This is a genomic window from Paracoccaceae bacterium Fryx2 (assembly GCA_032334235.1).
In the GTDB taxonomy this organism is placed as follows: domain Bacteria; phylum Pseudomonadota; class Alphaproteobacteria; order Rhodobacterales; family Rhodobacteraceae; genus JAVSGI01.
In genome coordinates, this window is sequence record JAVSGI010000007.1 from 1 (window position 1) to 51,605 (window position 51,605).

Consider the following 51,605-nt stretch of genomic DNA (forward strand, 5'->3'; position numbering starts at 1 on the left):
ATCCTGGGCAGATTCAGAGCATGGCCGGTTCGGCGACGGCAGGTCGGAAGTCATTCTGGCTCGCGCGCATACAGGCCCGGACGAACATCGGCCAGCTGTGACAAGGCCGACATGCGCCTCCTTCACAGTGAAGGCCATCGTCATCTCTGTCCGGTTCAAAGTCTCGCAACCCGAACCTGCTCCGAAGATCGACGAGGGCCGCCCAGTGTCACCACCGGCCGCGCGGCTCCCGCCACGCCGGGGCGCTGCGCGCGGCCTTTTGCACCAGCGGCCGGGCCACGGCCAATTCCCGCCATTGTGACCAGATCACAGACAGCGCGTGGACCTTCATGCCAGATGTCGCGGCGGCTTCTCGGCGGGGTTGAAGGACGTGGCGATCCACCCCTTCGCCGCCGCCACTTCCGACCCGGCACTCGCCGCCGCAGGGCTGGCCGCGGGCACCTTGCCCCCGGCCGCGCCTCACGGGCATGACGACGAGCACGCGGCTTGCGCGTTCCTGATCCGGTCGACCGGGGGCGATGCCAAATCTGCGTGCCCTGCAACATTGAAAGTGACAAACACCCATGCCACAGACCAGGGACCAGAAGTTCTGGAACAGGATCGCCAGGCGTTATGCAGCGCGGCCGATCAAGGATGTCGCTGCCTTCGACGCGATGGTGGCCGATGCCGCCTCGCGCCTGCGCGCCAGCGACCGTGTGCTGGAGATCGGTTGCGGCACCGGCGGAACTGCGATCCGCCTCGCCCCCGGGGTGGCCGCCTTCACCGCGACCGACTTTTCGGCCGAGATGGTCCGCATCGCAGCGGCCAAACCGGGACCGGCCAACCTGCGGTTCGTCGTGACGGACGCCGAACATGCGTTCGATGGCGGCCCGTTCGACGCCGTCTGCGCCTTCAACGTGCTGCACCTGGTGGGCGATCTGCCCGGCACGCTGGCCCTCATCCACGCCCATCTGCAGCCCGGCGGGCTGCTGATCAGCAAGACCTGGTGTTTTGCCGACATGGGGCTGAAGCTGCGCCTTCTGTTTCGCGTGCTGCACGCCTTCGGCCTGTTCCCGGCCGCCGCGGCGCTGAGCGTGGCACAACTCACGCAGGCTTTCCACGACGCGGGCTTCGACATCGTCGACCAGCGCACCTTCGGCGCCCATCGCCAGAACCCCTACTTCGTCGCGCGCAGGCCGACGTATGGCCCGCGGATGCAGGCCGAAGCGGCGCCCTGAGTGCCAGACGCTCGGCACCGGAAACCCGCCCCCTGTCGGCGCCCGAAACTGGCGCCGACCAATCTCGATGCACTTTTCACTGGCAGGGCTTGGCCGGCGGCCACGCCCGGACCCTCGACAAGACGCAACCTGGTCAGACCGGACACTGGAACGGCGCCAACCTCGCGCGCGTTCGGCACACCTACGCTATGGGCGGCAAGCAGCCGTTCAGCGGGTGTCCCCGCCCCGCGCCTCGCTCGCGGAACGGCCATTCGTCGGAGCGGATGGCACAGGCGTCTGACCTCCTCTGGTCAAAGGCGTGATGCGCTATCATGTCAGCGGGCGGAACGGCCATCTGAGGTTCTGGGATCACGTCATGAGAACGCTGCTCGTCGAAGATCATGCAGGCGGCTGCGCTGGTGTCCGACCCCGGCCAGATCTACATCGACCACCCCGGAGCCTATGCCTTTGCCCTGATCGAGGCGGACGGAGCGGTGATCGACGGCCGGAATCTGGGGCTTATCCCGCCGGACATGCTGCGCCCCGGCCCCTTTGCCACCGACTGGCTGGCCTGGCCGAATGGGGTGGGGCTTCTGCCGGTCGTGGCAACGCACAACGTCGCCGACAGCGCGCCGCCGGTCAGCGTGGTTCTCTTCATGGCCGCCGATCCGGCCGAACTGCTGGGCAAAGAGGTCTGGGACGAGTTCCGCGGGCATGTGTGGCTGCCGCTCTTGCCCATCGCGGCCCTGCTTATCGGCGGAACGCTGCTGACCCTGCGGCGTGCGTTGCGACCAGTGGCCAAGGCTGCCGCCTGGGCGCGGTCGATCGAGCCGGGCCGCGTGGTGCCGCCGCTGGATCAGACCGACGCGCCGGCCGAGATCTTTGACATGACCGAGGCCGTGCGTCGCAGCATCGCGCGTCTGGACGCGGAACTGAGCGCCGAACAGCGCCGCGCGGCCGAGGCGGCCCATGCCCTGCGCACGCCGGTCGCGGTGCTTGTCGCGCGCCTGGACGAATTGCCCGCCGGCCCGGCCTTCGACCTCGTCCGCAGGGACGTGCGGGCCCTTTCGCGGATGGTGACGCAATTCCTGTCCTCGGCCGGTGCCGACAGGCTCGAGATCACCGACGACCAGCGCGCCGATCTGAATGCCGTGGCGCGCCGTGTCGTGACCGAGCTTGTGCCCTATGCGGATGCAAACGGGGCCGAGATCGACCTGTTTCCGGCCGAAGGACCGCTGCTCGTGCGCGGGTCTGGCAGCGCCATCGGGTTGGCGCTCACCAATCTGATCGAGAACGCGATCATCCATGCGCCCGGCCGCATCGAGGTAAGGGTCGGCCCGGGGCCCGACATTGCGGTGCGCGACCATGGCCCGGGCCTGCCGGACGGGGCGGGTGATCTGTTCGAACCCTTCCGCCGCGGCAAGGGCGCAGCCCGGGGTGGGGCAGGGCCTGGCCTTGCCATTGTCGCGCGCATCCAGCGGGCCCATGGCGGCACGGTCACGGCTGGTCCGGCACCCGGTCAGGGCGCGATCTTTCAGCTAGGCTTTCCGGCGGCCTGACGCGGCAACCTCGTCAGACTGCGGTCAGACGAGTCGGGCATCAGTCTGGTCATGGCCGGAGAGGTGATTCCTTCCGGTCAGGCAACGATGACCAGAGGAGGCAACAGTCAGATGGAAATCTATGGCACGCCCGGAAACGACATGCTGACCGGCAACGACGCCCGCAACGATATCGAGGGTCGGGCAGGCAACGATACCCTGCTGGGAATGGGCGGCAACGATGATCTGTATGGCGGTGACGGAAACGACATCCTCGACGGCGGCGCGGGGGACGACGAGCTGAACGGCGGGGCTGGGGCCGACGTGTTCCGCTATGGTGCCGGTCAGGATCGGATCGAGGGTCTGCGGGCAGAGGACCGGATCGAAATGGACCCCGCGCTCGGGATCACGAGCTTCTCGGCGCTTATGGCGCTGGCGCGGCCCGCCGAGCGTGGCGACAGCACGCTGTTCGATTTTGGCGGCGGCAACATGCTTCTGCTCGAGGATGTCCGGATGGGCCAGCTGAGCGCCGCCCAGTTCGGCTTCGCCGCGGCCCCGCCCGTTCCCCCTCCACCCGCACCGGGCGGTGCGACCCGGGGCGATGACGTGCTGACCGGTAACGGCGGCATCGACCGGATCGCCGGTCTGGGGGGCAACGATCTGATCCGCGGTCTGGGCGGGAACGACGATCTTTATGGAGGTGTCGGCAACGATACGCTGTTCGGCGGCGCCGGGAATGACGATCTCGAGGGCGGCGACGGCGATGACCGTTTGAGCGGCGACGGCGGGAGCGATGATCTCTACGGTGGCGAAGGCAACGACCGGCTTCTGGATGGTGCCGGGCGTGACGATCTTTACGGCGGGGCCGGCAACGACACGCTGGACGGGGGCGCCGGCAACGACACGCTGACGGGCGGGGCCGGGGCCGATCTGTTCATCTTCACGGCCGGTCGTGACGAAATCGAGGATTTCCGCGCTGAGGACACCATCCAGATCGCAGCCTCGCTGGGTGTGATGTGCGCGGCGATGTTGCGGCGGCCAAGGCGCTGCTGGGGGAGGCCGGCGTCGCGATGCCGGTCGCGGTGTCGATCACGGTCACCAATTCGCCGATCTTCGTGCGGATCGCAGAAATCCTTCAGGCGCAGGTCGCGGAAGCAGGCTTCGAGGTGACCATCAACCAGATCGACGCGACCAGCCTGATCACCGTGCTGCGCGGGCGGGAGTTCGACCTGTGCATGTCGCCCTGGTCGGGACGGTCCGACCCGGACGGCAACATGTTCAACTACTTCACGCAGGACGGGCCGAACAACTTTGCCGGCTGGCAAAGCGCCGAGGCCGACCAGATGCTGAACGAGGCGCGTGCGTCCGGCGATCCAGCCACCCGGGCGGAGCTTTACGGCAAAATCCAGCGCCTGATCGTCGACGAGGCGCCGATGCTGTTCCTGGCCCATCCGGCAACCCTGCAAGCCTCGACCGCAAACCTCGACTGGGTCCAGTATCCTGACGGGGCGCTGCGCCTGCAATTCGCCAGCTTCACCTGACCGCAGCACCGGGGGCGGCGCACGGCATCGCCCCCGGCCTTTCGCACCCGCAGGAGGCATCATGGAGATCAACCGGCCCGAGGTTCAGGCGGAAGTGCTGGCCGTGTTCGAACGCTACGAAGCGGCCCTTCAGGCCTGCGACATTCCGGTGATGGATGAGCTGTTCTGGAACCACGCCTGCACGACCCGCTACGGCGTCGGAGAGAACCTGCGCGGCTGGCAGGCGATTTCCGACTTTCGCCGCAGCGGCCGGCTTGGCCCGTTCCGACGCAGGCTCCTGAACGTGATCATCACCACTTACGGCGACGATTTCGCCACGGCCAATGCCGAATACCAGCGCGACGGCGAGGACCGTCCCGGCCGCGAGACCAAGACCCTGTTGCGCACGCCGGACGGCTGGCGGATCGTTTCCGCCCACGCGAGTCTTCTGGGCGTGACCGTCTGACGTGAACCGCCCCGGCGAACCGGCAGCTGCCTGGCCAGGCAGGCACTCAGGCGAAGCGCGAAACCCCGGAGCAGGTTCGGCCGATCCGCCTTGAACAGGCGTTGCAGCCTTCGGTGCCGCGCCGAACAAGGTCTGCCGCCCGGTGCCGGGAAAAGCGCCACCCTCACGGCGGATCGGGCGCCTTCGCAACGCTCGTGAATGAAGAAAAAACGAAGTCGTGATTGCATCCACGGGCGGTGGACAATCCCGGCAAGAACTTCGCGTTGACTTGCGGGGCCAAAGGGCGGACGGCTCGCGCGGAGCGACCAGCGGGCCCGCCGCGTCTGCGGGGTTGCTCTGTCAGTTCTTCACGCAACATGAAGAAATCCGGCACATCAGACGTTCGTACCAAACGAGCGCGCCGCTTTCAGGGCAAGGGTGACATGACCGAAGATCCGCCTCCCGCCGCCTTGCGCCCCGTGCGGCGTCGTGCCCGACAGGTTCTGAAAGCTGCCCTGGCTCTGACCTTGGTCGCGGCGCTTGTCTGCGGGGGCACCCTGGCGTGGCTGGTCTATGCCGTGCCGCTTGATCTTGCCACCGATCGAACCGAAGCCGCACCGGCGGTCATCGTCGAAGCCGCCGACGGCACCCTGATCGGGCTGCGCGGCGAGTTGAGGGGCACCCCGGCGGGCAGGGCGGACCTTCCCGATCACCTTGTCAAGGCCATCGTGGCCATCGAGGACCGGCGCTTCTTCGATCATGGGGGCATCGACCTTCGCGGGGTGGCGCGCGCGGCCTGGCGGAATGTCCGCGCCAATGGCGTGGTCGAGGGCGGCAGCACGATCACCCAGCAACTTGCCAAGATCGAGTTTCTGACCAGTGAACGCACGATGAAGCGCAAGGCGGATGAGGCGCTGATCGCGCTGCGGCTGGAAGCGCGGCTGTCCAAGGACGAGATCCTGACGCGCTATCTGAACACCGTGTATTTCGGCGGCGGCGCTGTCGGCATCGGGGCGGCGGCGCTCGCCTATTTCGACAAATCGGTCAGCGATCTGACCCTTGCCGAGTCCGCCATGCTGGCCGGCATCATCCGCGCGCCGTCAAAGGCCAATGCGCTGCACAACCTGGAAGACGCGCAGACACGCGCCAGTGTGGTGCTGGGTGCCATGGTCGATTCCGGCGTGCTGACGGAAGCCGAGGCATTGGCCGCGCGAACTTCGCCCGCGACGCCCAACACCAATGCTCCCCGCCGGGACGGCGGAAGCTGGTTTTCCGACTGGATCCTGAGCGAGGCATCGGCGATGGTCGGGCCCGCTCTGGGGTCGGTCCGCGCCAAGACAACGCTCCGCCCGGAATCGCAGGCTTCGGCAGAACGCGTGATTGCCGAGAAGCTGGCCGACACGACGGACGGCAGCCCGATAGAGGTGGCGCTGGTTGCGATGACACTGGACGGTGCGGTGGTGGCGATGGTCGGCGGCCGGGACTATGCGACCAGCCAGTACAACCGGGCGGTTCAGGCGCGGCGCCAGCCCGGATCGACGTTCAAACTGTTCGTCTATCTGGCAGCACTCCGAAACGGCTGGACGCTCGACAGTGTTCTGCTCGACACCCCGATCGAGATCGGCGACTGGCGGCCCGAAAACTACGGTGGGGCCTACGCCGGCCGGGTGCGGATGGATCAGGCGTTTGCGCGGTCGCTCAACGCGGCGACCGTGCGTCTGGCGCAGGACGTTGGCATCGACGACATCATCACGGCAGCACGTGACCTTGGCATCGATGCCGAACTGGAGCGCAATCTCAGCCTGTCGCTTGGCACATCCGGCGTCGGTCTGCTGGACCTCACCGGTGCGTTCGCCTCGGTCGCTGCGGGCCGGATGCCGATTCAGCCCTGGGCAATCTCCAGCCTTGCACCGACGACGGGCAAGGGCGGGCTGCTTGCCGCGCTTCCGCATCAGGCCACGCAGCCTCTCGATCATCATGCAGACCTTGTCAGGCTGCTTGAGGGCGTCGTGCGCAAGGGCACCGGGCGCAAGGCCGCACTTGATGGCTTTGCCGCGGGCAAGACGGGCACCAGCCAGGGCCACCGAGATGCATGGTTTGTCGGTTTTTCGGATCAGCTTGTGGTCGGGGTCTGGGTGGGCAACGACGACGACACGCCCATGCCCGGCGTGACGGGGGGTGACCTTCCGGCGCGGATCTGGCAGGCCTTCATGGCAGAGGAAACCGGACTCGCCCCTCTCGACATCGGGGCGACCAGTCTGCAGGACGCGGTCGCAGCCCCGCCTCTGGTGATCAACCGCGCTCCACTGCGTATCGACCGCGCAAACCCTGGTGCCGGCAAGGGCCGGGGCAAGAAAGGCCGCGGATCCGGCAAGAAGGACAAGGGCAAGAAGCGCTAGGCGCCCCCGCCTGCACGGGGGGCGTTTCCTTTGTCCGAACCCCATGCCGAAACATCGCCCGCTGTCGTCGCAACGATGGCCCCACCCAGCGTATCGCCATGCCGCCCGGCGACATGTGTCCGCCCGTGGTCACAGGCACGGGCGCCGTTGGTCCTGCGCAGCCGCAGCGGGGGGGGGGAATCGGGGCCGGGTTTCAGCGCGGGTCTTCCGTGCCTACTCGCAAAGCCGGAATCCGTTGGTTCGCACCAGGATATCGAGGTGCAGATGATCATCGTGAAAGGCGTTCGACCCCGGCCCCAGCACCGTCGCGAAATCGAGACATGCCGAGGCGCGCACCGCAGCCTGAAAGGCTTCGGCCATGTCGCCCTGCGCGGCGCGGGGCTCGATCCTCAAGGGCGGACCCTGTTCGAACCGAAAGCCCATCACGTCGAAGGCGTTGCCGAAGGCGTGTTCCGACAGGTCTCCGTCGGCCTGATCGTTGCGCCGGCGGCAGTCGTAGCCGGTGCCGGTTTCGATCGCGACAAGCGCGCCGCGATCAGCCAGCCGGGCGGCGGCGGGCAGAACGAAGTCCTGCACCCAGGCCGCCATGGCCTGCGCCGTCGGACAGCGCACGACGGCTTCGGGGATCAGGGTGATACCCGGCGCGATGTCGCTGACCTTGACGGGTTGCAGGATGCCGCAGTCGGCATCGTCGTCCGGCACGACCGCCGCGACCTCCTGGAAGACGACTCCCAGATCGCGCAGCGCGGCAAGGCATGATGCCTGGCTTGCATCGTCAAGGCGCAGCACGTCCCGCCGTCCTGCCTCCCTGGCTTCGGTGGGCGGATCAGCCGTGCCGGTGCCATTGTCAGCGGCCTCCTCGGGGGATGCCTGCCGGGGGGCTTCAACGTCCGGCCCGGGTTCAGGTCTTGGTTTCGGCCGTTCGGATGCCAGCGGTGCCGCATCCTGTGCGGCCGCGGGCAGGGCGATGGCCATCGCCAGCGCCATCGCCGCAGCGCGGATCATTCCAGAAATTCCACCGTCACGCCCGGCTTCACCAGATGGGCCAGTTCTTCCACGTCCCAGTTGGTGAAGCGCACGCAGCCGCGGCTTACAGTCTGGAACAGGGCTGCCGGCGTATCGGTGCCGTGCAACCCGTAGGTCGGCCGGGACAGGTCGATCCATACCGATCCCACGGGGCCATTCGGCCCGGCGGGCAGGATCAGGGACTCCGTCACGCCATCCACGACGAAATTGGTTTCCGGCAGATAGCTGTAGGTCGGGTCCATCGCGATGGCGACCACTTCGACAAGGCCTTCGGGCGACGGTGTCTGTGTCGAACCGATCGCGACCGGATAATTGCTGACCATGCGCCCCTCCGCGTCGAACGCCACGGCGCGGCGTTGCGACTTGCGGATTTCGATCCGCGCCACCTCGGCCTCCATCCGGCCACCGGGGGCGGCAACCCAGATCGAGCCGCCCTCCTGGAATGTGGCATCCGGGTTCAGGGCCTTCAGAAAGTCCTCATCCATGTGAAAGCGTTCGGCCAGACGCTCGGTCACGCGCAGATAGCCGAGCTTTTCCAGTTTGGCCTTTTCGGCCACGTGGTCGGGTATCGACTCGGTCAGGTCGGAGACATCTTCGGCGCTGACCGTATAGGGAGCGAGAATTGGCATCGCGTCGATGCCGATCAGCGCAGACCACACCTGAGCATCCAGAATGCCATCGACTGGCAGGCCATGACGCTCTTCAAATCCGCGCAGCGCGCTTTCGCTCATCTCGCCTTTGTAGCCGTCCAGAATTCCCGGAGAAATGCCCGCACGATCAAGCAGGACCTGCAGCTTTACCGTCAGCCCGGACTGCCCGTCCGGCAAGTCTGAACCATCGAAAGTCGCGCTTTCGATCTGATCGGGTGAAAGGGCAAATGCCGGGCTGCTTGCCAGAAGAAGAACGCAGGACAAGATGGAACGCATGAAGACCCTCAAGGTGTACTCCTACTGGCGCCTGGCAACCGACTGGTTCGCGAGGATCGACTGTTTCGTGGAAAACCGCACGTTCTGACCGTGACCTCGGATGTCCGGTGGTCCTGCGCGTGGCATCTGGATGCATGTGATCTTCGCAGGCGTCAAGCAGATGAAATCATTCGTTTGCGCCCCCGCCGGGGTCGGCCTCGTTTTCCAGGGGATTTCCGCGCCCTTCGGCCGTTGAACGGGCCGGGGGCACCCGGAAATCGTCCAGGACGATGCGGCCCGGCGAGGCTGGCCCGCGCCTGCCGCCGATGCCGCCGAACGGTCCGGCCACGCAATCGGCAGAATGTCTTGGCATTCCTGCCCGGAACTCGCTACCGGGCAACAAGGTTGTACTTCGGCAGTCCACCTGGGGCTGACGACAACAAGGACGAGCACATGGGACTTTTCAATTTCTGGAAGAAATCCGGCAAGACGATCTCCGACGACGAGGAACGCGCACCGACGGCGGTTGCACTCCAGAAGGAAGTGTCAGACCTGGGGCTTGATACCAAAGGCGCCGAGATCACCGTCGAAGGTGACAAGGTCACGATCTCCGGCGGCAGCATGAACGCGGAAGAACGCGAAAAGGTCATTCTGGCCGTGGGCAACGTGGTGGGCGTGGCCGAAGTCGAGGACGATCTGACGCAAGAGGCCATGTTCCACACGGTCGAGAAGGGCGACACCCTGTCAGGTATCGCCAAGAAGACACTGGGCAATGCAAACCGCTACGGCGAGATCTTCGAGGCCAACAAGCCGATGCTGAGCCACCCCGACAAGATCTACCCCGGGCAGGTGTTGCGCATCCCGGGCGGAAAGACGGCCTAGTGTCGCGCTGAACCGGACCGTTCTCGTGAGGGGGTGAGGCCGGTTTGCGGCCCCACCCTTTGCGATCGGCGAAGCGGGGCGGTGTCATCGACGGAAATCTGCGGGGTTTGTCAGAAACTTGGCCCCGGCGGTCGCTACGCCGGGCCCGGGCCGGAAATCGACCACGCCCGCCGCACGAGGCGGGCGGGGCGATCAGCCGCCGGTGCTGGTGCGGCCGGTGGCGGCGCCGCCGAAGCCGCCGCGCGAGGCGACGGTCGCCTTGGTCATCGGGGCCTTGCCGATCGTGGAGGGGGCCTTGGCGAAATGCGACGGGGCCAGCTTTCCCTGACCCGAGTTGGTCTGGTAGGTGCTGGAGCCGGTGGCATTGGTGAACTTGCCGTCCGGCGTCTTGTAAAGCGGCTGCACCGCCGCAGGGGCGGCTCCGCGCGCCAGCATGTTGCCGATCAGGTAGCCCGCCAGCAGCGGCATGAAGATGCTGCCCCCGCCCGATGCGCCGGTGACCTGCGCTTCGTCGCCGCATTCGCCAACCCCGTGCTGTTCTTCGCAGACCTCAAGGCTGTCGTAGCGCGGGGCACTTTCGGCCTGCAACTGCTGCGCGGCGGCAAAGGCCGTGTCGCAGTCCGACGACGAAAAGGCTCCGGTGGCATTGGCAGCGTTCTTGCAGCTTTGGGCATCGGGAAATGCCTGGGCGTCGATCTCCTCCTCGCGGCAGCCCGCGAGGGCGAAGGCGGCGGCCCCAAGGATGAACAGGGCAACGGTGCGGGAGCGTTTGGTCATGTTGCGGCCTTCCGGTCAGTCTCGGATGAAATGGGGTTTGAAGCGCGACAGGTCCTGCGTGATGCGCGAGCGGTCGTCGCGGATGCCGATGCCCGCGCAGGTCTGCCCGACGATCCAGGCGCCGATCACCGGGCGGAAACCGTCGAACACCGGCAGGGGGTGATAGGCCTGCACGATCTTCGGGTGGTCGGCATAGGCGTTGCTGGGCGAGGTTTCGGTGATGCGGCCGTTCTCGTGGATGGTGATCGAGGCCCCCTCGCGCGAGAACAGCGGCTTGACCACATGCCCCTGCCGCAGCAGCGGCGCCGCCCGGTCGAAGGCGGCTGCAACGCCCCCCGCCGCCGGGCCATGCCCCGCAAGGGCGTCGCGCACGTCGCTTTCAAAAAAGGCAGGCAGCAGGTTGGGGTGGCCTTCGAACATCTGCCACAGCACGGGCAGCAGCCCCTTGTTCGACAGCACCGCCTTCCAGGCCGGTTCAAGGAACAGGCAGCCCGCGGTTTTCAGGTGGCGCGCGAAATCGTCGCGCAGCAGGTCTTCCCACGGGTAAAGCTTGACGAGGATGCCGATCACCCGGTCTTCGGCGTCGGTGAACTGGCCGTCCTCGCTGATGCCGATCTTGTCCAGGTCGGTGTAATGCGCGCCAAGCCCGGCCGCGCGCGCGGCCCAGGCCATCGCCTCGACAGTGGCATAGTCTTCGGGGTTCCCGGCCACGGCGGCAAAATGCAGGTCGGTGTCGGGCGCGAACAGCGCGCGGAACCGTTCCACCAGGGCCTCGTGGATGCCATTGAACTGATCGTCATCGGGGGCCAGCGCGCCCAGACCGATCTGATCCTCCAGCCACTGCCACTGGAACGACGCGCTTTCGTAAAGCGAGGTCGGGGTGTCGGCGTTGTATTCCAGCAGCTTGGCCGGGCCGCCGCCGTCATAGGCCAGATCGAACCGCCCGTAGATCTCGGGGTCGCCGCGCTGCCAGCTTGCCGCGACCAGATCGTGATGCCCGGGCGGAATCGCAAGGCGGGTCATCAGGTCTTCGCTGGCGACGATGGTCGCCACCGCCTCGCGGCACATCGCGTGCAGCTCGGTCGCGGGGTCTTCGATGTCGTCCTCGATCTGGTGCAACGTGAACTGATAGGCCGAGGTTTCGTCCCAATAGGGCTCGCCGTGCATGTCCGCGAATGTGAAACCCACGTCTGCCGCCTGCTTGCGCCAGTCGGGGCGTTCGGGAAGGTGAACTTTCTGCATCTTCGTCCTGTCTGCCTGCCAATGTGGAGGTAATCCTTCGCACCGCATTCGGCCAGTGCTTTCATCGCGACGATCTCGTTATAAAAGCTGCCGTCCATGCCGAAACAGGGCAGCCAGTGCGGCGCCGGGGCATTGCCAAGGCCGGTCATGCCGCCGGTGAAGACACCCTTGCGGCGGGAAAGCTGGCAGGTGCCCATTGCGACCATATCCATCACGTAGCCAAGGGCGCAGCCGACCGGCGCCGAATGGGCGGCGAACCCGCTTCGGGGTCGTGGACATCAGCTCGCGCCAGTTGCCATGCCTCGCCTGCCACTGGCTGCGCCTTCGCCGACCTCGGCCCTGGCACTCTCGGCCGCCGACGTGGCGCTCATGTCGGGTCGGAGTATGCCCAGCCCCGTGCCCTGCAGGTCGGCCAGCAGGGCACAGCGTCCGCTTTGCGGGATGTCGGCAGGTGCTCGGTGCAGGCGGAACGCCACCGGCACGCCGCGCGGGTCACGCGGCCTTGGGGTCGAAGATCGGCTCGAACCCCGCCCACATCACCCGCTTTCCGTCGAACGGCATGGCCGACATGTCCATGTCGCCGAAGTCGGCCTGCATCGCCAGGGCGGCCGCGTCGCAGGTGGTCCGGTCCGGCCAGGCGATCCAGCTGAAAACCGGGGTTTCGCCGTCCAGCGCCCCGGTGGCGCGGTAGAAGTCGGTCTGCTTGCCCCGCGGCACGTCCACGCCCCAGCCCTCGATCATCCCGAGCGCGCCGCGCTTGTGGAACATCTGCCATCCCTCGGCGGCCATGGTGGCATAGGCACCCTTGTTTCCTTCGGGCACAGCCAGCGCGAACCCCTGAAAATACCCCGCGCCGTCGTCGGTGCCCTGCGCGAAGACCGGCGAGAACCCGCCATGGATCATCCGTGCCCCGTCGAAGGGCAGCGCCGGCGCCGCTTGCATCGCCGGGTCGCGCTGCAGCTTTTCCCAGGCGGCGTCGGCGGTCGCCTTGTCAGGCCAGGCGATCCACGAAAAGACGATGGTTTCCGCATCCTTCGCATCCACGGCGCGATAGAAATCGGTCACCTTGCCCCGCGGCACGTCCACGCCCGAGGTCTCGACCATGCGCGACGCACCGCAGGACCGCAACAGCGGCCAGACGGCCGACAGGTGGTCGATGTATTCCTGCCTGTTTGCGGTCGGAACCGCCGCGATCGAACCGGTGTAATAGGACATCTCGCATTTTCCTCCCCTGCGGGCCCCTGAGGAGCGAATCCCGCCCCCGGTCCGATCTTGCCGATTGCAGTAGCAAATTACAACTGATAGTAGGAAAACATGAAAGACAAAGGCAGATCCCCGCGCATTCGCTATGACGAAGGTTGCCTGGCGGCACATGCGCTGAACCTGATCGGTGACCGCTGGGCGCTGCTGGTGGTGCGCGAACTGATGTTCACACCAAAGCGGTTCCAGATGATCCGCGCCGGTCTGCCCGGCATCACGGCCAGCGTGCTGAACGGGCGGCTGACGCAGTTGCAGCTTGCGGCGGTCGTCGGGCATGACGAAAGGCTTGGCATCTATGCGCTGACCGATGCCGGGCGGGGGCTGCTGCCGGTGCTGGAATCCCTGTGCCGCTGGGCCTTGACGGTGCCGGGGCACGACCCCGTCCGGCACATCAGCCCTTCGGCGCTGATGATCTCGATGGGCGTGACCCTGGTGCGCGGCCGTGCCCTGGGGGGCGACCGGGTGGCAGGCTTCGATTTCGGCAGCGAGGCCTTCGAGATGCAGGTGCGGGGGCGGCGGGTGGAAACCGCGGCCGTCCTGCGCCCGCAGGCGCCCTTTGTCCTGTCGGGCAGCGGCAACGCGCTGGCGAGGGCGGTTTACGGCCCCGCGCCCCTGTCGTTTCTGGCCGCACAGGGGGTCGTCCGGGCCGAGGGCGACCTGGCCGCCGCGCAGGCGTTTCTCGACCTGTTCGCTCTGGCGGCGCAGCCGGACCCCTTGGCCTGACCCAGGGCGGGACGGTCACGGCGAACCGGGGCCGACGCCCGCAGTCGCGAACCTTCACGCTTGCGCCACCATTCGCGCGCGGCAAGCCTGGCAAGACCATTCCGCCGGTGGCACGATACCTTTTGGCCCGCGTTGGCCGCGTCACTGTTCGGGACCGGCGGATTCTGCTATGCCGACCGGGACGCGCGGCCGGGGCGCGGAAGCGGCGGCTGCCGACCTTGCACGGCATAGGGCTTGCCTGATCGGGGGATGAGACATGAGCCGCAGACCGACCATCATCGACGTGACGCGCAAGGCCGGGGTTTCGCTGACCGCCCTCGGCCTGCTGTCGCGGACCAGCCCGCCGGCCCGGATGGAAATCCGCCCGATCCCCCGACAGGCGAAGGCCGGTCGGGGCAAGGCCGGACACGCCGAAACGCTGCGGGCGCGCGAGACCGGGCCGGTGGGGGCGGGACTGGTTCGCCGCGCCGTGCCGCGGTTCACCGGTCCTGCGAAGGTGGGTCGCGTCTCCGGCCTCCGGGGCAGCCCATGCTGACACCCCGGACCCCCGCACCCTTCCTGCGCGCACTGTTCGACCGGGCAGTTGCGGTGGCCGACCCGATGCAGATGCTGGCGCAGCATCTGCCGCCCCGGCCCGACCGGCGGGTGGTGGTCGTGGGTGCCGGCAAGGCATCGGCCCGGATGGCCGAGGCGGTCGAGGCCGCCTGGGGCCCCTGCGAGGGGCTGGTGATCACCCGCTACGGCTACGGCCGCCCCTGCCGCGGGATCAGGATCGTCGAGGCGGCGCACCCGGTGCCCGATGCCGCGGGGCTCGCCGCCACGGCGCAGATGCTGGCGCTGCTGGCGGGGCTGGATCAGGATGATTTCGTGCTGGCGCTGATTTCGGGCGGGGCATCGGCGCTGCTGGTGGCACCGGCTCCGGGCGTCAGCCTGGCCGAAAAGCAGGCGCTGAATGCCGGGTTGCTGGCCTCTGGCGCGCCGATCGACAGGATGAACACGGTGCGCAAGCACCTGTCGCGCGTCAAGGGCGGCCAGCTTGCGGCGGCGGCCTGGCCCGCGCGGCTCGTGACGCTGCTGATTTCCGACGTGCCGGGCGACGACCCGGCCTTCATCGGCTCGGGCCCCACGGTGGGCGAAGGCTCGACCCCGGCCGAGGCTGCGGCGATCCTGGACCAGTGGCAGGTGCCGGTGCCCGATGCGGTGCGCGCCGCGCTGGCGGCGGGATCGTCGGTCATCCCGCCCGACGACCTGCGGCTGAGCCGGACGGAAAACCGCATCATCGCCGCCCCCGCGCAATCGCTGGCCGCCGCGGCGGACCTCGCGCGCGACGCGGGTTGCGAGGTCCGCCTGCTGGGCGACGCGCTGGAAGGCGAGGCGCGCGCGGTCGCCGCCCGTCACGGCGCGGAAGCCCTGCGCCTTCAGGCCGGAATGCGCCCCGGCGACGCCCCGCTGCTGCTGCTCTCGGGCGGCGAGCTGACCGTGACGCGGCGGGGCAGCGGCATCGGCGGGCCGAACGCCGAATACTGCCTGGCGCTGGCGCTGGCCTTGCAGGGCGCCCCCGGCATCCACGCGCTGGCCTGCGACACCGACGGCGTCGATGGTGCCGCCGAAGTTGCGGGCGCGTGCATCGGCCCGGAAACGCTGGCCGCCGCCCGTGCCGTTGGCCGCGACCCCGATGCGGCCCTGGCCGCGAATGACGCACACGGATTTTTCGCCGCCATCGGCGGACAGGTGATCACCGGGCCGACGCTGACCAACGTCAACGATTTCCGCGCCATCCTGATCCTGCCCGCCTGACCGGCGCTCAAGCCCAGCGCGGCGGGGTCCTGCCCAGAAAGGCTGCGATGCCATGCGCGGCCTCTTCGCCATCCCAGGTGTCGGCCAGTCGGCGGATGGTGTCGTCGATCACGCCCGCGTCGATCCGCGGCCCCAGCGCGCGGGCCAGCGCCTTGGCGGCCCCCACAGCCTGCGGCGCAACCGACAGATAGGGCAGCACCTCGGCCTCGACGGCGGCATCCAGCGCGTCGTCCGCCACCACGCGCGCCACAATGCCCAGCGCGCGTGCCTCGTCGGCCCCGAATATCCGCGCCGACATGAACACCCGCCGCGCGTGGCCTTCGCCCATCCGCGCCAGCACATAGGGGCCGATGGTGGCCGGTATCAGCCCCAGCCGGGTTTCGGTCAGCCCGAACTGCGTGCCCGCCCCGGCCACAGCCACGTCGCAGACGCAGGCAAGGCCCACACCGCCGCCGAACGCCCCGCCATGCAGCCGCCCGATCAGCGGCCGGGGCATCTCGTTCAGCGCGTGCAGCATCATGGCAAGGGTGCGCGCCGCCGCCATCCGCCCCGCGCGGTCGGCGGCAATCTGCGCCTGCATCCAGCCCAGATCGCCACCCGCGCAGAACACCTTGCCCGCGCCCGACAGCACCACCGCCCGCGTGTCGGGCGAGGCGCCCAGCGTGCGCGCCATGTCGGTCAGGTCGGCAATCATCTGCGCCGACAGCGCGTTGCGCCGGTCGGGCAGGTTCAGCGCGACATAGGCCACGCCCCGGTCATCCTGCCGGACCGACAGGGTTTCATACCCGCTCATGCTGTCCTCAACGTCTTTGCAAAGGCGGCGGCCCTTGCCAGTTTCGCGCGGTTGATCCCGGTGGCATGGCCGCGCGCCTCCAGCATCGCCACCACCGCCTCGGTCGCCACATTGCCCGCCGCCCCCGGCGCATAGGGGCAGCCGCCCAGCCCGCCCACGGCGGCATCGAACACCCGCAAGCCCCGGTCCAGCGACACCGCGATGTTGTCCAGCGCCCGGCCTTGCGTGTCGTGGTAATGCCCGGCCAACTGCCCGGCGGGCAGGGCTTCCAGCACCGCATCCAGCATCCGGACGATGCTGTCGGGCGTGCCGTGGCCGATGGTGTCGCCCAAAGCCACCTCGAAACAGCCCATGTCGCGCAGCGCCACCGCCACCCGCACGACTGCGGCAGGCGGCACCGGCCCGTCGAACGGGCAATCGGTGACGCAGGAAACATAGCCGCGCACCGGCATCCCCGCCACCCGCGCCGCCGCCAGCACCGGGGCAAACCTCTCCAGACTTTCCGCGATGGAGCAGTTGATGTTGGCCTGCGAGAACCCCTCGGACGCCGATGCGAACACCGCCACCTCGTCCACCCCCGCCGCCAGCGCCGCCTCGAACCCCTTCAGGTTCGGGGTCAGCGCGGCATACGACACGCCGGGCCGCCGCACGATCCCGGCCAGCACCTCGGCGGCATCGGCCATCTGGGGCACCCATTTCGGGCTGACGAAGCTCGTCACCTCGATCCGGCGCAGGCCGCAATCCGACAGCAGGTCCACCAGCGCGATCTTGTCGGCGGTGCGGATCGGGGTCGGTTCATTCTGCAACCCGTCGCGCGGGCCCATCTCGAAGACCGTGACCGGGTCAGCCATCTTCCGGCTCCAGCGTCAGCAGCATCGTGCCGTCGGTCACCTGATCGCCCGCCGCCGCCAGCACCTCGGCCACGACGCCGTCGCGCGGGGCGGTCAGCGTGTGTTCCATCTTCATCGCCTCCAGCACCATCAGCGCATCGCCGCGCGCCACCACTTGCCCGGCCCGGGCCGAAACCAGCTTCACCAGCCCCGGCATCGGGGCGGAAATGCTGTCGCCGCCGGCCTCGGCTTCCGATGCGTCATCCAGCGCGTCGGGCAGGCCGAACACGAAGCTGCGACCGTCGGCAAACACCGTGACCTGCGCGCCGTGGCGCACAAGGTCGATCCGGCTGCGGTGCCCGCCGGTGGCGACCACGAAGCCGGTGCCGCCGCTTGGGGTCACCGTCAGGTCCAGCGACGAGCCTTCTGTCAGGATGCGGTGGCTGCCGTGGCCCAGCGCCATCACCTGCACCTCGAACGCGGCATCGCCGTGGGTCAGCGCGACATGGTGGCGGGCCTCGTTCCAGTGCCGCCAGCAGGCCAGCGCCTGCCACGGGTCGGACGGGTCGCGCGCATCGAGCAGCCCCAGCCCCGACAGCGCCGCCAGCCCCGTCACCTCGGGCGGGGCCGGGTCGGCCCGGGTCAGCGCCGCAAGGTCGCGCCCGATCAGCCCGGTATCGACCTCGCCCGCGCCGAAGCCCGGATGCCGCGCCAGCGCGCCCAGAAATTCCAGATTGGTCACCGAACCCGCCACCCGGCACCCGGCCAGCGCCTGCGCCAGCATGTTCAGCGCCGCCGCCCGCGTCGGGCCGTGCACGATGACCTTGGCGATCATCGGGTCATACCACGGGCTGATCTCGTCGCCCGGCCGCACGCCGGAATCGACCCGCACCGGCCCGCGGGCAAACTCGGTGCCTGCGGGAAAGGCCAGATGGTCCAGCCGGCCGGTCGCGGGCAGGAAACCCTTCGGCACGTCCTCGGCATAGACCCGCGCCTCGAAGGCGTGGCCGTCGATCACGAGATCGCTTTGCGCGAAGGGCAGCGGCTCGCCCGCCGCCACGCGCAGCTGCAGCTCGACGAAATCCAGCCCGGTGATCGCCTCGGAAACCGGATGTTCCACCTGCAACCGGGTGTTCATCTCCATGAACCAGAAGCGGTCGGCGCGCAGCCCGTCCGACCCGTCGGCGATGAATTCCACCGTCCCCGCCCCCTGATAGCCCACCGCCCGCGCCGCCTCGACCGCAGCCTTGCCCATCGCGGCGCGCACCTCGGCGGGCATGTCGGGGGCAGGGGCCTCCTCGATCACCTTCTGGTGGCGGCGCTGCAGGGAACAGTCGCGCTCGAACAGATGCACCACGTTGCCGTGACTGTCGCCGAACACCTGAATCTCCACATGGCGCGGCCTTGTGATGTATTTCTCGATCAGCACCGCCGGGTCGCCGAAGCTGGCCTGCCCCTCGCGCTGCGCACCTTCGAGCAGGGTCTTGAAATCCTTCGGGTTCTCGACCAGCCGCATCCCCTTGCCGCCGCCCCCCGCCCGCGCCTTGATCAGCACCGGATAGCCGATGGCATCGGCCTCGCCCGCAAGGAAATCGGCGTCCTGCCCGGCCCCGTGATACCCCGGCACCACCGGCACGCCGGCCTGCACCATCAGCGCCTTGGCGGCATCCTTCAGCCCCATGGCGCGGATCGCTCCGGCCCCCGGGCCGATGAACACCAGCCCCGCCGCCGTCACCGCATCGACGAAATCGGGGTTTTCCGACAGGAAGCCATAGCCCGGATGGATCGCCTGCGCGCCACAATCCAGCGCGGCCCGGATGATCCGGTCGCCGCGCAGATAGCTGTCGGCCACCGCTGCCCCGCCGATATGCACCGCCTCGTCGGCCATGGCGACATGGCGGGCCTGCGCGTCGGCGTCGGAAAACACCGCCACGCTGCGGATGCCCAGCCTGCGGGCGGTGGCCATCACGCGGCAGGCAATCTCGCCCCGGTTGGCGATCAGGATCTTGCTGAACATTCCGTCCCCCTCACATGCGGAACACGCCGAAGCGCGTCTCGGCAACCGGTGCGTTCAATGTGGCCGACAGGCTCAGCGCCAGCACGTCGCGGGTCTTGCGCGGGTCGATGATGCCATCGTCCCACAGCCGCGCCGAAGCATAGAGCGGGTGGCTTTGTTCCTCGAACATCTCGACGGTCGGGCGCTTGAAGTCGGCCTCGGCCTCGGCGGTCCAACTGCCGCCCTTGCGCTCGATCCCCTCGCGCCGCACGGTGGCCAGCACCCCCGCCGCCTGTTCGCCGCCCATCACCGCGATGCGGCTGTTGGGCCAGGTCCACAGGAAGCGGGGGCTGTAGGCGCGGCCGCACATGCCGTAGTTGCCCGCGCCGAACGAGCCGCCGACCAGCAGCGTGATCTTGGGCACCGCCGTGGTGGCGACCGCCGTCACCAGCTTGGCGCCGTCCTTGGCGATGCCGCCGGTCTCGTATTTGCGCCCCACCATGAAGCCGGTGATGTTCTGCAGGAACACCAGCGGAATGCCGCGCTGGCTGCACAGTTCGACGAAATGCGCCCCCTTCAGCGCGGCCTCGGAAAACAGCACGCCGTTGCTGGCGATGATGCCGACCGGCATCCCGAAGACATGGGCAAAGCCGCAGACCAGCGTGGTGCCGTAACGGGCCTTGAACTCGTCGAAGCGCGACCCGTCCACCACGCGGGCAATCACCTCGCGGATGTCATAGGGGGTGCGCAGGTCGCCCGGCACCACGCCAAGGATCTCGTCGGGGTCGTAAAGCGGCGCCTCGACCGGCATAAGCTGCAAGGGCTGCGGCTTGACCCGGTTCAGCCCCGCCACCGCCTGCCGCGCCAGCGCCAGCGCATGGGCATCGTCGCGCGCGAGGTAATCGGCCACGCCCGACAGACGGGTATGCACGTCGCCGCCGCCAAGGTCTTCGGCGCTGACCACCTCGCCCGTCGCCGCCCGGACCAGCGGCGGCCCGGCCAGAAAGATCGTGCCCTGATTCTTCACGATGATCGTCACATCCGACATGGCCGGGACGTAAGCCCCGCCCGCCGTGCACGACCCCATCACCACCGCGATCTGCGGGATGCCCAGTGCCGACATCTGCGCCTGATTGTAGAAGATCCGCCCGAAGTGGTCGCGGTCGGGAAAAACCTCGTCCTGATTGGGCAGGTTGGCGCCGCCGCTGTCGACCAGATAGACGCAGGGCAGGTGGTTCTGCTGCGCAATCTCCTGCGCGCGCAGGTGTTTCTTGACGGTCATCGGGTAATAGGTGCCGCCCTTCACCGTGGCGTCGTTGCACAGGATCATCACCTCGCGCCCCGCCACCCGGCCGACGCCCGCGATCATCCCGGCGCCGGGCGCATCGCCGCCGTAAAGCCCGTGCGCGGCGAACATCCCCACCTCCAGAAACGGCGCGCCGGGGTCGAGCAGGCGCGACACCCGTTCGCGCGGCAGTATCTTGCCGCGCCCGGTGTGGCGGTCGCGCGCCACGTCGCCGCCCCCGGCCATCGCGGCCCCGGCGGCAGAGGTGACAGGGGACATCGCCGCGCGGTGCGCCGCAAGATTGGCGGCAAAGGCTTCGGAGCGCGGCGAGATCAGGGAACGCAGAACCGCCATGTCAGGACACTGCCCCCATCATCTCGCGCCCGATCAGCATCCGGCGAATCTCGGACGTGCCGGCCCCGATCTCCATCAGCTTGGCATCGCGGAAGATCCGGCTGACCGGCGACTGGGTCATGAACCCGGTGCCGCCCATCGCCTGCACCGCCTGATGCGCCACCACCATCGCCTCCTCGCTGGCATACAGCACGCAGGCGGCAGCGTCCTGCCGCGTCACCTGCCCGCGGTCGCAGGCGGCGGCCACGGCATAGACATAGGCGCGGGTGGAATTGAGCTTGGTGTAGATGTCGGCAATCTTGCCCTGCATCAGCTGGAAATCCCCGATCCGCTGGCCGAACTGCTTGCGCTGCGCGAGGTAGGGCATGATCTCGTCCAGACAGGCCGCCATGATCCCGGCCCCGATGCCCGACAGCACGACCCGTTCGTAATCCAGCCCCGACATCAGCACCCGCACGCCCCGGCCTTCCTCGCCCAGCACGTTCTCGAACGGCACCTCGACATCCTCGAAGATCAGTTCCGCCGTGTTCGATCCGCGCATCCCCAGCTTGTCGAAATGCGCGCTCTGGCTGAAGCCCTTCATCGACTTTTCCACCAGAAAGGCGGTGATGCCGCGCGCCCCGGCGGCCGGGTCGGTCTTGGCATAGACCACCAGCGTTTCCGCCTCGGCGCCGTTGGTGATCCAGAACTTGGTGCCGTTCAGCTTGTAATAGCCGTTCTGCCGGTCGGCGCGCAGCTTCATCCCCACCACGTCCGATCCCGCCCCGGCCTCCGACATGGCCAGCGCGCCGACATGTTCGCCCGTAATCAGCTTGGGCAGGAACTTCGCCTTCTGCTCGGGCGTGCCGTTGCGGTTGATCTGGTTGACGCAAAGGTTGGAATGCGCGCCGTAAGACAGCGAGACGCTGGCGCTGGCCCGCGCAATCTCCTCCACCGCGACGACATGCGCCAGATACCCCATCCCCGCCCCGCCAAGGTCTTCGGGCACGGTGATGCCCAGCAGCCCGAGGTCTCCCATCTCGCGCCACAGCCCGGCCGGAAACTCGTTGCTGCGGTCCACCTCGGCCGCCATCGGTTTCACGCGGTCCTGCGCCCAGGCGTGAACCGTGTCGCGCAGCGCGTCCACGTCCTCGCCCAGACCGAAGTTCATTGTCGCGTTGAACATAGTGTTCCCCCTCCCAGGTTCCGTTCGATGCCTCGCCCGCGCAGCGCCATCCTGCGCTGTCGCGGCTGCGGTGCGAAGCCCGCGCCGCGATTTCCGTTGCGTCATTTTACCCCCGTTCCCGGGCCTATCGGGCACGGGAAAGGGCCGGATGGCAAGCCCCGCCGACAGCGCAGCCCCGGCCCGGCCGGGGTCAGCCGTCCGCGAAATCGCGGTGCAGGGCCAGATCGGCCGCGCTGAACCGGAGCGCAGCGAAGGTCTTCTGGTGCCAGTAGGGGTAGATCAGCGGGATCGTGCTGACCTCGGTCAGCCGCCTGCGCTCCTCGACGGTCAGTGCCAGCCCGACGGCGGCGAAGTTGTCGAGAAACTGCGCCTCGTTGCGCCCGCCGACCACCAGCGAGGTGATGCCGGGCCGTTCCAGCAGCCAGGCCAGCGCGATCTGCGCCGCCGACACGCCGCGCGCGCCGCCGATGTCCACCAGCACATCGACGATGTTCCACAGCTTTTCCGCGTCGCGGATCGGCGGTTCCGTCCAGCCCGCGAACTGGCGCGAGCCTTCGGGGGCGGGCTGGCCGCGCCGGTGCTTGCCGGTCAGCAGCCCGGCGGCCAGCGGGCTCCACACCAGCACGCCAAGCCCCTGGTCCACCGAAATCGGCAGCAGTTCGTATTCCGCCTCGCGCGCTTCCAGCGTGTAATGGATCTGCTGCGTCACGAAACGCGGGCGCCGGTCGCGGTCGCTGACGGCCAGCGATTTCATCACATGCCAGCCGGAATAGTTGGAACAGCCGATGTAGCGCACCTTGCCCTGGCTCACCAGCGTATCCAGTGCCGCCAGCTTTTCCTCGACCGGGGTCGTGCCGTCCCATTCGTGCATGTAGTAGATGTCGATATGGTCGGTGCGCAGCCGTTTCAGGCTGCGTTCGCATTCGCGGATCAGGTGGTGGCGCGAGGTGCCTTCGTCGTTCGGGCCGGTGCCGACCCGCATCCGTGCCTTGGATGTGACCAGCACGTCGTCGCGCCGCCCCTCAAGCACCTCGCCCAGGATTTCCTCCGACAGGCCGGAGGAATACATGTTGGCGGTGTCGAAAAGGTTCACCCCGTGGTCGATGCACAGATCGACGAGCCGCCGCGCCTCTGGCACGCCCTGCGCGCCGACCATGGCGAAGGGGCCGGCCCCGCCGAAGGTGAAGGTGCCCATCGTCAGCACCGAGACCTTGAGACCCGAGCGGCCGAGCGTTCTGTATTCCATGAAACCGATCTCTCCCGTTGTCTGTTCCGCAAGGCAGCGGCGCAGGCTTCGGGTGCCGACAACGCCGCCCCTCCCGCCAGCCTCCATCCCGGGGCATCATGCCCGATTGCGCCGGGCGCGGCCAGTTCTTCGCGGGGCGAGCCCGGCCGGAATCGCGCTGCGGTGCCGGGCGGGGCAGGGCGCCCGCGATCACCCCGCCGCGATCCCGCGTGAAGGGGCGTGTGCCCGCCTGCCGAATGCCGCGGCGAAACCGTCGAACCCGCAATCCCGGGGTCGCAACAGCTATGGCAATCGGCAGCGAACTGCCGCAGTTTCAGATCATCATGCGGCCCGGCCGATCGGCGTCACCGCCCGACCGTGCCACCCCGTTCTGAAAGGACAAGTTCCATGCATGCAGCACTTACCAAAGGCGGCAACGCCGTTGTCACCGGGGCGGCCTCGGGGATCGGCCTTGCTGCGGCGCGCCACCTCGCGCGGCGCGGGCTGAAGGTCTGCCTCGCCGATCTGGGCACCGACCGGCTGGAAGCCGCGCGCGCCGTCCTGATGGCCGACGGCACCCAGGCCTCCCATGTGATCACCTGCCCCACCGATGTTGGCGACAAGGCGCAGATCGAGGCGCTGGCGGTCCATGTCGCGGAACAGTTCGGCGTCGTGAACGTGCTGATGAACAACGCCGGAATGCAGCCCGGCAGTTCGATCTTCAACGAGGAGGGCAACTGGGACCGCATCCTGGCCGTGAACATGCTGGGGGTGATCCGCGGGTGCCAGACCTTCGCGCCCCGCATGATGGCGTCGGGACAGCCCGGATTGATCATCAACACCGGCTCGAAGCAGGGCATCACCACGCCGCCGGGCGATCCGGCCTACAACCTGTCGAAAGCCGGGGTGAAGGTGTATACCGAGGCGCTGCAGCACGCCCTGCGCACCACACCGGGATGCGCCGTCGATGCGCGGCTGTTCATTCCCGGCTTCGTCTTCACGCCCCTGACCGCCAGGGGCCGGATCGAAAAGCCCGACGCCGCCTGGACGGCCGAGGACACTGTCGAGTTCCTGTTCGAGCAGGTGGGGCGCGGCCACTTCTACATCCTGTGCCCCGACAACGAGGTTGACCGGCAGACCGACGAGCGGCGCATCCTCTGGGCCGCGGGCGACATCGTCGAGAACCGCCCGCCGCTGTCGCGCTGGCACCCCGACTATGGCGATGCCTTCGCGGACTGGCTGAAAGCCTGACCGGGACCGGCCACCCGGTGACCGGCGCTTCGGGAGTGGCGACCTGGGACTGGCGCCCGTGGATTGTCGGCCGCGGGCTCGCGCCCGTGACCGACGCCCGGGACCGGCGCCGGTCGCGGGCGCGGCCAGGCTGACCGGCCCCGACTGCCCCGCGACAGCGGCTTGAGCCGCCCCTGACACCCTGCCGACCCCGAGACCCGCCGCCGCGCGTTCAGGCAGGCGTCAGGTCGGGCTTGCAGGTTGCCCTTCACCGGTCCGCCAGATGTGGGCCGTGAGAGGCCGCCCATGACACCAGCCCCGGATCCCGCCGCCGCTGCCCCGGCCCCGACCGTCATGGTCTGGGATGTCTGGGTGCGCCTGTTCCACTGGACGCTCGTGCCGGCCATCGCCGCCGCCGCGGCCACCGGCTTTCTGGGCGGTGCGCTGTGGTTGCGGCTGCACATCGCGAGCGGGGTGGCTGCGGCGGCGCTGGTGCTGGCGCGGATCGTCTGGGGCTTTCTTGGCACCACCCATGCCCGCTTTGCCGATTTCGTGCCGCGCCGCGCCGAAGTCGTGGCGCATCTGCGCGGCGGGGCGCAGGCCCGTCACCTCGGTCACAATCCGCTGGGGGCGCTGATGGTGCTGGCGGTGCTGGCCGCGGTGCCGGTGCTGGGCCTCAGCGGGCTGGCGCTGCTGGGCGGCACGCTGAAGTCGGGGCCGCTGGCCGGGCTTTCCTATGGCGCGGGGGCGTTGCTGGGGGCGGTGCATGAACCGCTGGCGATCGGCCATCTGGTGCTGGTCGGGCTGCATCTGGCGGGCGTCGCCTTCGAAAGCCGACGCAGCCGCGAAAACCTTGCCCGCGCGATGCTGGACGGGCTCAAGCCCGCCCGCCCCGGCGACCATGCCGCCCGCGCCAGACCCGGGCATGGCCTGGTGGCGCTGATCCTGGTCGGCGCGCTGGGCTGCGGGCTGTATGCGGCCAACGCGGGGCTGTCGGCGCGGGCGGTGCCCGGCCTGCCGGTCGCGGTGCTCGACCCGGTCTATCAGGCCGAATGCGCCGCCTGCCACATGGCCTATCACCCCAGCCTGCTGACCGCCGCTTCCTGGACCGCGATGATGGCCGCGCTTGCCGATCATTTCGGCGAGAATGCCAGCCTCGATGCCGCCACCACGGCGCAGATCACCGCCTGGCTGGCCGCACATGCCGCCGAAACCGCCGATACCAAGGCCGCGCATCTGCTGTCGGGCGGCGGCCCCGACGCCCCCTTCACGCTGACCGAAGCCCGGTTCTGGAAACACCGGCACGCGGGCATCCCCGATGCCGTGTTCGCCGGGCGCGCGGTCGGTGGCCGGTCGAACTGCGCCGCCTGCCATGCCGATGCCGCCCGCGGCCTGTTCAGCCCCTTTGCCCTTTCGCTTCCCGAGGAGACCCTGAAATGAAACGCCTGCTGATCCTTCCCGCCCTGATCTTCGCCCTGCCGGTGCTGGCCGCCGACACCACGCCCGCCGACCTGATCGCCCGCTACAGCGCCGAGGCCGGCGCCCCGGCCGATGCCGCCCGGGGCAAGGCGATGTTTCTGGCCAACCAGACCGGCGGCAAGCCCGACACGCCGTCGTGCACCACCTGCCACACCGCCGACCCGCGCGCGATGGGGCAGGCCCGCACCGGCAAGACGATCGAGCCGCTGGCGCCTTCGGCCAACCCCGCCCGGCTGACCGATCAGGCCTTTGTCGAAAAGTGGCTGGGCCGCAACTGCGATTCGGTTCTGGGCCGCGCCTGCACCCCGTCCGAAAAGGCCGATGTCATCGCCTGGCTTGCCACCCTGTGAGCATTCAACGGAGCATCCCATGATCAGACCCATCGCCCTGAGCCTTGCCTTTCTGGCCTCGACCCTGGCCCCGACGCTGCCCGCGCTTGCCGATGATGACGGCGAACGGGTGGCAGCCGTTTCCCATGCCGCCACCCAGACCGAATGCAGCGCCTGCCACATGGCCTTCGCGCCCTTCTTCCTGCCCGCCCGGTCGTGGAAAGCCATGATGGGCGGGCTTGAGGACCATTTCGGCGAGAATGCCCAGCTTGACCCGGCGACGCGCGCCGACATCGAGGCCTATCTTGTCGCCAATGCCGGCGACGCGGGCGGGCGCCCGAACGGCCTGCTGCGCAATGTGGCCGACACCGACGTGCCGCTGCGCATTACCGAACTGCCGTGGTTCAAGCGCGAACATGACCGCGAGGTGTCGCCAGGGATGCTTGCGAAGGCGAAATCGATGGCCAATTGCGTCGCCTGCCATCGCGGGGCAGAGCGCGGATCGTATGAGGACGACTGACCGCATGTCCGCCGGCAAGATTGGCATGGAGATGCCGGTCGCGCCGTGCGACAGTCGTTGCTGCCTGCAAGCAGGCGGCGATGCGCGGATGGGGGCGGGATGACAGCAGGTCCGGGGGCTGACGGGTGACTGGCAGCGCGCTACAGCAGGCGGCGGGCCTTGCCGGTCTCAGGCGGGTCGTGGCCGATCCGCAGCGGCTGGCCCGCAGGCTGGCGCTGGCCGGGGCCGACGTGGCCGGGGCTGCGGCGCGGGTGGCGGGCGTGCCACGCCCCGGCGTGCTGCGGCTGTCGGGCGGCGCGGCCGAACCCCCGGCGTTCCTGGCAACGCCCGCCGACCGGCTGGCCGCGGGCCTGTTCGACCTGCTGGGCGCGCCTTCGGTGCTTGTGGCGGCGGCGGCGTCGGGCGGCGGAGTCGATGACCGGGCGCGGGGCGTGCTGAAGCATCATTTCGCGACCCGGTGGGGCCTCGATCCGCTCTGGCTTGACCGCGCCTTGCCGGTGCTGGAGGCCGGATGCGCGGGGGCGGACCCCGACGATCTGGCCGCAGCCCTGCTTGCGCTTCAGCGCGACCTGCCGGGCGGTGACCCCACCGCCGATCTGCCCGCCCTGCTGCGGACCCTTGGCCGGACCGGCGGAAGGATGCATCCCGATGCGGCGGCGCTGATCGCCCGGCTCGAGGCGGGCTGGCGGCCCGCGCGGCGGGGGGTGCTGGCGGCCCTCGCTGCCGCCCCCGGCCGGGCATCCGGCTGGATCGGACGGCGTTTCGGGCGCGGCGACGCCGACCGGGTGCTGGCCTGGGCAGGTCACGACCGGCCGGACCTTCCGCCCGAAGCGGTGGCGCCGCCGGTTCCGGTGCTGTGGCTGCTGGGCAAGACCGGGGCCGGCAAATCCTCGGTGATCCGGCTGCTGACCGGGCTGGATGGTGCCGAGATCGGCACGGGCTTTGCCCCCTGCACCCGGACATCGCAGGCCTTCGACCACCCCGCCGACCAGCCGGTGCTGCGCTTCCTTGACACGCGCGGTCTGGGCGAGGCGGGGTATGACCCGGCCGAGGATCTGGCGGTGTGCGAACGCGGCAGCCATGCGGTGCTGGCCGTGGTGCGGCTGGATGATCCGGTGCAGGGCGAGGTGATCGAGGTTCTGGCCAAGGTCCGCCGCACCAGCCCCGGGATTCCGGTGCTGGTGCTGCACACCGGCGCCGATCTGGTGCCCGACCCCGAACAGCGCGCCCGTGCCCGGCGCCACACGCAATCGCTGCTGGAATCGGCGGCGGGCGGCACCCTGCCATCGCTGGAGCTTGCCCTGCCGGACGCGGCGCTGCACAAGGCGACTGCCGCCGATGACCTGATCGCGGCGCTGTCGGCCTTTCTGCCCGAGGCGGCGCTGTTCCTGATGCGCGACGCCGCCCCCGATGCCGAGGCCCGCGACTTCGCGCGCCACAAGGCGCTGGTGTTCTGGTATGCCGGTGCCGCCGGGGCCAGCGACGCGGCCCCCGTGGTCGGTCTGGTGACGGTGCCGGGGTTGCAGGCCGCGATGCTGAACGCGCTGGCCGGGCGCTACGGGGTCGAGTGGACGCGGCCGCGCGCCACCGCCTTTGCCGCGGCGCTGGGCTCGGCGCTGCTGCTGCGGCTGGGGGCGGGGCTGGGGCTGCGGCAGGTGGTCAAGCTGATCCCGGTCTATGGCCAGACGGTGGGGGCGGCTTCGGCCGCCACGCTCAGCTTTGCCACCACGCTGGCGCTGGGCCGCGCCGCCGCCGCCTGGCTGCACCATGACCGGCGCGGCGACCCGCTCGACGTGGAAACCCTGCGCGCGCATTACACCGATGCACTGAAGAGGGCCGTCCATGCGCGTCCGTGATGCCCTGCGGCGGGTCGTGCTGCGCTGGGACCGGCTGGGGGTCGTGGCGCTGATCGCGCTGCCGGTCGGGGTGACCTCGGTTCTGGGCTTCCTGTGGCTGGGCGAGCGCGGCTACCTGCTGGCTTTCGTGGCCGTGATGGCGGGGCTGTCGCTGCTGGTCTGGGCCGTTCGCGCCGTGCTGCGGCGCAGGCAGGCCGCCGCCGAACCGGCGGGCGGGTCGCCAGCCTCGGTTCCCGGCGACCCCGGCTGGACCGAGCGCGAGCGGCGGGCCTATGACGCGGCCTGTCAGGCCATCGCCGCCCGCATCAGCGCGCCGATCCCGTGGGAAACCATGCCCGGGGCGGCGCTCGACGTGGTGGGGCAGGTGGCGTCGGGCCTGTCGGGCGGCAAACGCTCGGCGCTCGATTTCACCGTGCCCGAGGCGCTGTTGCTGATCGACCGCGTCGCCTCGCGCTACCGCGACTTCCTGCGCGCCAACGTGCCGTTTTCCGATCAGGTCTCGATCGCGACCGCGTGGTGGATGTGGCGCCACAAGGGCAAGGCCGAGGCGGCCGTGGGCGTGGCGGGTCTGGCCTACCGCGCCTTCCGCCTTGTCGCCAACCCGCCCGCCGCCATCATGCAGGAGGTCGGGCGCACCGTGCAGTCGGGCTTTTCCGACACCCTGTCGCGTGAGTTCATGCGCGACACCCAGTGCATCCTGCTGGAGGAGGTCGCCTTTGCGGCGGTCGATCTCTACTCGGGGCGGATGAAGTTTTCCGATGCCGAACTGTTGCAGATCCGCCTCGGATCGGAAATCGCCGACCGGCAGCGGCTGGCCCAACCCGATGAGCCGGTGCGGATTCTGGTGGTGGGCCAGATCAGCGCCGGGAAATCGACGCTGACCAACGCGCTTCTGGGCGAAAGCCGGGCCGAGACCGACATGGGGCCGACCACCGCAGCACTTGCGGCCCATGAGATCGACATCGACGGGATTCCGTGCCGGCTGCTCGACACCATGGGGCTGGACGGTTCGTCCGCAGTCCGTGACCGGATCAGCGCCGAGATGGCGCAAAGCGACCTTATCCTGTGGGCGGTGCGTGCCAATCGCCCGGCGCGCGCGCCCGATGTCGCGCTGATGCAGGCGTTCGAGGCGTGGTTTGCCTCCCATCCCGAACGGCGCAAGCCGCCCTTGGTGCTGGTGGCGACCGGGGCCGACCTGCTGTTGCCCGGCTGGCCCTACGCCGAGGGCGTGCTGCCCCCGGACGAACAGCAGCGCGTCGGTGCCGCGATGCGCGCCATTGCCGCCGACCTGGGCACGCCGCCGCCGATTCCCGTGCGGGGCGAAGACCCCGACTGGAACGTAGAGACGGTGGCGAACGCGCTGGGCGCGCAGATCGGCGAGTCGCTGATGACCCAGCGCAACCGCCGCCGGGTCGAGGGGCGCAGCACCGGCACGGGCCTGCGCGACAATGTGGCCCGCGCCGCGACCGGGGCGGGCAGCCTGATCGCGCAGGTCGCGACACGGCTGCGCAAGCGCATTTCCTGAGGCCCGCTTGCGGCCCCTGCCGCGCCTGCCTATCCTGCACGCCGGTCAGCAAAGGGGCAGCACATGGACCTTCCCGATTTCATCACGGCGTTTCCGGGGCTTGACGTGCCCTTCCCGCCCGAGGTCGTGCGCAGCCACGCGATCCGGTCCGACGCGGGGCTCGTGGTGTTCTTCGACTTCGTGCAGGATTTCGAGTTGCCGCCGCACGCGCACAAGGCGCAATGGGGCACGGTGCTCTGCGGCCAGATCACCCTGACCATCGGCGGGGTGACGCGCAGCTTCGGGCCGGGCGACAGCTACTCCATTCCGGCCGGCGTGGAGCATGGGGGCACGATCAGGGCGGGAACCAAGGTGATCGACGTGTTCGAGGAACCCGACCGCTATGGGTTGCGCCCGGCGGTGCAGCACCGCCGGGAACAGGTTCCCGATTAACGGAAGCCGTCGGTCACGAAGGCGCCATCGGTCACCGAATAGGCGCGGAAGCTGCCCGCGGATTCGCCGTTGCCGATCATCTCGACATTGGTGGCGCCGACATAGTCGATGTCGGTCCCGGCCTTCAGCAGTTCGATCGCCTTTGCCAGTTCGCCCGGATAGATCTTCTCGCCCGGGGCGTTGGCCACGTCCATCACCTTGTCCTTGAAGCTGGCCGAGGCCGAAGACCCGGCCGCCTGCATCGCCAGCAGGATCAGCGCCGCCGCATCGTAGGATTCCCCGACATAGGACGAGGTGCCGTCGAACCCGGCGGCAGCCGCCATCTCGACCACCTTCACCGCACCGTCGCTGTCGGTGCCCGGCACCGAGCCGAACGACCCGTTCAGCCCGTCACCCACCGCCGCGATCAGCGACTCGCCATACATCCCGTCCGGCAGGAAGAAGGTCGAGAACGCGCCCGAATCCAGCGACCCCTGGATGATGCCCTTGCCGCCCTGGTCGACATAGCCCGCAACCACCAGCAGGTCGCCGCCCGCCGAGGCCAGCGCTCCGACTTCGGCCGAATAGTCGGCCTTGCCGTCCTCATGCGCGGCCGAAATGGTGACCTTGCCACCCGCCGCCTCGAACGCGGCCTGGAAGCTGTCGGCCAGACCCTTGCCGTAGTCGTTGTTGGTATAGGTGAGCGCGACGGAAGCGATGCCGCGATCCTTCAGCATTTCGGCCATCACCACGCCTTGGCGGGCATCCGAGGGTGCTGTGCGGAAGAACAGGCCGTCATCGTCGGCATCCGACAGCGCGGGCGAGGTGGCGGAAGGCGAGATCATCGCGACGCCGTTCGGGCGCGCCACGTTCTGCAGGACGGCGCCGGTGACGCCCGAACAATCGGCGCCCATGATCGCGTTCACCTTTTCCGAGGTCACAAGACGCTCGGCCGCGGCGGTGGCGGCGGCGGCATCGACGCAGGTGCTGTCGCCGCGCACGGCGGTCACGGTCGCGCCGTCGAGCAGGGTGCCCGCGTCATTCACTTCCTTGATCGCCATTTCGGCCGAGGCGGCCATCGACGGGGTGATCGATTCCAGAGGCCCGGTAAAGCCCAGGATGATCCCGATCTTGATATCCTCGGCACTGGCGGCACCGGCGACCAGCACCAGCGCGGACGTGGCAAGAAGCAGTTTTTTCATTGTATAACTCCTTTGTTGGACCGAAGTCCTGGCTCGGACCCTATGTCCGCTGCCCCGGAATGGAAACGCCCAAGCGCCTCGGCTGCGCCCGGCGCGACGGCGTGTCTCACCAGAGCGTTTCCGGCGCTGGCCGCCCGTGCCGGGCGCTACAGGAATATGCGCCTTTGCTTGACGGCACCACCCCCCTGTGCTTCGTTTGGTCGCAACCCCGGCAGTGCCGGACCATGAATGACAGGAGGGGGCGCTTCATGCGCTACGCGAAACCCGAAACCGCCGCAGAAGCGGCAGGCCTGCTGGCGGCAGAACCGGGTGTCACCCGGATTCTGGCGGGCGGCACCGATGTGATGGTGCAGTTGAAGGCGGGGATGGTCGAACCCGACCTGATCGTGGACATAAAGCATATCAAGGGCCTGCGCGACATCACGCCCGAGGCTGGCGGCTTTCGCATCGGGGCTGCCGTCTCGGGGGCGGAACTGGGCGAACATGCCGGGGTGCGCGCGCTCTGGCCCGGCGTGGTCGAGGGGTTCGAACTGATCGGCTCGACCCAGGTGCAGGGCCGCGCCACCATGGCAGGCAACCTGTGCAACGGCTCGCCCGCGGCCGATGCCGTGCCGGGGCTGGTGGCGGCGGAGGCAATGGCACGGATTGCGGGGCCCGGTGGGTCGCGCGACTGCCCGGTGGCCGACCTGCCGCAGGGGCCGGGGCGGGTGGCGCTGGGCAAGGGGGAATTCATCACCTCGATCTTCCTGCCCGCGCGGCCCGAATGGTCGGGCGATGCCTACCTGCGCTTCATCCCGCGCACCGAGATGGACATTGCCGTGGCCTCCGCGGCGGTCAGCCTGACGCTGGACGCAGAGGGCCGCGTGACGGCGGCGCGGGTGGCGCTGGGGGCCGTGGCGCCCACGGTGCTGCTGGTCGGCGCGGCGGCCGATTGCCTGATCGGCCGCACGCCGGACGCGGAAACCCTTGCCGCACTGGCCGCTGCCTGTTCGGCGGCCTGCAACCCGATCGACGACAAGCGCGGCACCATCGCGTTCCGCACCGAAGTGGCGGGCGTGCTGGCGCGCCGGGCCACGCTGATCGCATACGAACGCGCCGGAGGCCGGACATGAAGACCATCCACGTTGCAACCACCGTCAACGGCGACCCGGTGGAGTTCGTCTGCGCCCCCGACGAATCCCTGCTTGACGCGCTGCGCAACCGGCTGGGGCTTACCGGCGCCAAAGAGGGCTGCGGCACCGGCGACTGCGGCGCGTGCAGCGTCACGCTGGACGGGCGGCTGGTCTGTTCCTGCCTCGTGCTGGGGGTCGAGGCCGAGGGGGCCAGCATCGGCACAATCGAGGGGCTGGCGAGCGGCGACACGCTGCACCCGTTGCAGCAAAGCTTCATCGACCACGCCGCCCTGCAATGCGGCATCTGCACCCCCGGGATTCTGGTCGCCGCCAAGGCCCTGCTGGACCGCAACCCCGACCCGACCGACACGGAACTGCGCTATTGGCTGGCAGGCAACCTCTGCCGCTGCACCGGCTATGACAAGATCATCCGCGCCGTGCAGGATGCCGCCCGCCAGATGAGGAACGCCTGACATGGCACTGGATTCAAACGACAAACGCATCTTCAAGGTGGTCGGCACCCGGCCTGCACGCCCCGATGGCATCGACAAGGTCACGGGCCGCGCGCTTTTCGGCGCCGATGTCACCGCACCGGGGATGCTGACGGGGTGCATCCTGCGCAGCCCGCACGCCCATGCAAGGGTGATCGCCATCGACACCTCGGACGCCGAGGCGCTGGCCGGGGTCAAGGCCGTGGTCACCGCCGCCGATTTCGCGGTGCAGGAAGACCTTTCGCTGCGCGACCTTCAGGAAAACTGCATGGCGCGCGACAAGGTGCTGTATGACGGCCATGCCGTCGCCGCCGTTGCCGCCACCTCGCCCGCAATCGCGAAGGCCGCGCTGAAGCTGATCCGCGTCACCTACGAACAACTGCCGCATGTCACCGATGTCGATGCCGCGATGCGCCCCGATGCGCCGGTGGTGCAGGCGGGCCGCAGTCTGGAAAACGTGCCGCCGGGCATGTCGGAGAACGTCACCAGCACCTGCGAATTCGGCCATGGCGACCTTGCGGCGGGCTTCGCCGCCGCCGACCGCATTGTCGAGCGCAGCTTCACCACGGCGGCGACGCATCAGGGCTACATCGAGCCGCACGCCTGCCTTGCCACCATGACCGCCGACGGAAGGGCAGACCTGTGGTGCTGCACCCAAGGGCAGTTCAACGTCCGCGCCATCTGCGCCGCCCTGCTGGGCATCGAGGCCAGCCAGTTGCGGGTCACCGCCTCGGAAATCGGCGGCGGCTTCGGCGGCAAGACCACGGTGTTCATCGAACCCGTGGCGCTGGCGCTGGCGCGCAAGGCCGGGCGGCCGGTCAAGATCGTGATGACGCGCGACGAGGTGTTCCGCGCCACCGGCCCGACCGTCTCCTCCTCGATCGACGTGAAGATCGGCATGACCGCCGCAGGCCGCATCACCGCCGCCGAGGCGCGGCTGCGCTATTCCGGCGGGGCCTTCCCCTGCGGCACGGTCGACATGGGCGCGCAGGCGGCCTTTGCCGCCTATGATCTGGCGGCGGTGCGAACGCAGGGCTGGAACGCCCTGACCAACCGCCCGAAAGAGGCCGCCTACCGCGCCCCCGGCGCGCCGCAGGCGATCTATGCGGTGGAAAGCGTGGTGGATGAACTCTGCCAGCAACTTGCGCTCGACCCGCTGGAGGTGCGCCTGCTGAACGCCGCGCGCAAGGGCACCCGGTCGTCCTATGGCCCGACCTTCGAAGACATCGGCCTTGTGGCAACGCTGGAGGCGGCCAAGGCCCATCCGCACTATGCCGCGCCGCTGGAACCGGGGCAGGGGCGCGGGCTGTCGGCAGGGTTCTGGTTCAACTTCGGCGGCAACACCTGCGTGTCACTGAACATCAACACCGATGGCACCGTGGGCGTCACCGAGGGCAACCCCGACATCGGCGGCAGCAGGGCCGCGATCAGCCAGATGGCGGCCGAGGAACTGGGCATCCCCTACGACAAGATCCGCACCATCATCGCCGACACCGCCTCGCTGGGCCACAATGACGTGACCGACGGCAGCCGCGTGACCTTTGCCGTGGGTCTTGCCACCATCATGGCGGCGCGCGATGCGATCGACAAGATGTGCGGCCGGGTGGCGAAGCTCTGGGGCATCGACGCCGATGCGGTGGTCTGGGAAGACGGCTGCGCCAAGCCCTCCGGCCCCAATGCCGGGCAGTTCCCGCCGATGACGCTGGCCGAGATTGCCGCCGTCTCGTTCAACACCGGCGGGCCGATTGCCGGGCATCACGAGTTCAACGCCGATGGCGCGGGCGTCAGCTTCGGGGTGCATCTGGTCGATGTCGCGGTGGACCGCGAAACCGGCGCAACCAAGGTGCTGCGCTACACGGTGTTTCAGGATGCGGGCAAGGCGGTGCATCCGTCCTATGTCGAAGGGCAGATGCAGGGCGGGGCGGTGCAAGGCATCGGCTGGGCTTTGAACGAGGAATACATCCACGGCGCCGATGGCCGGTTGCAGAATGCGGGCTTCCTTGACTACCGCGTGCCGGTCGCCTCGGACCTGCCGTTCATCGAGACGGTAATCCTCGAAATCCCCAACCCCGGCCACCCCTACGGCGTGCGCGGCGTGGGCGAGACGCCGATCGTGCCGCCGCTGGCCGCGATTTCCAACGCCGTGTCGCGCGCCACCGGGGTGCGGATGAACCGCCTGCCGATGTCGCCGCCGCGCGTGCTGGCGGCGATCAAGGCGGGCGAGACGGGCAAGGCGGGCAAGGCGGGCAAGGCGGGCTGAGATGGTGACAGTCACGCTCTGGGGCACGCTGCGCGAGCGTGTCGGCGGTGCGGCGCAGGTCGAGGTCGAGGCCGCCACCTTCCGCGAACTGCTGGACCGGCTGGCCGCCGACTATCCCGGCCTGGCACCGCAGATCGAACGCGGCGTGTCGCTGGCGCTCGATGGGCGGATCTACCGCGAGGCCTGGTTCACCCCGATCGGACCCGAAAGCGAGGTCGTGCTGATGCCCTACATGGCGGGCGGCTAGGTCCGGGGCTGCGAGGCCAGCACCATCAGCCCGCCCGCAATCGCCCAGTTCTTGACGAAGATCGACATCTGCCACGGGTCGGCCGGGATCAGGTGGAACCAGCTGGTCAGCACGCAATACCCCGCTGCCAGCAGCGCCCAGACCCGGATGCCCGGCCCGGTGACCAGCGCCACCGCCACCACCGCATCGAAAACCGCCGCAGGCCAGATCAGCACCCCCGGCAGTCCAGACGCCGCCAGCAGGCCCTGCACCGGCGCAGGGTCCAGCCCCTTCTGCACCGCCCCCAGCGCGAACAGCAGGGCCAGCAGCACCCGCCCGGTCAGGTTGATCATCCGGTCCACCCGCGTTCCCCCATTGCCCAACCTACGCATTCCGGGCGCGCAAGTTGCAATTACACCGGCCCGTCCTTCACCGCCTCCATCGCGACATAGGTCGAGGTCGAGGCGACATGCGGCAGCGCCGACAGCTTTTCACCCAATATCCGCCGGTAATCCTGAATGTCGCTGCTGCGCACCTTCAGCAGATAGTCGAACCGGCTGGCGATCATGTGGCATTGCTCCACCTCGGGCAGCGCCAGCACCGCTTTGTTGAACGCCTGCAACGCGGCCTCGCGGGTGTCCGACAGGCGCACCTCGACGAAGGCGACATGCGATTGCCCCATCTTGATCGGGTCGAGCACGGCGCGGTAGCCGGTGATCACCCCCGCCGCCTCCAGCCGCTTGATCCGCGCCTGCACGGGCGATTTCGAAAGGCCGACACGGCGCGCCAGTTCCGTTGCGCTGATGCGGCCATCGGCCGCAAGCCCGCGCAGGATTGCGTGATCGAAGCGGTCCAGCGCCACAAGGTCATTCGTCACGCCAAACCCCCTGAAATCAGCCGATCCGCCTGCCATGGCCGCAAGATCGGGACAATCGGCTTTCATTTTGCCGCTATCATCGCCGAAATCAAGGAGCATCCCCATGTCGCATTCGCCCTGGACCGTGATCGAGACGCAAAGCCTGGCCGACGAGGCCACGCTGGTCGCGGCGCTGGTCGAGCAGACGGGGCTCGACGATGCCGCCCGCGCGCGCATCAGCGCCGCCGGGGCCGACCTTGTGCGCCGCATTCGCACCTCGGCCCGGCCGGGGCTGATGGAGGTGTTTATGGCCGAATACGGCCTTTCGACCGACGAAGGCATCGCGCTGATGTGTCTGGCCGAGGCGCTGCTTCGGGTGCCCGACGCCGACACCATGGATGCGCTGATCGAGGACAAGATCGCCCCGTCCGACTGGGGCCGCCACCTTGGCAAGTCGGCCTCAAGCCTCGTCAACGCCTCGACCTGGGCGCTGCTGCTGACCGGGCGGGTGCTGGAGGAGCGCGAGCCGGGCATCGCGGGCCACCTGCGTGCCGCCGTGAAACGGCTGGGCGAACCGGTGATCCGCAGCGCCGTGTCGCGCGCCATGAAGGAAATGGGCAAGCAGTTCGTGCTGGGCGAAACCATCACCGCCGCCATGCAGCGCGCCACCGAGCTTGAGGCCAAGGGCTACACCTACAGCTACGACATGCTGGGCGAGGCGGCGCGCACCGAAGCCGACGCGCTGCGCTACCATCTGGCCTATTCGCGCGCCATCACCGCGATTGCCGCCGCCTGCACCGGCAGCGACATCCGCGCCAACCCCGGCATCTCGGTCAAGCTGTCGGCGCTGCATCCGCGCTACGAGGTCGCCAAGCGCGACAGGGTGCTGGCCGAACTGGTGCCGCGGGTGCGCGCGCTGGCGGGGCTGGCGAAAGCCGCGGGCCTCGGGTTCAACATCGACGCCGAGGAGGCCGACCGGCTGGCCCTGTCGCTGGAGGTGATCGAGGCCATGCTGCAAGACCCGGCACTGGCCGGGTGGGACGGGTTCGGCGTGGTGGTGCAGGCCTACGGGCGCCGGGCCGGGGCGGTGATCGACTGGCTGCACGCGCTGGCGACACGGCTTGACCGCAAGATCATGGTGCGGCTGGTGAAGGGCGCCTACTGGGATTCCGAGATCAAGCGGGCGCAGGTGCTGGGGTTGAAAAGCTTCCCCGTATTCACCCGCAAGCAGGCGACCGATGTCAGCTACATCGCCAATGCCCGCAAGCTTCTGGGCATGACAGACCGGATCTACCCGCAGTTCGCCACGCACAACGCGCATACCGTTGCGGCGATCCTCGACATGGCCGATGACCCCACGGCCTTCGAGTTCCAGCGCCTGCACGGCATGGGCGAGCGGCTGCATGACATCGTGCTGACCGACCAGGGCACGCGTTGCCGGATCTATGCGCCGGTGGGCGCGCACCGCGACCTGCTGGCCTACCTCGTGCGGCGGCTGCTGGAAAACGGCGCAAACTCCAGCTTCGTCAACCAGATCGTCGACCTGGAGGTGCCGCCCGAAACCGTTGCCGCCTGCCCGCCGACCGCGATCGTGCGGCTGGACCCCACGGCGAATCCCGCGATCCGCACCGGCCCGGCGCTGTTCGGCCGCCGCCGCAACGCGCGCGGGTTCGACCTGACCGCCGCCGCCGATCTGGCCGAGATCGAGGCCGCCCGCGCGCCGCATCTGGCAACGATCTTCGCGGCCGGGCAGGGGCCCGGGGCGCAGGAGGTTCGCAACCCCGCCGACGGTTCCCTGACCGGCCACGTTTGCCCCGCCTCGCCGGAGGACGTTGAGGCCGCACTGGCCGCCGCCCTTCCGTGGCAGGCGACGCCGGCCGAACGCGCCACCACCCTGCGCCTCGCCGCCGACCTCTACGAGGCCGACTTCGGCCGCATCTTCGCCCTGCTGGCCCGCGAGGCCGGAAAAACCCTGTCCGACGCGGTGGGCGAGTTGCGCGAGGCGGTGGATTTCCTGCGGTATTACGCGGCAGAGGGCGAGACCCTGACCGCCCCGCCGCGCGGCACCTTTGCCTGCATCAGCCCGTGGAACTTCCCGCTGGCGATCTTCACCGGCCAGATCGCCGCCGCTCTGGCTGCGGGCAACGCCGTGCTGGCCAAACCCGCCGAACAGACCCCGCTGATCGCAGCACTTGCGGTGGACCTTCTGCACCGCGCCGGCGTGCCCGCAAGCGCGCTGCACCTGCTGCCCGGCGACGGCGCCACGGTCGGCGCGGCGCTGACCCGCGATGCCCGCGTCCATGGCGTCTGCTTCACCGGCTCGACCGAAACCGCCCGGCTGATCCGCGCCGCCATGGCCGACCACCTTGACCCCGCCGCCCCGCTGATCGCCGAAACCGGCGGGCTGAACGCGATGCTGGTCGACAGCACTGCCCTGCTGGAACAGGCGGTGCGCGACATTCTCGCGTCGGCCTTCCAGTCGGCGGGGCAACGCTGCTCGGCCCTGCGCTGCCTCTACGTGCAGGAAGACATCGCCGCGCCGCTGCAGGAGATGCTGTTCGGCGCGATGGATGAACTGGCGCTGGGCGACCCGTGGCAGCTTGCCACCGATGTCGGCCCGGTGATCGACGCCGATGCGCAGGCCGAAATCGCCGCCTATATCGCGGCCGCCCGCGCCGAGGGCCGGGTGCTGAAGGAACTGCCCGCCCCGGCGCCGGGCCATTTCATCCCCCCGACCGTGATCCGCGTCAGCGGCATCGCGCAGATGCCGCGCGAGATATTCGGCCCGGTGCTGCACATCGCCACCTTCCGCAGCACCGACATCGACGCGGTGATCGGTGCCGTCAACGCCACCGGCTACGGGCTGACCTTCGGGCTGCACACGCGGATCGACGACCGGGTGCAGCGCATCGTCGAGGCGATCCGGGTCGGCAACACCTACGTCAACCGCAACCAGATCGGCGCCGTGGTCGGCAGCCAGCCCTTCGGCGGCGAGGGGCTGTCGGGCACCGGCCCCAAGGCGGGCGGCCCGGCTTACCTCGCCCGGTTCTGCGCCGCCCCGGCGCCGCAAAGCACCGCCTCCACTGGCCGCTCAACCGCCGCCGAGGTCCAGGCCGCCCTGACCGCTGCCCGCCCCGGTCCCGCCGCCCTTGCCAGCCACCTGCTGCCCGGCCCGACGGGCGAATCCAACCGCCTGTCGCATTACCCCCGCGACCCGCTGCTCTGCCTCGGCCCCGACAGTGCGGCGCAGGCGCAGGCGGTGCGCGCCCTGGGCGGCCGCGCGGTGGAGGCCCCCGGTCTGGACCCGCAGGCCCTGACCACGCTCACCGGCTTTTCCGGCGCGCTGCACTGGGGCCCCGATGCCCGACCGTTTGCGCAGGCGCTGGCGGCGCGGCCCGGCCCTATCCTGCCGCTGATCGGCGGGCTGCCCGATGCGGCGCATGTCGCGCTGGAACGCCACGTCTGCATCGACACCACCGCCTCGGGCGGCAATGCCCAACTGCTGGCCGAGGTGGCCGCCCCTTGACGCGCCCCCGCGGATCGGAAACGCTGCGCCATGTTTCCGATCCGCGACCACAACCCCTCGGGGCGCACGCCCTATGTGACCTTCGCCCTGATCGCAGCGAATGTCGGCTGGTTCCTGCTCTACTGGCTGGGGGCGGCAAGCGAGAACCAGATCTGGGCGCTGTTCGAAACCCGGGGCCTGATCCCGGCCCGCATCATGGCGGGCGAGGGCTGGGCCACATTCTTCACCGCCATTTTCCTGCACGGCGGCTGGATGCACCTGATTGGCAACATGCTGTTCCTGTGGATCTTCGGAGACAACCTCGAAGACATCATGGGGCACCTGCGCTTCGCGCTGTTCTACCTCGCCTCGGGCATCGCCGCCGCGCTGCTGCAGATCGCGGCGGAGCCTTCGTCGCTGGTGCCGATGGTCGGGGCGTCGGGGGCGATTGCCGGGGTGATGGGCGGCTACCTGCTGCTGTTCCCGAAGGCGCGCGTCGACATCCTGCTGATCTTCATCATCTTCTTCCGGGTCTTCCCGGTGCCCGCCTGGGCGATGCTGGGCCTGTGGTTCGGCCTGCAACTGCTCAACGGCCTCAGCACCCCGTCAGATGGGGGCGGCGTTGCCTACTGGGCGCACGCCGGGGGCTTTGCCGCCGGTCTGATGCTGACGATCCCCTTCTGGCTGTCGCGCGGCGGCCCGGCCTTCTGGCGCCGCACCCACGGCGCCCCGCCGCATCCCGACGCGCAATACCCGCTGGCCAAGAGCGGCGTCCCCCGCGTCCCGCGCCGGAAATAGCCCGTCTCGCTTCTTCTTTTTCCAGATATCCCCGCCGGAGGCCCCGACACCACGGCCAGCACCGCCCCCGAAAGGCGCACTCCGCCGCAAGTCCCTTCTTCTGTTCTCAAATATCCCCGCCGGAGGCTCCACCTTCCCGGCAGACACCGCCGCCGAAAGGCCTACTCCCCGCGGATCACCTTGCGGAAGCCCTCGAACAGCGGCCCGTTGGCGCAGATCACGGCACCCTTTTCCAACGGGTCGTCGCCCTCGCGGATCGCCGAGACGAAGCCGCCGGCCTCGCGCACCAGCAGCATTCCCGCCGCGATGTCCCAGGCCTGGATGCCGCGCTCCCAGTAGCCGTCGTAGCGCCCGGCCGAAACATAGGCCAGATCGAGCGCCGCCGCCCCCCAGCGCCGCACCCCGGCGCAGACCGGCATCAGGCGGGCCAGATCCTGCAGCGTCGCGGGCAGCGTGCCCTTGCCGCCGAAAGGCACGCCGGTCGCGAAGATCGCCTCGTGCATCTGGCGCCGCCCCGAAACCCGCATCCGGCTTTCGTTCATCCAGGCGCCGGCACCCTTTTCGGCCCAGTACATCTCGTCCTTGGCGGCATCGAACACCACGGCAGAGACGATCTCGCCCTTGTGTTCCAGCGCGATCGAAACCGCCCAGTGCGGCAGGCCGTGCAGGAAGTTGGTGGTCCCGTCCAGCGGGTCGACGATCCAGCGCCGGGTCGGGTCGACGCCCGCCGTCTCGCCGGTTTCCTCGCCCAGCCAGCCGTAGGTCGGCCGCGCGCCCAGCAGGTCTTCCTTGATCAACCGTTCCGCCTCGCGGTCGGCCTTGGTCACGAAATCGCCGGGCCCCTTGGTCGAGACCTGAAGGTTCTCCACCTCGCGGAAGTCCTTGACCAGCGCACGCCCCGCCTTGCGGGCCGCCTTGATCATCAGGTTGAGGTTCGCACTGCCTTGCATGAAGGGTCTCCTGACGTTCGGTTCCGGCGGGTCCAGCGCAGGCCTATACGCGCAAGGCCGCAGGATGTGAAGGGGGGCGGATCGGCGGCGCGGCCCGGCGGATCGCCGCCGTCTGCCGCCTTTCCGCAACGTCAACGGGAACAACGCCGGTCCTGTGGCGTTGTGTACGGGTGAGTGGGCAGGGCGATCCATACGCCGGACTGCCCCCGCCAAGGGGAATCATATGTTCACCAAATCCGCTCTTACGGCCGTTATCGCCAGTTTCGTGTTTGTGACTGCTGCTCAGGCCGAAGTCCAGGCGATGGCCGGCACCGACCTGAACCTGCGCGCAGGCCCCGGCCCGATGTACGAAATCCTTGGCGTGATCCCGTCGGCCGCCCCGGTCGCGGTGCTCGGCTGCCTCGAGGCCGCAAGCTGGTGCCAGGTCAGCTATGACGGCAAGCAGGGCTGGGCCTCGGGCGACTACCTGACGGCCATGGTCGAAAACGTCCCCGCCCCGATCTATGTCAACCGTGAAAAGGTTGCCGTCGGCACCGTGACCTATGAAGACACCACCGCTGCGTCCACCGTTGGCGGCGGCACGATGGGTGCGGTTGCGGGCGCGCTGATCGCGGGTCCGATCGGCGCCGCCGTGGGTGCCGTGATCGGTGGCGGCATGGGTGCCGCAGCCGATCCGGGGCCGACCGTTACTTCCTATGTGGTGGCAAACCCGGTCGAGCCGATCTACCTTGACGGCGAAGTGGTGCTGGGTTCGGGCATTCCCGAAGGCGTGACGCTGGCCGAAGTGCCCGACAGCGAGTTCTCCTATGCCTATGTCAACGGCCTTCCCGTGATCGTGGAGCGCAAGCAGCGCCAGGTCGTCTATATCGTGCGCTGAACCGCAGTTCCTGCGATGCGACTGGGCGGCCCGGGAAACCGGGCCGCCTTTTTTCGTGGCGCGGCAGGGCTGCGCCGCGATCAGGCGCTGCGCTCCGGGGCGACCTGCCACGACATCTGGCGCCGGATCATCGGGCTGAGCGCAATCAGCAGGATGCCGATCGACACCAGGCACCAGATTGCCGGGGCTTCGTTGGGGTTGGTGGTCAGGCTGCCCGCCAGCAGCGGGCCGACCAGCGCGTGAAACACCACAAATCGCCACGCGCCATAGAGGAGCGGCAGCAGGAACACCGCCGCCGAATAGGCCGGAAACCCCCAGTGCAGGCCGAACCGCTGCTCGAACGGCACCAGCAGCCCGTTGTAGGGGATGTCCCATGCCAGGTGCCAGTCGCCGCTGACGGTGCAAAGCCGGGCACCGCAGAGCGGCGTGCCGGGCAGGCACTGCCCCGCCCAGGCGAAGGGATAAAGCTGCATCAGCATCACCACCGCCGCTGCGGCGCAGAGGCCGAACACCCACACCCGCATCCGGTCGCGCACCGGCGCGGGCACCAGTTCCATCGCGAAGGCGTTGATGATCAGCGGCTGGAACACGATGTGCAGCATCGACAGCAGCGTGACCGACTGGTTGACCGGGCTGTCGCACTGGTCGATCACCAGATAGCCCGCAAGCTGCAACGCCTCCATCAGGGTGAAATAGGCCAGCGTAAGCGGTATTGCCACCCGTTCCCGGCGGCGCAGGGTGACGAAGGTCGCAAGGGCACCGCCCCCGACCATCGCTGCGGTCACTTCCAGGCCCCAGCACATCGGCGGCATCCCCTGTTCTGATGCCGCGACGATGGGGCAGGCCGCCGCGCAAATCAATCCCTTGCCGCGCTCAGCCGCGTTGCAGCTTTACCGGCTCGCTGCGCCCCAGCCGCAGAAAATGCGCCATGAAGGGCTGCGTCGCATCCTCTTCGCGCGTGGCGGCATAGAGCCGCTTGGTGATGCTGCCCGGCCCCAGCGGGCGGGTGATGTAGTCGGCGTTGGTCTTCACGTCGCGCAGCACCCAGTCGGGCAGCACCGCCACGCCGCGGTTCGAGGCCACCAGCATCAGGATCACCGCCGTCAGTTCCGCCTGCCGGATGCCCCGCGGCTCGACCTTGGCGGGGGTCAGCACCTCGGTGAACACGTCCAGCTTGTCGCGCGCCACGGGATAGGTGATCAGCATCTGGTCGCGGAAATCCTCGGCCACGATCACGTCTTTCGCCGCCAGCGGGTTCGACGCGGCGGCGACGAACATCGGGTGATAGTCGAACAGCGGGTTGAAGATCACCCCCTCCAGCCGCACCGGATCGGAGGAAATCACCAGATCGACCTCCTCGCGCAGCAGGGCGGGCAGCGCCTCGAACGCAAGCCCCGCGCGGATGTCGACATCGACATCCGGCCAGGCGCGGCGGAACTGTTCCAGCACCGGGAACAGCCAGTCGAAACAGGCGTGGCATTCGATGGCGATGTGCAGCCGCCCGGTCTTGCCCGATTGCAGCGCCTTGAACTCCTCGGCCAGCGCGTCGATCTCGGGCAGGACGCGCTCGGCCAGCCGCAGCATCCGGATGCCCGCCGCCGACAGCTTCAGGGGTTTGGAGCGGCGCACGAACAGCTCGATTCCCGCCTGATCCTCCAGCCCCTTGACCTGATGGCTCAGCGCCGACTGCGTCATGTTCAGCATGTCTGCGGCGCGGGCAAGGCCGCCCGCGTGATGAATGGCGCGGATGGTGCGCAGGTGACGCAGTTCGAGGTGCATCTGGGGGTCATCCTCATAATGATGATGCGAATTATGAATTTGTCTCACATGGGAGAATCTGGGACAAGGGGCCAACAGCAGGAGACCGCCATGACCACGCCCCGTATTTCCTTCGAATTCTTCCCGCCGCAAACGCTGGAGGCGTCTTTCCGGCTGTGGGAAACGGTGCAGATGCTGGCGCCGCTGAAGCCTGCGTTTTCCTCGGTGACCTATGGCGCCGGCGGCACCACCCGCAAGCTGACGCACGAGGCGGTGACGACCATCGGCAAGCATTACGGGCTGAACGTGGCGGCGCACCTGACCTGTGTCGATGCCACCCGCGCCGAAACCCTTGAAATCGCGGCCGCCTATGCCGCCGAGGGCGTGACCGAGATCGTGGCCCTGCGCGGCGATGCGCCCAAGGGCGCCACCCGCTTCACCCCGCACCCCGAAGGCTTTGCCAGTTCGGTCGAGCTGATCGAGGCGCTGGCCGCGACCGGCAACTTCACCCTGCGGGTCGGCGCCTACCCCGAACCGCATCCCGATGCCGCCGACACACTGGCCGACGTGCGCTGGCTGAAGCGCAAGATCGACGCCGGTGCGACCAGCGCCATCACGCAGTTCTTCTTCGAGGCCGAAACCTTCCTGCGCTTCCGCGACCTCTGCGTGAAGGAAGGCATCTCCGCGACCATCATTCCGGGCATCCTGCCGATCGAGAACTGGGCCGGGGTGAAGAAATTCGCCGCCCGCTGCGGCACGCAGGTGCCGCACTGGCTCGACGAGGCCTTCGCCGCCGCCAAACGTGACGGGCGCGAGGATCTGCTGTCGGTCGCGCTCTGCACCGAGCTTTGCGACACGCTGATCGGTGAAGGGGTGGAGGATCTGCACTTCTACACCCTGAACCGGCCGCACCTGACCCGCGATGTCTGCCATGCGCTGGGCATCATGCCGGAAGTGGCGCTGCAGGACGTGGCTCTGCAAGACGGGGCTCTGGAAAAGGTCGCCTGATCCGCGCTTGTTCCGGGGGCCGGATCGGCTAAGGTCACGGCGACCCCCGGCAACAGGACGCAATCAGTGCCAGACCCGATCTACCTTCTGAACGGCCCCAACCTGAACCTTCTGGGCCAGCGCCAGCCCGAGGTTTACGGGCACGAAACGCTGGCCGACGTGGAGGCCACCTGCACGGCGCTGGCCGCCGAGCTTGGCCTGCGCCTGCGCTGCAATCAGTCGAACCACGAAGGGGTGCTGATCGACCTGATCCACGAGGCGCGGGGGCAGGGGGCCGGGATCATCATCAACCCCGGCGCCTTCACCCATACCTCGGTCGCGATTCTGGATGCGCTTAACGCCTTCGACGGCCCGGTGCTGGAGGTTCACATCTCGAACGTCCACAAGCGCGAGGCGTTCCGCCACCATTCTTACGTCAGCCTGCGGGCCGAAGGCGTGATCGCGGGCTTCGGCACCGAAGGCTACCTGCTGGCGCTGCGGCGGATGGCGACGCTGCTGGGCGCATCTGCCGGGGCGGTGGCGACATGACGCTGCCGGTCAACCCTTTCAAACGCGCACTGGCCGAGGGGCGGCAACAGATCGGCCTGTGGAACTCGCTGCCAGGCGGCACGGTGGCCGAGGCGCTGGCAGGCTGCGGCTTCGACTGGGTGGTGATCGACACCGAACATGCGGTGACCGACATTCCCGACACGCTGGGCATGTTGCAGGCGATGGCGCCCTATCCGGTGTCGCCGGTGGTGCGGCCGGCCAGCAACGACCCGGTGCTGATCAAGCGGCTGCTCGACCTTGGCGCGCAGACGCTGATCGTGCCTTACGTGCAATCGGCCGACGAGGCGCGTGCCGCCGTTGCCGCGATGCGCTATGCGCCGCGCGGCATCCGGGGCGTGGCGGGCATGACCCGCGCCAGCCGCTTCGGTGCCGTGGCAGACTATGCCCGGCGGGCGGAGGAGGAGCTGTGCCTGATCGTGCAGGTCGAGACCGCCGAGGCACTGGGGCAGATCGAGCAGATCGCGGCGGTCGACGGGGTGCACGGGCTGTTCATCGGCCCGGCCGATCTGGCAGCCTCGATGGGGCATCCCGGCGAGACCGGCCACCCGGCGGTGGTCGCCGCCATCGAGGACGCCATCCGCCGCATCGTCGCCGCGGGCAAGCCTGCGGGCATCCTGACGCTGGACGCCGCATTCGCCCGGCGCTGCATCGGCTGGGGCACGCGCTTCACGGCCGTGGGGATGGACATTGCCCTGCTGGTCAACGGCGCGCGGGGCCTCGCGGCCGCGTTCCGCGACGCCTGAGGGCGGGGTGGCGGCGCGGGCGGAGCCTCCGGCGGGGATATTTGGGCCAAGATGAATGGGGACAGGGTGGATCGTGGGGCGGACCGGTTCCGGGTGCCGCAGGCTGCGGGGCCGGCGCGCGCGGTGATTGCCGACCGGCCGGGTCGGGCCGCATTGCAGGCCGTGGGGGCTGCGGTGGCGGCCGGGCTGTGCTTTCGGGTGGGCGGCGACGGGCTGCCTGCACCGGAGACGCGGGCGGGGTTGCCGATGTTCGAGACGCTGACCTCTGGCACCTCTGGCACCCCGCGGCGGATCCGGCGCAGCCAGGCGTCGTGGATCGCCAGTTTCGCGGTGAATGCCGGGTTGTTCGGCATCGGGCCGGGGGTGCGGGTGGCGGTGCTGGGGCGGCTGTCGCAGTCGCTGGCGCTTTATGGCGCGGTGGAGGCGCTGCATCTGGGGGCGGGGCTGGCGTTGCTTGACGGGCTGCGCCCCGACCGGCAGCGGGCGGCACTGGCCGGTGCGGGCGTGCTCTACGCGACGCCGACCCAGCTGCGCCTGCTGATCGAGGCGGGCGGGCCGCCGCTGACCGATCTGCGCTTCGTGCTGGTGGGGGGCGCGGCGCTCGATGCCGCGACCCGTGCGGGGGTGGCGGCGATCTGCCCCGCTGCAGCGATCCGGGAGTTTTACGGCGCCGCAGAGGCCAGTTTCGTGACGCTGGCGGATGGGGATGCGCCGGAAGGCTCGGTCGGGCGGGTCTATCCGGGCGTGTCGCTGTGCCTGCGCGATGCGGCAGGGGCGGCAGTGGCCGAGGGGCAGCGCGGGCAGATCTGGCTGCGCAGCCCCTATGTGTTTCAGGGCTACGGCGTGCCGGAACCGGGCGGTGCCGAGTGGCGCGACGGCTGGCTGACGGTCGGCGAATGGGGTTGGCTGCGGGACGGGTATCTGCATCTGGCGGGCCGGGCGGGGCGGATGGTGACGGTGGCCGACGAGAACGTGTTCCCCGAGGAGATCGAGATCTTTCTGGCGGGCCTGCCCGGCGTGGCCCGGGTGGCGGTGCTGCCGCGCCCCGACCCGCGGCGCGGCCATGTGCTCGACGCGGTGCTGCTGGGCGATCCGGCACAGGGGCCGGCGATTCTGGCGGCGGCGCGGGCGCGCTTCGGCCCGCTGAAGGCGCCGCGCTGCCTGCACTGGCGGGGTGACTGGCCGCTGCTGCCTTCGGGCAAGACCGATCTTGCGGCGCTGGCGGCGGGGCTGTGACCGCCTTTGTCATCGCCGCGCGGCGCACGCCGGTGATGCCGCATGGCGGGGCCTATGCCGCGCTGTCGCTGGCCGATCTTGCGGCGCCGGTGCTGCGGACCTGTCTGGCCGATGCCGGGATCGAGGCGGGGCAGGTGGATGAACTCGTGCTGTCGAACGCGCTGGGGGCCGGGGGAAACCCGGCGCGGCTGGTGGCGCTGGCGGCGGGGCTGCCCGAGGCGGTGGCGGGGCTGAGCATCGACCGGCAATGCGCCGGGGGCCTTGACGCGCTGCTGCTGGCGCGGGCGCTGGTGGTCAGCGGGCAGGCCGAGGTGGTGCTGGCGGGCGGGGTGGAAAGCTGGTCGCGCCGGCCCTTGCGACAGCGCACCGATCCGGCGGGCGGGCCTGCGGTGCCCTATGACGCGCCGCCCTTCACGCCCTGGCCCGAGCGTGACCCGTCGATGCTGGCAGCGGCGGCGGCGCTGGCCGATGCGCTGGGGATCGGGCGCGAGGCGCAGGACGGCTGGGCGGTGGCGAGCCACGCAAGGGCACTGGCGGCGCGCGACCGGATGCGGGCCGAGATCGTGCCGCTGCTGGGGCAGGACGCCGACGGGTTCACCCGGGTGCTGACCCCGGCGCTGGCCGCCCGGGCGCGGCCCCTGGCGGGCAGCATCACCCCCGCCAATGCCGCCGTGGCGGCGGACGGGGCGGCGTTCTGCCTGGTGGTCTCGGCGCGAATCGCGGCACAGGCGCCGCGCGCGTTGCGGATCGCGGGCGGGGCGAGCCTTGGCGGGCGGCCCGAGGCGCCAGGGCTGGCCCCGGTGGCCGCCATCGCGCGGGTGCTGGGGCGGGCGGAGGTGTTGCCGCACAGCCTGACCTGCGCCGAGGTCATGGAGGCTTATGCCGTGCAGGCAATCGCCTGCGTGCAGGGCGCGGGGCTGGACCCGGCGCGGGCCAACGCAGGGGGCGGGGCGCTGGCGCGGGGCCACCCGATCGGCGCCTCGGGTGCGGTGCTGGCGGTGCGGCTGTTCCATGACCTCGGTGCGGGCCACGGGCTTGCCGCGATTGCCGCGGCGGGCGGCATCGGCACCGCACTGCTGCTGGAGGCGTGACGCCTCAGGGCCGCGACAGAACCGCGCCGGGGCGCACCTGCGCCAGCCCGCGGGTCAGGGCGGCGGTGATGCCGGCCTTGATCAGGTCGCCCGCGAGGAATGGCGTGGCCAGTGCCGCCGCCTCGACCCAGGTCTTGCCCAGCACCAGCGACATGCCGGTGATGCCGAACAGATAAAGCACCGCGATGCCGCCGAACACCGCGCCCACGAAGGACGCCACCGCGATCGGCGCCTTCCAGCGTTCGACGATCAGTCCGATGACGAAGGCCGCAACCGGGAAGCCGATCAGGAACCCCACCGACGGCCCGGCGAATACGCCCAGCCCGCCGCGCCCGCCCGACAGCAGCGGCAGCCCCAGCGCCACCAGCAGCAGGAACAGCACCACCGCCAGTGCGCCGCGCCGCGCCCCCAGCACGGTGCCGCAGAGCATGACCCCCATCGACTGCGCCGTGATCGGTACGCCCGACATCAGCGTGATCTGCGGCACCAGCCCCAGCACGGCGATCAGCGCGGCAAACAGCGCGATATGGGTGACGTTGCGTTCCATTCCACTCTCCTTCTACAATCCGCCGCGTGCCCGCAGGGCCTCGGCCACATGATCGGCATCGTCGAGCGCCAGCAGCGTCACCGGCAGCACGACGCGCCAGGTGGCGCGGGTCGGGCTGCGGGCGTGCCAAGCCTCGATCAACTGGCCGGTGCGCTGCATAAGCACCGGGGTGAAGCGGATTACAAGCGCGATTGCCACCGCCAGCACGCGCGGGCTGAGGCCGATCCGCGCAAGGGGGCGGGCAGCGCGTTCCACCACCGCGATCAGGTCGTCAAGCCGCGTCGTCATCGTCACCAGATTGGCCAGCGCAACGGCGGTCACGAGCTTCAGCCCGATGCCCGCCCCCGCCGCAATCTCGCCGGTCCAGCCGTGCCAGAGCGCCAGCACCAGCAGGAACGGCCAGAGCGGGCGCAGCATCGCCGCACCATGCCGGGCAAAGCGCAGGCCGAAGGCGGCGTAAAGCGCGGCGGTCAGCGCGGCAGCCAGCGCGATGGCTGCAAGGTTCGACAGCGGCACCAGCAGCAGCGTGGCCCCGGCCAGCGCCACCAGCTTCGCCCCGGCGGGCAGGCGGTGCAGCGGGGTCTCAACCGGCGAGGTCAGCGTCAGCATCGGCGTCCCCCAGGCGGGCCATCTCGGCGGTGAAGGCGGGCAGGACGGCGGCGGGGGCGGCGTCGGCCCGGATGCGGCCCGCCTCCAGCCACAGGACGCGGTCGTAGCCCGCCAGCGCCGCCGGGTCGTGGGTGATGGTCACCAGCCGCTGCGGCAGGGCACTCAGGGCGCGCCCCAGCCGGATCTGGGTCGGCAGGTCAAGCCCGGCGAAGGGCTCGTCCAGCAGGATCGTCGCGGGTTCCATCGCCAGCACCGCCAGCAGGCACAGGAAATGCCGCTGGCCCTGGCTCAGGCTGGCGACCGACGCAGTGGCCCAATGGCTGCGGCCCTGCGCGGCGAGTGTGGCGCGCGCGAGGGCGCGGGCCTCGGCGTCGCTGCGGCCCTGCTGGCGCAGGCCGAAGGCCAGTTCTTCCTCGACGGTGGGAAAGATGATCTGGTGATCTGGGTTCTGGAACAGGATGCCCAGCCGCGACAGGATGCCCTTGCGGTCGCGCGCCGGGTCGATGCCATCCACCAGAACCGAGCCGGTCGCGGCCGGGATCAGACCCGCGATCAGGCGCAGCAGCGTGGTCTTGCCCGAGCCGTTGCGGCCCAGGATGCCGATCCGGCGCTCGGTCAGGGTCAGGCTCAGGTCATGCAGGACGGCCTTGCCCGCAAGACTGACGCCCGCAGATTGCAGCACGATGCCGGTGGAGGCGAGGGAGGCGGGCATCGGGGGCCTTGGGTTGTCGCGGGCTGGGGCCTTTTAGCGCCTGCCGGGGGGGCTGCCAAGTGGGCTGTGCACGCGATTGCGCGTCGCGCGTGAACCCGACCCCGAAGCCCGAAGGACGCGGCCCCGCGCAGGCTCGGGATCTCCGGCGTGATCCGGCCCGGCGCGATCAGCGCCATTCTCTTTCGAGGTTTCGCAACCCGAACCTGCTCCGGAAATCGACGATGGCCGCCAGCGCGTCCATCGGCCGCGTGGGTTCCGCTGCGGCGGGGCGCAGCGCGCGGCCACCCGCTCCACCACCTGCCGCGATACGGCCTGGCCCGATGACGCGGCCATCCTGTCGGGTCTGGCCGTGTCGATCAACGGTGGT

Annotated in this window: 50 protein-coding genes; 29 read left to right on the top strand and 21 right to left on the bottom strand. The window is 69.5% G+C overall.

The window, feature by feature from the left end; all coding sequences use genetic code 11:
- Window positions 1-563 precede the first annotated feature (563 nt).
- The 6 genes from RNZ50_25745 to RNZ50_25770 all read left to right on the top strand — a co-directional run bounded on the left by RNZ50_25745 (window position 564) and on the right by RNZ50_25770 (window position 7,098).
- Complete coding sequence (locus RNZ50_25745) at window positions 564-1,217, top strand: class I SAM-dependent methyltransferase (GenBank protein ID MDT8858366.1); 654 nt, start codon at window positions 564-566, stop codon at window positions 1,215-1,217.
- A 380-nt stretch (window positions 1,218-1,597) separates the two neighbouring features.
- Window positions 1,598-2,755 (top strand): HAMP domain-containing sensor histidine kinase, encoded by a 1,158-nt coding sequence (locus tag RNZ50_25750; GenBank protein MDT8858367.1) that lies wholly within the window; start codon window positions 1,598-1,600, stop codon window positions 2,753-2,755.
- Window positions 2,756-2,842: 87 nt separating this feature from the next.
- Entirely contained in the window at window positions 2,843-3,904 is a 1,062-nt protein-coding gene (locus RNZ50_25755) for a calcium-binding protein (protein MDT8858368.1), read from the top strand.
- Window positions 3,805-4,275: an ABC transporter substrate-binding protein gene (locus RNZ50_25760; GenBank protein ID MDT8858369.1), complete on the top strand. Its 471-nt coding sequence runs from the start codon at window positions 3,805-3,807 to the stop codon at window positions 4,273-4,275. Before RNZ50_25755 ends, RNZ50_25760 begins: the two co-directional genes overlap by 100 nt.
- A 61-nt stretch (window positions 4,276-4,336) precedes the next feature.
- Window positions 4,337-4,720, top strand: a complete 384-nt coding sequence (hpxZ, locus tag RNZ50_25765; protein ID MDT8858370.1) for an oxalurate catabolism protein HpxZ — start codon at window positions 4,337-4,339, stop codon at window positions 4,718-4,720.
- Between the two features lie 422 nt (window positions 4,721-5,142).
- On the top strand, window positions 5,143-7,098 hold the full coding sequence (locus RNZ50_25770) for a PBP1A family penicillin-binding protein (GenBank protein ID MDT8858371.1): 1,956 nt from the start codon (window positions 5,143-5,145) through the stop codon (window positions 7,096-7,098).
- A gap of 213 nt (window positions 7,099-7,311) precedes the next feature.
- On the opposite strand, the gene RNZ50_25775 is transcribed toward RNZ50_25770, so the two are convergent.
- On the bottom strand, window positions 7,312-8,103 hold the full coding sequence (locus tag RNZ50_25775; GenBank protein MDT8858372.1) for an extensin family protein: 792 nt from the start codon (window positions 8,101-8,103) through the stop codon (window positions 7,312-7,314).
- Complete coding sequence (locus tag RNZ50_25780) at window positions 8,100-8,951, bottom strand: L,D-transpeptidase (protein MDT8858373.1); 852 nt, start codon at window positions 8,949-8,951, stop codon at window positions 8,100-8,102. Before RNZ50_25780 ends, RNZ50_25775 begins: the two co-directional genes overlap by 4 nt.
- 531 nt (window positions 8,952-9,482) lie before the next feature.
- On the opposite strand from RNZ50_25780, the gene lysM reads away from it, so the two are divergent.
- The gene (gene lysM / locus RNZ50_25785) at window positions 9,483-9,911 is read left to right on the top strand and encodes a peptidoglycan-binding protein LysM (protein ID MDT8858374.1); all 429 of its coding nucleotides are present in this window, start codon (window positions 9,483-9,485) and stop codon (window positions 9,909-9,911) included.
- Window positions 9,912-10,103: 192 nt separating this feature from the next.
- On the opposite strand, the gene RNZ50_25790 is transcribed toward lysM, so the two are convergent.
- From RNZ50_25790 to RNZ50_25800, 3 genes are all read right to left on the bottom strand, one after another.
- Window positions 10,104-10,688: a DUF1190 domain-containing protein gene (locus tag RNZ50_25790; protein ID MDT8858375.1), complete on the bottom strand. Its 585-nt coding sequence runs from the start codon at window positions 10,686-10,688 to the stop codon at window positions 10,104-10,106.
- A gap of 15 nt (window positions 10,689-10,703) precedes the next feature.
- Window positions 10,704-11,930, bottom strand: a complete 1,227-nt coding sequence (locus RNZ50_25795; GenBank protein ID MDT8858376.1) for a glutathionylspermidine synthase family protein — start codon at window positions 11,928-11,930, stop codon at window positions 10,704-10,706.
- Window positions 11,931-12,422: 492 nt separating this feature from the next.
- A complete protein-coding gene (locus tag RNZ50_25800; GenBank protein MDT8858377.1) occupies window positions 12,423-13,145 on the bottom strand; it encodes a DUF1428 domain-containing protein in 723 nt (240 codons plus the stop codon).
- Between the two features lie 99 nt (window positions 13,146-13,244).
- On the opposite strand from RNZ50_25800, the gene RNZ50_25805 reads away from it, so the two are divergent.
- From RNZ50_25805 to RNZ50_25815, 3 genes are all read left to right on the top strand, one after another.
- Entirely contained in the window at window positions 13,245-13,913 is a 669-nt protein-coding gene (locus RNZ50_25805) for a helix-turn-helix domain-containing protein (GenBank protein MDT8858378.1), read from the top strand.
- A gap of 256 nt (window positions 13,914-14,169) precedes the next feature.
- Window positions 14,170-14,448: a hypothetical protein gene (locus tag RNZ50_25810; protein MDT8858379.1), complete on the top strand. Its 279-nt coding sequence runs from the start codon at window positions 14,170-14,172 to the stop codon at window positions 14,446-14,448.
- Window positions 14,442-15,710 (top strand): glycerate kinase, encoded by a 1,269-nt coding sequence (locus RNZ50_25815; GenBank protein ID MDT8858380.1) that lies wholly within the window; start codon window positions 14,442-14,444, stop codon window positions 15,708-15,710. The genes RNZ50_25810 and RNZ50_25815 overlap by 7 nt, the downstream gene beginning before the upstream one ends.
- A gap of 7 nt (window positions 15,711-15,717) precedes the next feature.
- On the opposite strand, the gene RNZ50_25820 is transcribed toward RNZ50_25815, so the two are convergent.
- From RNZ50_25820 to RNZ50_25845, 6 genes are all read right to left on the bottom strand, one after another.
- On the bottom strand, window positions 15,718-16,503 hold the full coding sequence (locus RNZ50_25820; protein ID MDT8858381.1) for a crotonase/enoyl-CoA hydratase family protein: 786 nt from the start codon (window positions 16,501-16,503) through the stop codon (window positions 15,718-15,720).
- Entirely contained in the window at window positions 16,500-17,354 is an 855-nt protein-coding gene (locus RNZ50_25825) for a hydroxymethylglutaryl-CoA lyase (protein ID MDT8858382.1), read from the bottom strand. Before RNZ50_25825 ends, RNZ50_25820 begins: the two co-directional genes overlap by 4 nt.
- Window positions 17,347-19,350 carry an acetyl/propionyl/methylcrotonyl-CoA carboxylase subunit alpha gene (locus RNZ50_25830; GenBank protein ID MDT8858383.1) on the bottom strand — a complete coding sequence of 668 codons (2,004 nt, stop codon included), beginning with the start codon at window positions 19,348-19,350 and terminating at the stop codon, window positions 17,347-17,349. The genes RNZ50_25825 and RNZ50_25830 overlap by 8 nt, the downstream gene beginning before the upstream one ends.
- A gap of 10 nt (window positions 19,351-19,360) precedes the next feature.
- On the bottom strand, window positions 19,361-20,968 hold the full coding sequence (locus RNZ50_25835; GenBank protein ID MDT8858384.1) for a carboxyl transferase domain-containing protein: 1,608 nt from the start codon (window positions 20,966-20,968) through the stop codon (window positions 19,361-19,363).
- A 1-nt stretch (window position 20,969) separates the two neighbouring features.
- Window positions 20,970-22,133, bottom strand: coding sequence for an acyl-CoA dehydrogenase family protein (locus RNZ50_25840; protein MDT8858385.1), 1,164 nt, complete (start codon window positions 22,131-22,133; stop codon window positions 20,970-20,972).
- A 190-nt stretch (window positions 22,134-22,323) separates the two neighbouring features.
- Window positions 22,324-23,379 (bottom strand): aldo/keto reductase, encoded by a 1,056-nt coding sequence (locus RNZ50_25845; protein ID MDT8858386.1) that lies wholly within the window; start codon window positions 23,377-23,379, stop codon window positions 22,324-22,326.
- A gap of 387 nt (window positions 23,380-23,766) precedes the next feature.
- Here RNZ50_25845 and RNZ50_25850 point away from each other — a divergent pair, with 387 nt between their 5' ends.
- The 7 genes from RNZ50_25850 (at window position 23,767) to RNZ50_25880 (ending at window position 30,729) form a co-directional block, all read left to right on the top strand.
- The gene (locus tag RNZ50_25850; protein MDT8858387.1) at window positions 23,767-24,609 is read left to right on the top strand and encodes an SDR family NAD(P)-dependent oxidoreductase; all 843 of its coding nucleotides are present in this window, start codon (window positions 23,767-23,769) and stop codon (window positions 24,607-24,609) included.
- A gap of 285 nt (window positions 24,610-24,894) precedes the next feature.
- Window positions 24,895-26,028, top strand: coding sequence for a cytochrome b/b6 domain-containing protein (locus RNZ50_25855; protein ID MDT8858388.1), 1,134 nt, complete (start codon window positions 24,895-24,897; stop codon window positions 26,026-26,028).
- On the top strand, window positions 26,025-26,417 hold the full coding sequence (locus RNZ50_25860) for a DUF1924 domain-containing protein (GenBank protein MDT8858389.1): 393 nt from the start codon (window positions 26,025-26,027) through the stop codon (window positions 26,415-26,417). The genes RNZ50_25855 and RNZ50_25860 overlap by 4 nt, the downstream gene beginning before the upstream one ends.
- 19 nt (window positions 26,418-26,436) lie before the next feature.
- Entirely contained in the window at window positions 26,437-26,916 is a 480-nt protein-coding gene (locus RNZ50_25865; GenBank protein MDT8858390.1) for a diheme cytochrome c, read from the top strand.
- Window positions 26,917-27,041: 125 nt separating this feature from the next.
- A complete protein-coding gene (locus RNZ50_25870; protein MDT8858391.1) occupies window positions 27,042-28,772 on the top strand; it encodes a GTPase domain-containing protein in 1,731 nt (576 codons plus the stop codon).
- Window positions 28,759-30,297 (top strand): GTPase, encoded by a 1,539-nt coding sequence (locus tag RNZ50_25875; GenBank protein MDT8858392.1) that lies wholly within the window; start codon window positions 28,759-28,761, stop codon window positions 30,295-30,297. The genes RNZ50_25870 and RNZ50_25875 overlap by 14 nt, the downstream gene beginning before the upstream one ends.
- A gap of 63 nt (window positions 30,298-30,360) precedes the next feature.
- A complete protein-coding gene (locus RNZ50_25880) occupies window positions 30,361-30,729 on the top strand; it encodes a cupin domain-containing protein (protein ID MDT8858393.1) in 369 nt (122 codons plus the stop codon).
- Here RNZ50_25880 and RNZ50_25885 read toward each other — a convergent pair.
- The gene (locus tag RNZ50_25885) at window positions 30,726-31,910 is read right to left on the bottom strand and encodes an ABC transporter substrate-binding protein (GenBank protein ID MDT8858394.1); all 1,185 of its coding nucleotides are present in this window, start codon (window positions 31,908-31,910) and stop codon (window positions 30,726-30,728) included. The genes RNZ50_25880 and RNZ50_25885 overlap by 4 nt on opposite strands.
- Before the next feature lie 248 nt (window positions 31,911-32,158).
- Here RNZ50_25885 and RNZ50_25890 point away from each other — a divergent pair, with 248 nt between their 5' ends.
- From RNZ50_25890 to RNZ50_25905, 4 genes are read left to right on the top strand one after another with little or no spacing between them, the layout of a single operon-like run.
- Entirely contained in the window at window positions 32,159-33,022 is an 864-nt protein-coding gene (locus tag RNZ50_25890) for a xanthine dehydrogenase family protein subunit M (GenBank protein ID MDT8858395.1), read from the top strand.
- A complete protein-coding gene (locus tag RNZ50_25895; GenBank protein MDT8858396.1) occupies window positions 33,019-33,495 on the top strand; it encodes a (2Fe-2S)-binding protein in 477 nt (158 codons plus the stop codon). Before RNZ50_25890 ends, RNZ50_25895 begins: the two co-directional genes overlap by 4 nt.
- A 1-nt stretch (window position 33,496) precedes the next feature.
- Window positions 33,497-35,773, top strand: coding sequence for a xanthine dehydrogenase family protein molybdopterin-binding subunit (locus RNZ50_25900; protein MDT8858397.1), 2,277 nt, complete (start codon window positions 33,497-33,499; stop codon window positions 35,771-35,773).
- Window position 35,774: 1 nt separating this feature from the next.
- On the top strand, window positions 35,775-36,020 hold the full coding sequence (locus RNZ50_25905; GenBank protein ID MDT8858398.1) for a MoaD/ThiS family protein: 246 nt from the start codon (window positions 35,775-35,777) through the stop codon (window positions 36,018-36,020).
- On the opposite strand, the gene RNZ50_25910 is transcribed toward RNZ50_25905, so the two are convergent.
- Window positions 36,017-36,352 (bottom strand): DoxX family membrane protein, encoded by a 336-nt coding sequence (locus RNZ50_25910; GenBank protein MDT8858399.1) that lies wholly within the window; start codon window positions 36,350-36,352, stop codon window positions 36,017-36,019. The genes RNZ50_25905 and RNZ50_25910 overlap by 4 nt on opposite strands.
- A gap of 59 nt (window positions 36,353-36,411) precedes the next feature.
- Window positions 36,412-36,912, bottom strand: coding sequence for an Lrp/AsnC ligand binding domain-containing protein (locus RNZ50_25915; GenBank protein ID MDT8858400.1), 501 nt, complete (start codon window positions 36,910-36,912; stop codon window positions 36,412-36,414).
- Between the two features lie 67 nt (window positions 36,913-36,979).
- Between RNZ50_25915 and putA the strand changes: the two genes are divergently transcribed.
- The gene (gene putA, locus RNZ50_25920) at window positions 36,980-40,381 is read left to right on the top strand and encodes a bifunctional proline dehydrogenase/L-glutamate gamma-semialdehyde dehydrogenase PutA (GenBank protein MDT8858401.1); all 3,402 of its coding nucleotides are present in this window, start codon (window positions 36,980-36,982) and stop codon (window positions 40,379-40,381) included.
- A 30-nt stretch (window positions 40,382-40,411) separates the two neighbouring features.
- Entirely contained in the window at window positions 40,412-41,158 is a 747-nt protein-coding gene (locus RNZ50_25925; protein ID MDT8858402.1) for a rhomboid family intramembrane serine protease, read from the top strand.
- A 161-nt stretch (window positions 41,159-41,319) separates the two neighbouring features.
- Here RNZ50_25925 and RNZ50_25930 read toward each other — a convergent pair whose 3' ends face one another.
- A complete protein-coding gene (locus RNZ50_25930; GenBank protein ID MDT8858403.1) occupies window positions 41,320-42,108 on the bottom strand; it encodes an inositol monophosphatase family protein in 789 nt (262 codons plus the stop codon).
- A 223-nt stretch (window positions 42,109-42,331) separates the two neighbouring features.
- On the opposite strand from RNZ50_25930, the gene RNZ50_25935 reads away from it, so the two are divergent.
- On the top strand, window positions 42,332-42,985 hold the full coding sequence (locus RNZ50_25935) for a DUF1236 domain-containing protein (GenBank protein ID MDT8858404.1): 654 nt from the start codon (window positions 42,332-42,334) through the stop codon (window positions 42,983-42,985).
- An 80-nt stretch (window positions 42,986-43,065) separates the two neighbouring features.
- Here the strand turns inward: RNZ50_25935 and RNZ50_25940 are convergent, their stop codons facing one another.
- Window positions 43,066-43,788 carry a DUF5765 domain-containing protein gene (locus tag RNZ50_25940; GenBank protein MDT8858405.1) on the bottom strand — a complete coding sequence of 241 codons (723 nt, stop codon included), beginning with the start codon at window positions 43,786-43,788 and terminating at the stop codon, window positions 43,066-43,068.
- A 70-nt stretch (window positions 43,789-43,858) separates the two neighbouring features.
- Entirely contained in the window at window positions 43,859-44,764 is a 906-nt protein-coding gene (locus RNZ50_25945; GenBank protein ID MDT8858406.1) for a LysR substrate-binding domain-containing protein, read from the bottom strand.
- A gap of 90 nt (window positions 44,765-44,854) precedes the next feature.
- On the opposite strand from RNZ50_25945, the gene metF reads away from it, so the two are divergent.
- The 5 genes from metF to RNZ50_25970 all read left to right on the top strand — a co-directional run bounded on the left by metF (window position 44,855) and on the right by RNZ50_25970 (window position 49,370).
- Window positions 44,855-45,751: a methylenetetrahydrofolate reductase [NAD(P)H] gene (gene metF, locus RNZ50_25950; GenBank protein MDT8858407.1), complete on the top strand. Its 897-nt coding sequence runs from the start codon at window positions 44,855-44,857 to the stop codon at window positions 45,749-45,751.
- Between the two features lie 66 nt (window positions 45,752-45,817).
- Window positions 45,818-46,279, top strand: coding sequence for a type II 3-dehydroquinate dehydratase (aroQ, locus tag RNZ50_25955; protein MDT8858408.1), 462 nt, complete (start codon window positions 45,818-45,820; stop codon window positions 46,277-46,279).
- A complete protein-coding gene (locus RNZ50_25960) occupies window positions 46,276-47,043 on the top strand; it encodes an aldolase/citrate lyase family protein (protein MDT8858409.1) in 768 nt (255 codons plus the stop codon). Before aroQ ends, RNZ50_25960 begins: the two co-directional genes overlap by 4 nt.
- Window positions 47,044-47,094: 51 nt before the next feature.
- Window positions 47,095-48,279 carry an AMP-binding protein gene (locus RNZ50_25965; GenBank protein ID MDT8858410.1) on the top strand — a complete coding sequence of 395 codons (1,185 nt, stop codon included), beginning with the start codon at window positions 47,095-47,097 and terminating at the stop codon, window positions 48,277-48,279.
- On the top strand, window positions 48,276-49,370 hold the full coding sequence (locus tag RNZ50_25970; protein ID MDT8858411.1) for an acetyl-CoA C-acyltransferase: 1,095 nt from the start codon (window positions 48,276-48,278) through the stop codon (window positions 49,368-49,370). Before RNZ50_25965 ends, RNZ50_25970 begins: the two co-directional genes overlap by 4 nt.
- A gap of 4 nt (window positions 49,371-49,374) precedes the next feature.
- Here the strand turns inward: RNZ50_25970 and RNZ50_25975 are convergent, their stop codons facing one another.
- The 4 genes from RNZ50_25975 to RNZ50_25990 all read right to left on the bottom strand — a co-directional run.
- Complete coding sequence (locus RNZ50_25975) at window positions 49,375-49,917, bottom strand: biotin transporter BioY (protein ID MDT8858412.1); 543 nt, start codon at window positions 49,915-49,917, stop codon at window positions 49,375-49,377.
- Between the two features lie 12 nt (window positions 49,918-49,929).
- Complete coding sequence (locus RNZ50_25980) at window positions 49,930-50,526, bottom strand: energy-coupling factor transporter transmembrane component T (protein MDT8858413.1); 597 nt, start codon at window positions 50,524-50,526, stop codon at window positions 49,930-49,932.
- On the bottom strand, window positions 50,501-51,238 hold the full coding sequence (locus RNZ50_25985) for an ABC transporter ATP-binding protein (GenBank protein ID MDT8858414.1): 738 nt from the start codon (window positions 51,236-51,238) through the stop codon (window positions 50,501-50,503). The genes RNZ50_25980 and RNZ50_25985 overlap by 26 nt, the downstream gene beginning before the upstream one ends.
- 166 nt (window positions 51,239-51,404) lie before the next feature.
- Window positions 51,405-51,605, bottom strand: a 201-nt coding sequence (locus RNZ50_25990; protein ID MDT8858415.1) for a hypothetical protein, incomplete at its 5' end; no start/stop codon positions are given.

Coding starts and splice junctions, on each gene's coding strand:
- RNZ50_25745 (MDT8858366.1), top strand. CDS start 564: ATGCCACAGACCAGGGACCAGAAGTTCTGGAACAGGATCGCCAGGCGT.
- RNZ50_25750 (MDT8858367.1), top strand. CDS start 1,598: ATGCAGGCGGCTGCGCTGGTGTCCGACCCCGGCCAGATCTACATCGAC.
- RNZ50_25755 (MDT8858368.1), top strand. CDS start 2,843: ATGACCAGAGGAGGCAACAGTCAGATGGAAATCTATGGCACGCCCGGA.
- RNZ50_25760 (MDT8858369.1), top strand. CDS start 3,805: ATGCCGGTCGCGGTGTCGATCACGGTCACCAATTCGCCGATCTTCGTG.
- hpxZ (MDT8858370.1), top strand. CDS start 4,337: ATGGAGATCAACCGGCCCGAGGTTCAGGCGGAAGTGCTGGCCGTGTTC.
- RNZ50_25770 (MDT8858371.1), top strand. CDS start 5,143: ATGACCGAAGATCCGCCTCCCGCCGCCTTGCGCCCCGTGCGGCGTCGT.
- RNZ50_25775 (MDT8858372.1), bottom strand. CDS start 8,103: ATGATCCGCGCTGCGGCGATGGCGCTGGCGATGGCCATCGCCCTGCCC.
- lysM (MDT8858374.1), top strand. CDS start 9,483: ATGGGACTTTTCAATTTCTGGAAGAAATCCGGCAAGACGATCTCCGAC.
- RNZ50_25790 (MDT8858375.1), bottom strand. CDS start 10,688: ATGACCAAACGCTCCCGCACCGTTGCCCTGTTCATCCTTGGGGCCGCC.
- RNZ50_25795 (MDT8858376.1), bottom strand. CDS start 11,930: ATGCAGAAAGTTCACCTTCCCGAACGCCCCGACTGGCGCAAGCAGGCG.
- RNZ50_25800 (MDT8858377.1), bottom strand. CDS start 13,145: ATGTCCTATTACACCGGTTCGATCGCGGCGGTTCCGACCGCAAACAGG.
- RNZ50_25805 (MDT8858378.1), top strand. CDS start 13,245: ATGAAAGACAAAGGCAGATCCCCGCGCATTCGCTATGACGAAGGTTGC.
- RNZ50_25810 (MDT8858379.1), top strand. CDS start 14,170: ATGAGCCGCAGACCGACCATCATCGACGTGACGCGCAAGGCCGGGGTT.
- RNZ50_25815 (MDT8858380.1), top strand. CDS start 14,442: ATGCTGACACCCCGGACCCCCGCACCCTTCCTGCGCGCACTGTTCGAC.
- RNZ50_25820 (MDT8858381.1), bottom strand. CDS start 16,503: ATGAGCGGGTATGAAACCCTGTCGGTCCGGCAGGATGACCGGGGCGTG.
- RNZ50_25825 (MDT8858382.1), bottom strand. CDS start 17,354: ATGGCTGACCCGGTCACGGTCTTCGAGATGGGCCCGCGCGACGGGTTG.
- RNZ50_25830 (MDT8858383.1), bottom strand. CDS start 19,350: ATGTTCAGCAAGATCCTGATCGCCAACCGGGGCGAGATTGCCTGCCGC.
- RNZ50_25835 (MDT8858384.1), bottom strand. CDS start 20,968: ATGGCGGTTCTGCGTTCCCTGATCTCGCCGCGCTCCGAAGCCTTTGCC.
- RNZ50_25840 (MDT8858385.1), bottom strand. CDS start 22,133: ATGTTCAACGCGACAATGAACTTCGGTCTGGGCGAGGACGTGGACGCG.
- RNZ50_25845 (MDT8858386.1), bottom strand. CDS start 23,379: ATGGAATACAGAACGCTCGGCCGCTCGGGTCTCAAGGTCTCGGTGCTG.
- RNZ50_25850 (MDT8858387.1), top strand. CDS start 23,767: ATGCATGCAGCACTTACCAAAGGCGGCAACGCCGTTGTCACCGGGGCG.
- RNZ50_25855 (MDT8858388.1), top strand. CDS start 24,895: ATGACACCAGCCCCGGATCCCGCCGCCGCTGCCCCGGCCCCGACCGTC.
- RNZ50_25860 (MDT8858389.1), top strand. CDS start 26,025: ATGAAACGCCTGCTGATCCTTCCCGCCCTGATCTTCGCCCTGCCGGTG.
- RNZ50_25865 (MDT8858390.1), top strand. CDS start 26,437: ATGATCAGACCCATCGCCCTGAGCCTTGCCTTTCTGGCCTCGACCCTG.
- RNZ50_25875 (MDT8858392.1), top strand. CDS start 28,759: ATGCGCGTCCGTGATGCCCTGCGGCGGGTCGTGCTGCGCTGGGACCGG.
- RNZ50_25880 (MDT8858393.1), top strand. CDS start 30,361: ATGGACCTTCCCGATTTCATCACGGCGTTTCCGGGGCTTGACGTGCCC.
- RNZ50_25885 (MDT8858394.1), bottom strand. CDS start 31,910: ATGAAAAAACTGCTTCTTGCCACGTCCGCGCTGGTGCTGGTCGCCGGT.
- RNZ50_25890 (MDT8858395.1), top strand. CDS start 32,159: ATGCGCTACGCGAAACCCGAAACCGCCGCAGAAGCGGCAGGCCTGCTG.
- RNZ50_25895 (MDT8858396.1), top strand. CDS start 33,019: ATGAAGACCATCCACGTTGCAACCACCGTCAACGGCGACCCGGTGGAG.
- RNZ50_25900 (MDT8858397.1), top strand. CDS start 33,497: ATGGCACTGGATTCAAACGACAAACGCATCTTCAAGGTGGTCGGCACC.
- RNZ50_25905 (MDT8858398.1), top strand. CDS start 35,775: ATGGTGACAGTCACGCTCTGGGGCACGCTGCGCGAGCGTGTCGGCGGT.
- RNZ50_25910 (MDT8858399.1), bottom strand. CDS start 36,352: ATGATCAACCTGACCGGGCGGGTGCTGCTGGCCCTGCTGTTCGCGCTG.
- RNZ50_25915 (MDT8858400.1), bottom strand. CDS start 36,912: ATGGCAGGCGGATCGGCTGATTTCAGGGGGTTTGGCGTGACGAATGAC.
- putA (MDT8858401.1), top strand. CDS start 36,980: ATGTCGCATTCGCCCTGGACCGTGATCGAGACGCAAAGCCTGGCCGAC.
- RNZ50_25925 (MDT8858402.1), top strand. CDS start 40,412: ATGTTTCCGATCCGCGACCACAACCCCTCGGGGCGCACGCCCTATGTG.
- RNZ50_25930 (MDT8858403.1), bottom strand. CDS start 42,108: ATGCAAGGCAGTGCGAACCTCAACCTGATGATCAAGGCGGCCCGCAAG.
- RNZ50_25935 (MDT8858404.1), top strand. CDS start 42,332: ATGTTCACCAAATCCGCTCTTACGGCCGTTATCGCCAGTTTCGTGTTT.
- RNZ50_25940 (MDT8858405.1), bottom strand. CDS start 43,788: ATGTGCTGGGGCCTGGAAGTGACCGCAGCGATGGTCGGGGGCGGTGCC.
- RNZ50_25945 (MDT8858406.1), bottom strand. CDS start 44,764: ATGCACCTCGAACTGCGTCACCTGCGCACCATCCGCGCCATTCATCAC.
- metF (MDT8858407.1), top strand. CDS start 44,855: ATGACCACGCCCCGTATTTCCTTCGAATTCTTCCCGCCGCAAACGCTG.
- RNZ50_25960 (MDT8858409.1), top strand. CDS start 46,276: ATGACGCTGCCGGTCAACCCTTTCAAACGCGCACTGGCCGAGGGGCGG.
- RNZ50_25965 (MDT8858410.1), top strand. CDS start 47,095: ATGAATGGGGACAGGGTGGATCGTGGGGCGGACCGGTTCCGGGTGCCG.
- RNZ50_25975 (MDT8858412.1), bottom strand. CDS start 49,917: ATGGAACGCAACGTCACCCATATCGCGCTGTTTGCCGCGCTGATCGCC.
- RNZ50_25980 (MDT8858413.1), bottom strand. CDS start 50,526: ATGCTGACGCTGACCTCGCCGGTTGAGACCCCGCTGCACCGCCTGCCC.
- RNZ50_25985 (MDT8858414.1), bottom strand. CDS start 51,238: ATGCCCGCCTCCCTCGCCTCCACCGGCATCGTGCTGCAATCTGCGGGC.